Genomic DNA, 55,270 nt, shown 5'->3' with positions numbered 1-55,270 from the left:
TCGTCGATGTTCCGGATCGTCATGACCGCCATACTGGCCTCCATAAGTCAATGACTGCATGTTAGTCGATGACGCCAAGAATTGCAAGGTCGCGATGGCGAGGCTACTATTTACAGTCAGTGAGTGTGACGCTGGCGGGAGCATTGCTGACAACATCATCAGGACCGCCGGGCAGAGCGGTGATCCGGGCGCTGGACAACGCGCCTGCGTTGGCAGCTTGGGCGCGCGACGAAGGGTTTCGCGATCTACGCCCGTCTTTTTGGCATGTGACGGTTATATTCTCTCCGCATAGCCTATTAGCGCTCGACCCGGACGCTCTCCAGATCGAATCGGGTTCATCCCGGCGGGTTGAACGCATGGGAGGACTGATTACGCTATGTATTCCGTCGCCCGCTTTGGTTGCTCGCCACCTTGCTCATCGGCAATCAGGTGGGGTGTGGGATTTTCGCGCATACATACCGCATGTGAGCTTCACGCCTGATGATGGACGGAATCTACGAGATGTGCGCCCTTTCGATGGAATGCTGATGTTCGGGCCTGAAATCTTAGGCTGACATTTGGAGGGGGGATGTTTCCCCCTGAGCGGGAGCCTGTGTCTCCCGCTACCCCCTCTGCGGGGACACCCCGCAACGCCCCGCCGTCGCATTCGCGCCAACTGATAGATCCGCCTCGGCGGATTTCAGCTTTTCCAATGCTGCGGAGATCGGGCCAGGGCTACGCCGGCCCGATCGTATCGTTGGTCGTTGCACTCCCGAGATGGGGTGGGCGTCGCTTCCCTCTAGGCCCGCCGCGCCGGGCCGCAACGCGCGCGAGGCGCGCTTACCTCCTCTGCGTTCCGGTCCTGCGGATGCTGCCCGGCTCCGCCGGCGGGCCTGCCGGTCGCTCTTTCGCCGCCCACCCCATTCCGGGGTGTGTGTGGTTTTGAAGGAGAAGTGTGATGAACGCTGTTACCGAAACCGCAGCCGCCGAGCCTGTGTCGGGCGTCGAGATTTTCGTGCCACTCGCCAAGCTCAAGAAGTCCCCGCGCAATGCCCGCAAGGTGCCGCATGGGGAGGCCGCTATCGAAGCGCTGGCCGCGTCGATCCAGCACAAGGGGCTGATCCAGAACCTTGTTATCGAGCCAGAGGCCAAGGAGGACGGGACGCCGACCGGCTATTACCTCGTCACCGCTGGCGAAGGCCGCAGGCTGGCGATGCTGCTGCGCGCCAAGCGTAAGCAGATCAAGAAGTCCGAGCATGTCCGCTGCTGGCTGGACACGGCGAACGACCCCGCCGAGATCAGTCTGGACGAGAACGTGACTCGCACTCCGATGCACCCCGCCGACCAATTCGAGCGGTTCGCGGAACTTTCCAACGACAAGGGTTGGGGTGCGCAGGAGATCGGCGCGCGGTTCGGCGTGTCGGCTGGCGTGGTGAAGCAGCGGCTTCGCTTGGGTGCGGTCAGCCCGAAGCTGTTGCAGGTCTATCGGGAGGACGGTCTTACGCTGGACCAATTGATGGCCTTCGCTATCACCGAGGACCATGCCCGTCAGGAGCAGGTGTTCGAGGGGCTGCATCATAACCGCGAGCCGTGGATCATCCGGCGCGACATGACCGCTGCTAACGTCCCGGCGACGGACCGGCGCGCGGTGTTCGTCGGAGCCGACGCCTATGTCGAAGCGGGCGGCAACATCATCCGCGACCTGTTCAGCGAGGACCGGGGCGGGTTCTTCGAGGATGCGGGCTTGCTCGATATGCTCGCCGCCGAGAAGCTGCGGGAGGTTGCCGAGCAGGTGCAGGCCAAGGGCTGGAAATGGACCGAGGCGCATATCGACTACCCCCACGCCCACGGGATGCGGCGCTTCTATCCGCAGCAGATCGCCCTGTCCGACGAGGACGAGGCGCGGCTGGATGCGCTGTCCACCGAGCATGACGAGCTTGCCGAAGGCTATTCGTCCTATGACGAGATGCCCGAGGACGTGGCGACGAAGCTGGAGGCGGTGTCCGACGAGATCGACGCCATTTCGGCCAAGCGTTCGGCCTACGACGCCAGCGTGATCGCGCATGGCGGCGCGTTCGTCGTGCTCCACCATGACGGCACGGTCAGGATCGAGCGGGGTTTCGTCCGAGCCGAAGACGAGGCGCTAGCTGACCCGCAGCCCGAAGGCGAAGCCATCGATTCGGAGGCCGTGGAGGACGAGCAGCCCGAGGATGGCGACGAGGACGTGCAGGAGATCGAGGAAGAGGACGAGGAACCGGGCAAGCCGATTTCCGACAGCCTCACCCGCGACCTGTCCGCTTATCGGACGCTGGCCTTGCGCGTGGCACTTGGCGAGCGGCCGGATTTGGCGCTGATCGCCTTGACCCACACGCTCACGGCGCAGTTGTTCTACAGCTATGCCGAGGCCGGTTGCCTTGAGGTTCGTCCGACCGTGACGCCGCTTGGCAGCCATGCGGACGGGATCGAAGATACCCCGCTGGCTGCGAAGGCGAACGAGGCGCGCGAGGCTTGGGCCGAGCGGATGCCGCGTGACGTGGCGGACCTGTGGGGCTTCATCGTTGGGCTGGACGATGAGCGGCGGACAGCGTTGCTGGCGCATTGCGCGGCCCGCACCGTCAACGCCCTGCGGCTGCCGTGGGACCGTAAGCCCCGGTCGCTGCAAACGGCGGATAGGCTGGCGAGCGCGCTGGCGCTGGACGTCGCGAAGGACTGGACGCCGACCGCTGACAGTTACCTTGGCCGCGTCACCAAGGCGCATATCGTGGAGGCCGTTACCGAAGGCGTGTCGGAGGACGCCGCCCGCCGTATCGCCGACATGAAGAAGCCGGACATGGCGCAGACCGCCGAGCAGCTTCTAGCCGGTAGCGGCTGGCTTCCCGCCGTGCTGCGGACGGTGCAGCCGGAGGCGGAGCAGGCCGAGGTTGAGGCGGCGGAGCCGTTCGGCGAGGCCGAGGAAGTGCCGGAGGATACCTACGCTGTCGCTGCCGAGTGACCGGGATCGGGGCGGCGCGAGCCGCCCCGGTTTCCCCACGCTGACATAAATCGGCTGCGCGCCTTTAGGCGCGCGGCCGATCGTCGTGGATTGAAACGGACGCTCGCGGGGCCAAGCCCCCGCTCGCGGTTTCAGAATGGCGCATCTGGCGGCCGGGCTGCGCTTCGGTGTGATGACGATGTTCGCGGTCGGGCCTGACCGAAAGCGTGCGCCAAGAATCGCTGGGCCGGCATTCGCTACGTCGTCGCTCGAACAGACCCTTTCGGCGGTCGAGGCGCGTCTGCGGGCGCACATCCAGACCGGCGAGATGCGCGATGTCGATCCGTGCGGACCAGCGGTAGCGTTGGTGTCGCCGGTGCTGTTGTCGTTTCTTCACCAGCACGAGCTGGGCGGGGGGCGCGTGCGGCCGCTCGACCTCGACGCCTTCGTCAACGAGCACGCTGCGGCGTTCGTCAGGGCCTGGGGCGCTCTCTCCGGTTAACTGCGACGGCGGCAGGCATTGCCTGCGTGGCCAGTTGGTCGGTTTTGTGGTCCCGCACGGTCATCGGCATGGCTCAGAGGCAGTCGCCATCGGCTATCCCACGCATCCAGCCATGACCGCGCGGCCTCCCGATTGGCTTGATCTAACCGGGGACCGGCTTCGCCTCGCCCGACCTGGCGCAACAGCGCCGGTCAACTTTTTTCCGCCGCCTTCGGCTTTGCATCGCGAAGCAAAAAAAGCCGCCCGTCGCCGTCCTCCGCTGCGCTCGGGCCGCAAGCGGTGCGCGTCCGATCGTCCCCGGACTTCGATCGCCATCGAGGCCGCGGCGGTCGTGGCCCGAAAGTGCAAAGGAACTTCGACATGGCGACCATCGGCACCTTCACCAAGGCCGATAACGGCAACTTTAACGGCACCATCACCACCCTGACCCTGAAGGCGAAGGCGGTCCTCCGCCCGGTCGATAAGGAGAGCGAGAAAGCCCCCGACCACAGGCTCACGGTCGGCTCCGTCGAATGCGGCGCCGGATGGCAGAAGACCAGCCGCGAGAAGCGCGACTACATCTCGGTCAAGATCGACGATCCGACCTTCCCGGCTCCGATCTACGCCACCCTGAGCGAGACCGACACCGCCGGCGAATACGCCCTTATCTGGTCGCGCTGACCGCCGACAACGCCCCGCTCTTCGGAGCGGGGCGTTTCCTGTTCGCAGAAGACCCGGTTCAACTGTCCAGTCGCTCGAACAGCGGAAGCGGGGCGACGGCACGCTCCATTACCACGCCCGCATCATAGGGTGCGATCGTCAGCCACTCGACTGCCCAATCCAGCGTCAGCTCGACCGATCCCACGCGCGAGATCCCCGCACCGTCCACGGCAACCCGGAAATCGAAGCGATCGTCCTCGGCTTCTAGCCGCCCTTCGATCAGCGACCCATCGCTCGCCGCGAGCAGGAACCGCTCCTCGACCTCATGATAGGGAACGCGCAGCGTGGTGGTTATGTCGCCCGCCACCGCGATACGCTGGCCAGGCTGTCCCGTGATCGTAATGCTCATATCAACTCCTCACGGTCTGTTTGGATCAAAACAGGAACAGATCGCAAGAGCGTTGCGGTGAACTGACGGGCCGATAGGCCCGGCACCCCATCTGTTCGGTGCTTGGGGCTCTGCCCCCCGCGCACTTCAAGCGGCTTCCGCCCAGCTTCCCTCGCTGCGCTCAGTGCAGCCGGTTCCCCGCGAAGCCGCTTTCCGTTTGCACCCCCGGTCTCGCCGACGGGCAGGGTTTCAGCGCGGCGCTCCGCTGCGCGGAAACCCAAGCCCAAGGAGGCCAAAATGCACTATCAGCTTGCCACCCGGTTCGGCCGCAACGCCCACCAAATCAGCGGCCGGGAGCCGCTCGATAACGAGGCGCTGTATCGCCACGTCCCGTCGATCTTCGCGCGCGAGGCGCACGACAGCCGTTCGGATCGCTACGTCTATGTCCCGACAATCGACATCGTGGAGGGGCTACGCCGGGAAGGATGGTCGCCGTTCTTCGCGGTCCAGTCGGCGCCTCGCGACGGCAGCCGCCACGGCCACGCCAAGCATATGCTGCGCCTTCGCCGTGACGACGGCATCGGCAAACCGGAGGCGGCCGAAGTCATCATCGTCAACAGCCATGACGGGACGAGCGCCTATCAGATGTTCGCCGGGATGCTGCGCTTCGTTTGCACCAACAGCATGATTGCGGGCGAGCGGTTTGAGGAGGTCCGCGTGCCGCACAAAGGCAATATTGAGCATGACATTATCGAGGGCGTGTTCACCGTTGCCGAGGACTTCCCTCGGCTGATCGACGCCAGCGAGTCGATGAAGGCGATCCAGCTTTCGCCGGACGAGCAGCGCTTGCTTGGCGAGGTCAGCCTTGTCGCCCGCTATGGCGACGATGAAAGCCCGGTTCGCCCCGAGCAGATCATCGAGCCGCGCCGCCGCGAGGATGTGGACCGCAGCCTGTGGACCACGTTCAACGTCATTCAGGAGAATGTCGTGCGCGGCGGGTTGCAGGGCCGTAAGCGTAACGCCGAGGGCCGCATCCGCCGCAGCCAGACCCGTGCCATAAACGGCATTGACCAGAACGTGACGCTCAACCGCGCGCTTTGGACGCTGGCGGAAGGGATGCAGCGCCTCAAAGCAGCCTGACCATTTCACCGCAGGGCCGAAGGTTCGGCCCTGCGGCTTCGCCGATTTTGCGCCGATCCGCCGCGCCGGATCGGCGGGCGGCCGCGCGTCCCAAGGTCCGCGCGGCCGCAAGCGCGCTCGCCGGGCTGACGCCCGGCTCGCGCGAGGTGGTGGTCAAATACTACACATTATTCTATGACGACACCGGGCCGCTACGCGGCGGCCTGGGGTGTGGAAACCCCACGTTTAGCGGTTCGGCGCCGGCCGTGACGGTGCCGCCATCCTTGACCACATGGTCGGGGAGCCTGTGACGTATACAACAGGCTTCCGGGCTAAAGGTCATAGGAACCGACTAAACGCGGTTTTCCAACTCCCCGACTACGGGTCTAGGAGCTGTTTGCGGGGGCGCACCGCAAACCAGCAGCTCGCATGAGATTGGTCGGCCGGTGCGGATTCTGCTTGCAACTATGTCCAATCGGCGGATCGAAATTGGTCCGCGAGGATCGTATTGGTTAACGCCTGCGACTATTCGGGTGCAGCATGGACGCAGATAGATTCGATGATTGCGCGCCTGATTGTTCGCAGCTCACCAGCTACGACGAATGCCATCTCGCGGCCTACCTGCGATTGCTCGATGCCGAGGAGGATGGCGCCGATTGGCGTGACGCTGCCGCCGCCATCTTCAACATTGACGTAGCGGCGGAACCTGATCGCGCCCAGACGATGCACGCGACCCATCTTGCCCGCGCGCGTTGGATGACAGAGATCGGATACGCGCACCTGCTTGCCTGCCAACATCGGCTAAACCGTTAAGATTTAACTCCAATTTGGAAGCATTCTCACTGCCCTCGCCGCACGGTTGTGCGCGGTCTTTGCGCTATTCTTACTACGACAACCGGAAGATGTTGCGCTCCTGAAATCCGTGCCAAGCGCGGTTGGGAGGATGCAATGCCGACGCCGCCAGGGCGTCGCCAGCGGCGCGCCGGCGGATTGCCCGACGCCCTCGGGCGCGCCGCTTTAGCCGCCGAGTTTCTACGCCGAAACCGCACTTATCGCGCCGAACATACGCAGATGCAGCAGAGCATCGCGGACGGCGCCGTCGCGCAGAAAGCCGCCGAGACGGCCTTTGCGCGGCGATGGGGGTTGTCCTTTCGCCACGGCGCCGGATGACCTCTCAAATCCGGTCGTCTGGCGCCCGGAGCTGACCGCCGTCACAGTCATTCTTGACGCCGCGCCCGACGGATTCGGGACTGCTGCTCCTGTCGATCTGCGCGCGCTCGGCGCGTTGCTCGCCGATCAGGCTGGAATCGAAGGACGCCATGTCGTCGTCGCCGACGCAGCCGGCGAGCATCGGCTTTGGCTGCGCGACCCGCAGCCCGGCCTTCCGCTCGCTGCCGTCATTCCGCTCGATAAGGATTTCATCACGCGCATCGCCAGCCTGTTGCGCTTCCACCGCCGGCTGCTCGGTCGAGCGGCAGGGCCGCTGCCGCGAGGCTGGCCGCTGACCGCCTATCGGCTGGCGCGGCTCGACCTGATGCTCCGCGCGCTCGACTTGCGCGACGAGGGCGCGACTTACCGCGAGATTGCGACCGCCCTGGGCCGCGACGACGCCGCCCGGCTGTCGGCGAGCGACTGGAAAATGTCAGCGTCACGCTCATTCGTCGTGCGGCTGGTCCGCGACGGCATCGCCATGATGAACGGCGACTACCGAAAACTGCTCCGCATTCGCTGATCCGGCGTCCTGGGCGATCCCTGTGGAGGGTGGTCGCATCCGTGCAGCCGCACATCTTCATACCCCACCCGGCCGCCTTCCTTCTGACAATTACGCCTCCTGCCGCCACCGCCCGCAGGAGCCGTCACTTGTCCGATACGCCTACCAACCTGCCGCCCCGCTTCCTGCGCACGCCGGAAGCCGCGCGCTTTCTCGGCCTCTCGGGCCGAACCCTGGAGAAGCATCGCTATTTCGGGACCGGCCCGGCCTACCGCCGGATCGGTGGCCGGGTGGTCTATTCGGTCGATGACCTGCGCGCTTGGGCCGACATCGGCATCAAGCATTCGACCTCCGATCCGGGGCAGGACGACCTCATGCCGCGCGCGGATTCGGCCATTGCCCGGAGCCGGCGATGACCGTCGCGCCGTCACCCATGCGCCATCGCCAGCCGTCCGACGACGGGATGACCCGCGTCGAGCTGACGTGGATCGAGAAGCGGATCGAGCACTGGATCAGGTTCGGCCGGGTCGCGGTGGACGAGATCGTCGATCGCCGCCGCCGTATCGTCCGCTTCCGCCCCAACGCCATCTTCGCGTTCGTCCGCTGGGCGGCGAACGACTACGGCACGGTCAGCTCGCGCATCGACATCGTGCGCGCGATCAGCGTCGGCGAGCCGTTCACGACGCTGCCGTTCGTCCGGCCTGGCGGCGACATCCTGCTCAAGATCGAAGGCTGGCCGAAGGTCAGTCAGGTGCTTGCCGCGATCGACGCGACGGAGGCCGTGGGCGTCGATCCGTGTGACGCTGCGCCTGATCATTGGCGGCACGTCGCCAATCGCATCGCCGCCGGACATCAGCCGCGCCCCTACACGATGGAGCGTCATCGCGCCTGGCTCAAGCGCCGGGAGATTGAGCGATGAGCCGCCGCAAATGGGCCATTGCGACGGTCACCGCCGCAACGCTGTTCGGCGCGTCGTTTGCCGCGATTGCGGTGCTCGATCCGCTGCCGCGCGTCGTATGGAACGCCAGCGCGAGCGCGCCGATCGGGCTTTATCGGGTAGAGCCGTCGGGCGATCCGCCGCTCGGCGCACTCGTCGCTGTGACGCCGCCACCAGCACTCGCGCGCTGGCTGGCGGAGCGCGGCTATCTCGGCGAGCGCGTGCCGCTGTTGAAGCATGTTGCGGCGCGACCGGGGCAGATCGTGTGCCGCATCAACGCGGTAGTGAGCATCGACGGGCGGCCCGTCGTCGTCGCCCGGCAGCGTGACGGCCGGGGCCGCCCGCTGCCGGTCTGGCAAGGCTGCCGCACGCTGCGCGCCGGCGAGCTGATGATGCTCAACCCCGACCACGCCGACAGCATGGACGGTCGCTATTTCGGGCCGCTGCCGGCCTCGACCGTGCTCGGCCGCGCTGTCCCGATCCTCACCCGCGACTCCCCGACCGCGCCGCTCGTCTGGCGCTGACCCGCTTCACCGCCTGCCAACCCAAAGGAGATCATCATGCAGATCGGCAGCTTCTTCCGCACCCCCAAAGGCTACGAAGGCATCATCGAGACGGCGACGCTCGACATCCGTATCTCGATCGTTCCGGCCGATCCGAGCGACGCTGACAAGGCGCCCGACTGGCGTGTTCATCGCGGCGACGGCGACGAAGGGCCGGAGATCGGCGCTGGCTGGAATGAAAGCGGCGAGCGCGCCGGGGATTACGTCTCGCTGCGCATCGACGATCCCGCGTTCGCACAGCCGATCCGCGCCGCACTGTTCCAGAGCACTCCCGACAAGTCGGCCTGGTCGCTGCGCTGGAACCGCCAGCCGAAGTCGCGCGAGCAGGACTGATCCCGTGGGGCCGATCATCATCCCATTGTTCGCGGGAAAGCCGTCTCATCCCTTCGTCCCGCTCGGGCGCAGGCCGGCCGGGGCGCGCAGCGAAGGTCAAGGACGGCCGAAGGCCGGCGCTTCGCGCGCACCCTTGACCGCAGCGAGCACGCTGGCAGGCTGGCGGCGGAGCGGAGTCGGATCGGCGGTCGTGGTTGCCGTCGTCCTGCTGTCCGGCGGCGCTGTGTCTGCCCCGGCGATGGCGCAGGAACTGCCGGCCGCGCGATCGGCGGCCGTCCATCCTTATGCCGTTCATGTCGCCGACGCCGCGCGCCGGTTCGGCATCCCCGAAGCGTGGATTTGGGCAGTGATGCGCGTCGAGAGCGGCGGCAATTCCCGCGCCGTGTCGCGCGCCGGGGCGATGGGCTTGATGCAGATCATGCCCGCCACCTGGTCGGGACTGCGCGCTCGCTACGGTCTCGGCCCCGATCCGTTCGGCGTGCGCGACAACATCATGGCGGGCGCGGCCTATCTGCGCGAGATGCACGACCGCTACGGCAACGCCAGTGCAATGCTGGCGGCCTATAATGCGGGACCGGGGCGCTACGACGACTATGTGTCGCGCGGCCGTCCGCTGCCCGCTGAGACGGTCGGCTATCTCGCCCAGCTTGCGCCAATCACTGGCGGACCGGGCGCTGTGGAGGTGGCGGTAAGCGTGCCGCCTGATCCGTTCGCCTGGCGTCGCGCCGCGTTGTTTGTCCGCACCGCCAGCGTCGCTCCGGGCGCTGTCGCCGGGCAGACTGACGGCGAAGAAGCCGCGTCCGAGCTACCGACCGACCAGCCGACATCGGACGACGTTCGCGCGGCCGATCCGTCCGCCAATGAGGCGCGCGACACGCTGTTCGTGTCCCGCGCCCGCGCGGGCCGACCCCAATGATCGGCCTGTCGTCACCCTCGTCGGTCGGAAGCATTAAGGGCACAGGGGAGGAGGGAAACGGCAGGGACAGACGAGGGCAAGATATAAGCAGCGCCCCGTTCAGCCGAAAAGCCGTGACTTTTCCGTGGCTTCACGCGGGGGCGTCGGTCGGCGCGCGTGCCGCGCGGAAGAGAAATGCCAGCGAAATCAACGCCTCCAATGGCACCATAGGCCATTCTCGGCCGAAGGCAGCCCGGCCGTGAGCGAGGACAGCGAGTTTGGCGTCCGGCCGGGCAAGGCGAAGCGCAGCAAGGCGCAGGGCCGCAATGCCCGCAGCCTGGTCGCCGAGGTGTTGCGGGTGGCCGCGATCCATAGCGGCGGCCGGCGCGGCGGCGCCAGCGGCGCGCGCCGGGGCGCGCAATCGACCTTCGGGCGGGGTCGCACCGCGTTCGCCCGCAGCCGCCTGTTCGGCTCGGGCCGCCGCGTCATGGTCAAGATGCTGCCCGTGACCACCCGCAGCCGGGGCGGCCGGCGCTCGGCGCCGCTGTCCGCGCACGTCGCGTATTTGAAGCGCGAAGGCGTCACCCGCGACGGTTCGCCGACGCGCATGTTCGACGCGGCCGGCGACAACGCGGACGATCGCGGTTTCACCGAGCGCTGCAAGGATGACCGGCACCATTTCAGGGTGATCGTGTCGCCCGAAGACGCCGCCGAGCTGACCGACCTGCGCGAATACACGCGCGACCTCATGCGCCAGATGGAGGCGGACCTGGGGACGCGGCTCGATTGGGTCGCGGTCGATCACTGGAACACCGACAATCCGCACGTCCATCTACTCGTGCGCGGCGTTACCGAACAAGGCGCCGATCTCGTCATCTCCCGCGACTACATCAGCCACAATCTTCGCTCGCGGGCGCAAGACCTGGCCTTCGCCGAGCTTGGCCCGAAGCCCGAGCATGAGGTGCAGCGCGCGCTCGACCGCGAGGTGACGGCGGAACGCTGGACCCGGCTCGATACCGAGATCCAGCGCTCCGCCGACGAGCTGGGCGTGCTCGACCTGCGCCCCGAGCGGCCAGGCCCCGACGATCCACGGCTCCGCCGCTTGATGATCGGCCGCTTGCAGCATCTGGAGACGATGGGGCTCGCAGCCGAAGGGGATGCCGGTCAGTGGGCGGTGGCGGAAGGGGCGGCGGCGAAGCTGCGCGAGCTGGGCACGCGCGGCGACATCATCCGCACGATCGGCGCGGCGCTAAGAGACCGCGGGCAGGATCGGCCACTCGACAGCTACGCCGTGGTCAGCGGCGCGCCCGAGAAGCCGATCGCCGGCCGGCTGATCGACAAGGGCTTGCACGACGAGCTGACCGGCACCGCCTATGCTGTGATCGACGGCACCGATGGCCGCACCCACCATGTCCGGCTGCCCGGCATCGAGGCGCTGGAGCACAGCCCCAAGCTCGGCGGCATCGTCGAGCTGCGCGCGATCGAACGGGCCGGCGAGGAGAAGCCGACCCTTATTCTCGCCACGCGATCGGACCTCGACCTTGCCGCACAGGTGAAAGCGCCTGGCGCGACCTGGCTCGACCATCGGTTGATCGAGCGTGGCGCCGGCGTCGCGGACGGCGGGTTCGGCGCCGAGGTGCGGCGCGCGATGGATGAGCGCACCGACCATCTCGTCAAGGAAGGGCTGGCCCGCCGCTTCGGCGAGCGGACGGTGTTCGAGCGCGGAATGCTCGACATGTTGCGCAAGCGCGAGCTGGACGCGGTTGGCGCGAAGATCGCGAGCGAGACCCGCCTTGCCTACCGCCCCGCCGCGTCCGGCGAGAAGATCGCCGGCATCGTGCGCCAGCGTCTTGCGCTCGCATCCGGCCGCTTCGCCATGATTGACGACGGCCTCGGCTTCCGGCTCGTGCCCTGGGCCAGCACCCTCGAACAGCAACTCGGCCGTCAGGTGTCCGGCGTCGTCCGCGCCGGCGGCGGCATCGACTGGACGCTCGGCCGCAAGCGCGGCCTCGGCATCTGAATAAGGAGACCTCCATGTCCGCGACCAAGATACTTTGGGGCCAGATCATCATCGTGTTCCTGATCGTGCTCGCCGGCGTGTGGGGCGCGACGCAGTGGACCGCCGCCGCGCTCGCTTATCAGCCCGAGCTGGGGCCGCCGTGGTTCGAGGCGTTGGGGTTGCGGGTCTATCCGCCGCCGGCCTTTTTCTGGTGGTGGTTCAGCTTCGACGCCTACGCGCCCGACATCTTCAAGACGGGCGCGTTCATCGCCGCGTCGGGCGGGTTCGCGTCGATCGCCGTCGCCATCGGCATGTCGGTATGGCGCGCGCGTGAATTGAAGAACGCCGAGACCTATGGGTCTGCGCGCTGGGCGACCGAGCGCGAGGTTCATGCGGCCGGGTTGCTGGGGCCGAATGGCGTCGTGCTCGGCAGGCTCGCCCGCGACTATCTCCGCCACGACGGCCCCGAGCATGTGTTGTGCTTCGCCCCGACCCGTTCGGGCAAGGGCGTCGGCCTGGTCGTGCCGTCGCTGCTGACCTGGCCGGCGTCGGCGATCGTCCACGACATCAAGGGCGAGAACTGGACGCTGACCGCCGGCTTCCGCGCGCGGCACGGCCGCGTGCTGCTGTTCGATCCGACCAACGCGGCGTCGGCGGCCTACAACCCGTTGCTGGAGGTGCGGCGGGGCCAGTGGGAGGTGCGCGACGTGCAGAATGTCGCCGACGTGCTGGTCGATCCCGAAGGATCGCTGGAGCGTCGGAACCACTGGGAGAAAACCTCCCACTCGCTGCTGGTCGGCGCGATCCTCCACGTCCTCTATGCTGAGGCGGACAAGACCCTGGCCGGCGTCGCCGGATTCCTTTCGGACCCGGCGCGCACGATCGAGCAGACACTCGCCGCGATGATGGCGACGCCGCACCTCGGCGAAGCGGGCGTGCATCCCGTCGTCGCCTCGGCCGCGCGCGAGCTGCTGAACAAATCGGACAACGAGCGATCGGGCGTGCTCAGCACGGCCATGTCGTTCCTCGGCCTCTACCGCGATCCCGTCGTGGCGCAGGTCACGCGAGCCTGCCAGTGGCGCATATCGGATCTGGTCGAGGGCGAGCGGCCGGCGACGCTGTATCTGGTCGTGCCGCCCAGCGACATATCCCGCACCAAGCCGCTGATCCGCCTCATCCTCAACCAGATCGGGCGCCGGCTGACCGAGGAGCTGACCCCGAAGGGCAACCGCCATCGTGTGTTGCTGATGCTCGACGAGTTCCCGGCACTCGGCCGCCTCGACTTCTTCGAGTCCGCCCTGGCGTTCATGGCGGGCTACGGGCTCAAGGCTTTTCTGATCGCGCAGTCGCTCAACCAGATCGAGAAGGCTTACGGCCCCAACAACGCGATCCTCGACAACTGCCATGTCCGCGTGAGCTTCGCCACCAACGACGAGCGCACCGCCAAGCGCGTGTCGGATGCGCTCGGCACCGCCACCGAGATGCGGGCGATGAAGAACTATGCCGGGCATCGCCTGTCACCTTGGCTCGGGCATTTGATGGTGTCGCGGTCGGAGACCGCCCGTCAGCTCCTCACCCCCGGCGAGGTGATGCAGCTCCCGCCCGACGACGAGATCGTCATGGTGGCGGGCGTCCATCCGATCCGCGCCAAGAAGGCGCGCTATTATCAGGATCGCCGGCTCTCCGAGCGGATTGCGTCGGCGCCCGCGCCGGAAACGGCCAGGGTGAGGCCCGATGACTGGACCGGGCGGCAGGCATCCGCCGATCCGAAGCAGGTCGCGCGCATCGTCCGCGATGCCGAGGACGCCGCCAATGGCGGGCTGCGCCGGGAGCCCGAGCTGCCGGAGCATGTCGCTATCGCGCCAGAGACGACGGCTCCGCCGAGCCAAGAGTTTTCGATCCTCGATGACGAACAGGATGACGCGGCCCGGCAAGCGGCCGTGCGCCGCCGGATGCAAGGGCTCGCGCGGCAGGCGTCGCTCGATCCGGGCGATGGCATCGACTTGTAGGAGGCCGTCATGCGAACCCGGCTCAACGTCTATTTCCCGCCCGCGCTCGCCAAGCAGGTGGACGAGCTGGCGATCCGCCGCCGCATCTCGCGCTCGGCGATCGTGGAGGCGGCAGTGGCGTCCTATCTTTCGCCGGACGGCGCCGACCGGATGGAAGCGGCGTTCGCGCGCAGGCTCGATCGCCTGTCGCGGCAGGTGCAGCGGCTGGAGCGCAACACCGGCCTTTCCACCGAGGTGCTGAGCCTGTTCGTCCGGTTCTGGCTTGCGGTGACTCCGCCGCTGCCCGACGAAGATCAGGCGGCGGCGCAGGTTAAAGGCCGCAAGCGCTACGAGGGCTTTATCGAGACGCTCGGCCGGCGCTTCGCCAGCGGCAAGACCTTGATGGACGAGATACCGGAAGATGTCTGGCCGCGTTCAACATCACCCGAGTCGGACTGAATTGCCGCGCGTGACTCAGATGTAGCGGAAGGCCGCTTCCGCCCTCGGCAACGTATCTGCCGCCCCCTCTACTACGCCGACAACTAGCTGTTGCGAGCCGAGTATTCCTGCGTCTCTTGATGTGCCCCGACAGCCGGGCGGCGGTTCGCCCGGTCCTTTGCAGGGGCCAGTCGTTGACCATCCACCCGATCCGATCCGAGGCAACATCACGCGGCGCGCGGATGCTGCGCACCGCGCTCGGTCCGTCGATCGCAGGATGGCTCGACGACCCGGCCGTCATCGAAGTCATGCTCAACCCGGACGGTCGGCTTTGGCTCGATAGGCTTGGCGAGGGCGTCAGCGATACCGGTGAGACGCTGAGCGCTGCCGATGGCGAGCGCATCGTTCGCCTGGTCGCGCACCATGTCGGCGTCGAAGTTCACGCCCGCGCCCCGCGCGTTTCGGCCGAGCTGCCAGAAGGCGGTGAGCGTTTCGAGGGGTTGCTGCCGCCCGTCGTCGCCGCGCCCGCCTTCGCCATCCGCAAGCCCGCGGTTGCCGTGTTCACGCTCGACGACTACGCGCGCGCCGGCATCATGTCGGCGGCGGAGGCCGAGGCGCTGCGTCACGGCGTCCAGACCCGCGCCAACATCCTCGTCGCGGGCGGCACGGGCGCGGGCAAGACCACGCTGGTCAACGCGCTGCTGGCGGAAGTCGCCAAGACCACCGACCGCATCGTCCTGATCGAAGACACCCGCGAGCTGCAATGCGCCGCGCCCAACCTCGTCGCCATGCGGACGAAGGACGGCGTGGTGTCGCTGTCCGAGCTGGTGCGCTCGTCGCTGCGCCTGCGCCCCGACCGCATCCCCATTGGCGAGGTGCGCGGCGCCGAGGCGCTCGACCTCATCAAAGCCTGGGGCACCGGCCACCCCGGCGGGGTCGGCACGATCCACGCCGGCGCCGCGCTCGGCGCGCTGCGTCGCATGGAACAGCTCATCCAAGAGGCCGTCGTGACGGTCCCGCGCGCGCTGATCGCCGAGACGATCGACCTGATCGCCGTGCTGGTCCGCGACGCGCACGGGCGCCGGCTGACCGAGTTGGCCCGCGTCGAAGGGCTCGACCCAGCGACCGGCGACTACCGCCTCGCACCGCTCACTACCCCCCAGCCCGGAGACCTGCCATGACCAAGGATACCAAACCTATCACCGCGACCAAGCGTCGCTTGCTCGGCGGCACCATGCTCGACCGCATGGGCCACGCGGCGATCACCGCGGCCGGCCTGCTCTACGCGCTGCCCGCTCATGCGGGCGGTTCGTCGATGCCGTGGGAAGCCCCGCTGCAAAGCATCCTCGAAAGCATCGAGGGGCCGGTGGCGAAGATCGTCGCAGTCATCATCATCATCGTGACCGGCCTGACGCTGGCGTTCGGCGACACGTCGGGCGGGTCGCGGCGATTGATCCAGATCGTGTTCGGCCTGTCGATCGCCTTCGCGGCCAGTTCCTTCTTCCTGAGCTTCTTCAGCTTCGGCGGCGGGGCGCTGATCGCATGAACGGCGCGGCCGATCATGGCGAGCCGATCGCGGGCTATTTCGCCCCGGTCCACCGGGCGCTGACCGAGCAGATATTGCTCGGCGGCGCCCCGCGCTCGCTCGCCATCGTCAACGGGACGCTGGCGGGCGCGATCGGCCTCGGCCTGCGCCTGTGGATCGCCGGCCTGGTCATCTGGGCCGTCGGCCACGGGCTGTCCGTATGGGCCGCCCGCCGCGACCCGCAATTCGTGGACGTGGCCCGGCGCCACCTCCGCTACCCGACATGGATGCGGCCATGATGAGCTTGCGCGAATATCGCAGCAAAGCTGCGAACCTTCCTGACTTCCTGCCCTGGGCCGCGCTGGTCGGCGAAGGCGTGGTGCTGAACAAGGACGCCTCGTTCCAGCGCACCGCGCGGTTCCGCGGTCCCGATCTCGACAGCGCCACCCCGGCCGAGCTGGTCGCCACGACCGCACGGCTGAACAATTCGCTCCGCCGGCTCGGCTCCGGCTGGGCGATCTTTGTCGAGGCGCAGCGTACCCCGGCGCTCGACTATCCGCAGTCCGACTTTCCCGATCCCGTGTCGTCGCTGGTCGAGTTCGAGCGCCGCGAACAGTTCCGCGAGGAAGGCGCGCACTTCGAGAGCCGCTATTTCCTGACGCTCTTGTGGATGCCGCCCGCCGAGGAAGCCGCGCGGGCCGAAGGCTGGTTATATGAGGGCCGGTCCACCAGCGGCGTCGATCCGTGGGAGCTGCTCAAGGGCTTCACCGATCGCAGCGACCGGGTGCTCAACCTGGTCGAAGGCTTCGTGCCCGAGGTCCGCTGGCTCGATGACGCCGAGACGCTTACCTATCTGCACAGCACGGTTTCGTCGCGCCGCCAGCGCGTCCGCGTCCCCGAAACGCCGATGCACCTCGACGCGCTGCTCGCCGACGAGCCGCTGACCGGCGGGCTGGAGCCGCGCCTGGGCGAGCATCATCTGCGCACGCTCACCATCGTCGGCTTCCCGAGCGTGACCTTCCCCGGCTTGCTCGACGAACTGAATCGGCTCGCCTTCGAGTATCGCTGGGCGACCCGCGCGATCATGCTCGACAAGACCGACGCGACCAAGCTGCTGAGCCGCATCCGTCGCCAGTGGTTTGCCAAGCGCAAGAGCGTCATGGCGATCTTGAAGGAGGTGATGACCAACGAGGCGTCGGTCCTGATGGACAGCGACGCATCGAACAAGGCCGCCGACGCCGACACCGCCCTGCAGGAGCTGGGCGCCGACTATGCCGGCATGGCCTATGTCACCGCGACGGTGACGGTATGGGACCGCGATCCCGCCATCGCCGCCGAGAAGCTGCGGCTGGTCGAGAAGGTCATCCAGGGCCGCGACTTCACCGTCATCCCCGAGGGCATGAACGCGATCGAGGCATGGCTGGGGAGCCTTCCCGGCCACACCTACGCCAACGTCCGCCAACCTCCCATTTCCACGATCAATCTCGCCCACCTGATCCCCCTGTCAGCAGTATGGGCGGGGCCGGAACGGGACGAGCATTTCGGTGCGCCCCCCTTGCTCTATGGCAAGACCGAAGGCTCGACCCCGTTCCGGTTTTCCCTTCACGTCGGCGACGTCGGGCACACGCTGATCGTCGGGCCGACCGGCGCCGGCAAGTCGGTGCTGCTCGCCCTCATGGCGATGCAATTTCGCCGCTACGAACGGGCCCAAGTCTTCGCCTTCGACTTTGGCGGCAGCATCCGCGCCGCGGCGATCGGCATGGGCGGCGACTGGCAGGATCTCGGCGGGATGCTCTCCGACGAGGCCGGCGACGGCGTGCAGCTCCAGCCGCTCGCTCGGATCGACGATCCGGCCGAACGCGCCTGGGCGGCGGAATGGCTGGCGGCGATCCTCGCGTCCGAAGGCGTCGCGGTCGATCCGCAGGCCAAGGAGCATCTGTGGTCGGCGCTCGGCTCGCTTGCCAGCGCACCCGTGCCGGAACGCACGCTGACCGGACTTGCCGTGCTGCTCCAGAGCCAGCTGCTCAAGCAGGCGCTCGCCTCCTATTGCCTTGGCGGACCGTGGGGCCGGCTGCTCGATGCCGAGGCCGAACGGCTCGGCGAAGCGTCGGTGCAGGCGTTTGAGACCGAGGGTTTGGTCGGCGCCGGATCGGCCGCCGCGGTGCTGTCCTACCTGTTCCACCGGATCGAAGGCCGGCTGGACGGCTCGCCGACGCTCATCATCATCGACGAGGGCTGGCTGGTTCTCGACAGCCCGGACTTCGCCGCGCAGCTCCGCGAATGGCTCAAGACCCTGCGGAAGAAGAACGCCAGCGTGGTGTTCGCCACGCAGAGCCTCGCCGACATCGAAACCTCGAACATCGCGCCGGCCATCATCGAGAGCTGCCCGACGCGCATCTTCCTGCCGAACGAGCGCGCGGCCGAGCCGCAGATCGCCGCCATCTACGAGCGGTTCGGGCTCAACGCCCGCCAGATCGAAATCCTCAGCCGGGCCACCCCCAAGCGCGACTATTACTGCCAGTCGCGGCGCGGCAACCGGCTGTTCGAGCTGGGGCTGGGCGAGGTCGCGCTGGCCTTCGCCGCCGCATCTTCCAAGACCGATCAGCTCCGCATCGCCGAGCTGGTCGAGACCCACGGCCGCGAGCGCTTCGCCGCCGAGTGGCTGCGCCATCGCGGCCTGGCCTGGGCGGTCGATCTTCTTCCCGAACCCCAACCCGATCCGCTGGCCGGTCGCCGGGAAGATGCCGGCCAGCTCCCCCTTGCCTTGAAGGACATGACCCCATGAAGCCCAATATCCTGCGCCGCGCCATGCTGGCCGGCGCCATCGCCACGTCGAGCATGATCGGCATCACCGCCGCCACGCCGGCGCACGCTCAGTTCGGCGGGATCGTCTATGACCCGACCAACTATGCGCAGAACGTGCTGACGGCTGCGCGGTCGCTCCAGCAAGTCAACAACCAGATTCAGCAAATCCAGCAGCAGGCGACCAGCCTCATCAACGAGGCTCGCAACCTGGCGTCGCTGCCATTCAGCTCGCTCCAGCAGTTGCAGCAGCAGGTGCAGCGCACCCAGCAGCTCCTCGGCGAGGCGCAGCGCATCGCCTATGACGTGCAGAACGTCCAGCAGGTCTTCAACGGCCGCTACAAGGGCGCGGCGCTCACCGGCACCCACGCGCAGATGGTCGCCAACGCCAATGCGCGTTGGGAGGATAGCGTCGGCGCGTTCGAGGACGCGCTTCGCGTTCAGGCCGGCGTCGTCGGCAATATCGACGGCGCGCGCACGACGATGGACGGCCTGGTCACGTCGAGCCAGTCGGCGACGGGCGCGCTTCAGGCCGCGCAGGCGGGCAACCAGCTTCTAGCACTGCAATCGCAGCAGCTCGCGGACCTGACGGCGCTGCTCGCCGCGCAGGGCCGGGCGCAGGCGCTGGACTCGGCGCGCAACGCGGCCGTCGAAGCCGAAAGCCGCGAACGGCTCCGCCGCTTCCTGACGCGGTCCACCGGCTATCAGCCGGGCAACGCCCGCATGTTCCACGACTGATCGTCGTGGACAGCAAGCTCCTCGCGCGCATCGGCGCCGTCATCTTCATCGCCATCGCCATCACGATGACGGCGATCGAGATGAGCCGCGCGCCCGAACCCCCGCGCGCGGCGCCGGCGGCCGTCGCCGACACCTCGGCGACGGACCCGCTGCTGATCGAGCTGCGCCGCTGCCAGTCGATCGGCGCGGCCGGGGCGAGCGACCCCGATTGCCTGCGCGCCTGGGCCGAGAACCGTCGTCGGTTCCTCGCGCCCGGCGCGCGTCCCGCCGCCCGCATCGCTGATGGCGCCACCCCGCAGGAGAATTGATATGGGCGGCACCGGCGTCGTCGATCGCTTTCTGGATGTCTTCACCCGCTACATCGACAGCGGGTTCGGCCTGCTCGGCGGCGAGGTGGCGTTCATCGCCACCACCCTGATCGTCATCGACGTGACCCTGGCCGCGCTGTTCTGGACGTGGGGCGAAGGCGACGACATCATCGCCCGCCTCGTCAAGAAAACCCTGTTCGTCGGCGTCTTCGCCTACATCATCGGCAACTGGAACAGCCTGGCGCGGATCGTCTTCGAGAGCTTCGCCGGGCTCGGGCTGAAAGCGTCCGGCACAGGCTTCACCGCCGCCGAGCTGCTCCAGCCCGGCCGGGTCGCGCAGGTGGGCCTCGACGCGGGCCAGCCGATCCTCGAATCCATCTCCGACCTGATGGGCTGGGTGTCGTTCTTCGAGAACTTCATCCAGATCGCCGTGCTGCTGATCGCTTGGGTGCTGGTCATCCTCGCCTTCTTCATCCTGGCGATCCAGCTCTTCGTGACGCTGATCGAGTTCAAGCTGGCGACGCTGGCGGGCTTTGTCCTCATCCCGTTCGGCCTGTTCGGCAAGACCGCCTTCATGGCCGAGCGCGTGCTGGGTCTGGTGATCTCGTCGGGCATCAAGGTGCTGGTGCTCGCCGTCATCGTCGGCATCGGCTCGACATTGTTCGACGAGTTCCGCGCCGGTTTCGGCGGCGCGCAGCCGAGCATCGAGGACGCGATGGCCGTCGCGCTCGCCTCGCTGTGTCTTCTCGGCCTCGGCATCTTCGGCCCGTCGATCGCCAACGGCATCGTCTCCGGTGGCCCAGCACTTGGCGCAGGGGCGGCGGCCGGAACCGTGCTCGCAGCCGGCGGCGTGCTTGCCGGTGGCGCCGCTGCCGCCCGCCTCGGCGCTGGCGCTGCGGCGGGTGCGATCGGCGGCGCGGCGCGAGGCGCCGCTTTCACCTCGGGCGCGGCCAACAGCGCCTATGCGCTCGGCTCAGCCGGCAAAACCGGTGCGGCTGCGGTCGCCGGCGGTGCTGCCGGCGTCGGCCAGGCGGCGGCCGGCGCGGCCATGTCGCCGCTTCGCAAGGCGGCCGCCTCGCTCAAGGACAGCTATCGCTCGGGCGGCCGCGCCGCCGTCACCGCCACGGGCGGGACCATTTCAGGCGGCAGCTCCGCGCCGTCGCCGAATGCGCCGGCCGGGGCACCCGCCTGGGCGTCCGCGATGAAGAACCGCCAGACAATGACCCACGGCGCGACCATCGCCGCCCACACGCTGCGCTCCGGCGACGGCGGCGGCAGCGGCGCATCCGTCGATACCAGCCAGAAGGACTGATCCATGTTTAAGCGACCGACCATCCGCTACGGCCAGACGCCCGAGCCGGCCACACCTTATCAGCGCGCCGCGCAGGCATGGGACGACCGCATCGGTTCGGCGCGCGTGCAGGCGAAGAACTGGCGGCTTGCCTTCTTCGGGACGCTGGCGCTTTCGGGCGGCTTGGCCGGCGGCCTCGTCTGGCAATCGACGCGAGGGCATATCGTCCCTTGGGTGGTGCAGGTTGATCGGCTGGGCGAAGCCCATGCAGTCGCGCCGGCCGAGGCCGGCTACCGCCCGACTGATCCGCAGATCGCGTTCCATCTCGCCCGCTTCGTCGAACAGGTCCGCGCGATTCCGGCCGACCCGGTGATCGTCCGTCAGAACTGGCTGCGGGCCTACGACTTCACGACCGATCGCGGCGCGCTCGCGCTCAACGACTATGCGCGGGCCAACGACCCGTTCGCCAATGTCGGGCGCGTGCAGGTCGCGGTGGAAGTATCGAGCGTCATCCGCGCCTCGCCCGACAGCTTCCGCGTGGCTTGGATCGAGCGCCGCTATCAGGACGGCAGCCTTGCCGCCACCGAACGCTGGTCCGCGATCCTCACCGTCGTCGTCCAGCCGCCGCGCACCCCAGACGCCCTGCGCAAGAATCCGCTCGGCGTCTTCGTCAATGCCCTCAACTGGTCGAAGGAGCTGTCGCAATGACCGGCATACCCATCCGCCGCGCGGCCACGGCCGCGCTGTTCGTCTCCGCATCCGCGCTTGCCGGCTGCGCTACCACGTCGGCCAGGCCGCCCGTGATCGCGTTGGACGATCCGCCCCCGGCGATCGTGGCGACGCCAGCAGCGGAACCGCCGCGCGCCGTCGAGATCGTAACGATTCCCGAGCCGTTGCCGCTGCCCGGCCAGTTGAAGCCGGTGACGGAGGGCGCGCGAACGCCAGACCCCGCCGATCCGCGCCGCCGTGTCGGCGACGCCAACGACGCCGCGCGCATCCAGCCGGTGCGCGACGGCTTCCTCAACGCCATCCAGCAATATCCGTGGACCGAAGGCGCGCTCTATCAAGTCTATACCGCGCCCGGCCAGATTACCGACATCGCCTTGCAGGAAGGCGAGCAGCTCGTGGGGCCGGGGCCCGTCGCTGCCGGCGACACGGTGCGGTGGATCATCGGCGACACGGTGAGCGGCAGCGGCGCGACCGCGCGTGTGCATATCTTGGTGAAGCCGACCCGGCCCGACCTCGCCACCAACCTCGTCATCAACACCGACCGGCGCACCTACCATGTCGAGCTGCGCGCCACGCCCGCGACCTACATGGCATCCGTGTGCTGGACCTATCCGCAGGACCAGCTCATCGCCTTGCAAGGCCGCAACGCGGCTGCGGCCGCCGCTGCCCCGGCCGCAGCCGACGTGGACGTGACGGCGCTCAATTTCCGCTACCGGATCGAAGGCGACCGCGTGCCGTGGACGCCAGCCCGCGCGTTCGACGACGGACGGCAGGTATTCATCGAGTTTCCCGCCGGGATCTCGCAAGGCGAGATGCCGCCGCTGTTCGTGACCGGCACGCGCGGTGACGCCGAACTGGTCAATTACCGTGTGCAAGGCCGCTACATGGTAGTCGATCGTCTGTTCGCCGCCGCCGAACTGCGCCTGGGCAACCGGCGCACCGAGCAGCGCGTCCGCATCGTGCGCGACGACGGGCGGAGGGGGCGGCCGTGACCGACAGCCACGATGCGCCAGCCGAAGCGCGGCCGGAGCCGCAGGCCACTCGCCCCGATCCCGCCGCGTTCCAGCTTCGCGGCGATCCGCCCCGCGTCATGCGGCTCTCCCGCAAGGCGCTCGCCGTCGTCGGGATTGCCGCCGGTCTCGGCATCGGCGGTTCGCTGATTTATGCGCTGCGACCGCCGGGTGATCGCGTGCGCCAAGAACTCTACAACACCGACAGCCGCGCCACGGCCGAGACCATCACATCCGGCCCGCGCGATTACGCACAGGCGCCACGGCTTGGCCCGCCGCTTCCGGGCGACCTCGGCCGTCCGATCGTGTCGGCGCAGCAGCGTGGCGAGGACGTTCCCGTGCCGCTGGTCGGCGCGCAGCCCGGCCAGCCCGATCCACGCGCGCAGGCGGCGGAAGCCGCCCGGCAGCGCGCGGCGCAGGAACGCGATGCGGCCCGCACCAGCTCGGTCTTCCTCGGCAGTGGCGGCGCGCGTGCGGGTGCGGAGCCCGTGTCGACGCCGGGCTTGCCGGCGCCGTCTGCGCAGGAACCAGCGCAGCAGGCGGCGCAAGGCGACCAGGCCGGCAAGCGCGCCTTCATGGCGCAGGCGGCCAGCCAGCGCACCGTCAGCGTCGAGCGGCTGACCGCGCCGGCATCGCCCAACATCGTGCAGGCCGGCAGCATCATCCCGGCTGCGCTCATCACCGGCGTCCGTTCGGACCTGCCCGGCCAGATCACCGCGCAGGTGACGGCGAACGTCTATGACAGTCCGACCGGGCGCATCCTGCTCATTCCGCAGGGCGCGCGGCTGATCGGCGAGTATGATAGCGAGATCGCCGCCGGACAGACCCGCGTGCTTCTGGCTTGGGATCGGCTCATCATGCCGGACGGCCGCTCGATCGTTCTCGAGCGCCAGCCCGGCACGGACGGTGCGGGGTTCGCGGGGTTACAGGATCGCGTGAACCAGCATTGGGGCAACCTGCTCAGGGCTGCCGCCGTCTCGACACTGCTCGGCGTCGGAACCGAGTTGGGCGCGGACAGCGAGGACGACCTGACCCGCGCCCTGCGGCGCGGCTCGCAGGACACCATAAACCAGACCGGCCAGCAGATCGTGCGTCGGCAGCTCAACGTGCAGCCGACGCTCACCATCCGGCCAGGCCATCCGCTGCGCGTGGTGCTGACCCGCGACCTTGTGCTCGAACCGATCGGAGCAATGCGATGACGAAATTGAAGTTGGGACCGCTCGCCGACGACAGGCCCGTCAAAATGACGGTCGAGCTACCTGCTACCGTCCACCGCGATCTTGCCGCTTACGCCGCCGCGCTCGCGGCTGAAACGGGCGGAGAAGCCATACCGCCCGAAAAGCTCGTCTCGCCCATGTTGGCAAAGTTCATGGCGAGCGACCGAGGGTTTTCGCGGCGTCGGAGCACCGCGAAGGATTGAGCCGACGCGCTCGCGTCAGTTCCCTAAGAACTTTCTCCGGCGCTCTGCAGCATCGACCTTTATAATCGCTTCGTCGGCGGTGGCGCATTCGCCGCCCCGCACCGAGCCATCACGGCACCCCGCCACCACCTGACGCGCTTCGTCGATGTGAGCGACAAAATACTGCGTGTCACGCGCCTCGGCAGGCGCCGCAGGGGCTGGCGAAGCGGCAGCAACCGTATCGGCTGGCTGGATGGGCGAAATCACCGGCCGCAACACGAATCCGCCCGTGAAGCCAATGACCAGAGTGACGAGCACGATCATGATAGTCTTGCCTTGCGACATGGCGATCAACTCCAAGAACTAACTACCTAGATTACTGGAACCTCTGCGAGAAATCAAAAGACAGCGCATAGCGCGCCTTAATGAATCCAAGAAAGCGGCGCAGCGCGGGATTGCCGTTGTCGTCGCGCCAGCAACCCGAATATCCGGTTAGCGCCGGTCCTTGTTCGCCGTGTATCGGCCGATAGACGACATCGGGATAGATCGCTCCGGTCGATCCCTCGCAAACGATGCTCACGCCTGAGCTGCCGCCTAGAATGCTGAGGACGGTTTCGCGACTCGCCCGGGACATTCGTATGTCCAGCTTGCCGCCCGCTATCGCCAGCCTGCCGAGCAGCATGTCTCGGATTTCCGGTCCGGGGTCGGCGGCTGGCAGAAGAAAGTGTTCGCTCCGAAGGTCGGTCCAGTGAACCACGTCCCATTCCGAATACTTGTGCAGCGCCGGCAGAGCGACAAGCATCCGTTCGCTCCATAGCGGCTCGCAGCGGAACCCGTTGTGTTCGGGTGATCCCATTAAGATCGCAATGTCGATCTCGCCCCTATCGAGTCCGGCGAGGAGAACGCTGCGATCCGCCTCGACGCAATCTACCTCGACGTCAGGATGCGCGTCATGCCAACTCATAAGAGTAGCGCGCAGATTGCCTGCAGAAACTGAATTGTTGTGTCCAAGCACCAGCCCCCCTGCGTGGCCTTGACCCGCTGCGCGCATCATCGCCACCATACGATCCGCAGTTGCCACCATCGGCTTTGCGCCGCGAATGAAGGCGACGCCCGCCAACGTCATCGTCACCCCCGCTCGCGACCGCTCAAAGATTGGCATACCTATAGAGCGTTCGAGTTTCAGGATTGCTCTACTAAGCGTGGATTGCTCGACATCCAGCGCCCGCGCAGCCCGATAGAAACTGCCGTGATCTGCGGCCGCAATAGCGTAACGGAGTTGTCGAATGTTGAAGGGCACGATCTATCATCTACTCCCGCATCGTCTTCACTGCGGCTCAACGAGAACCAAACCTAGCGTGCGTTGCCTATGACTTGGTTGCACCAACTGATCGGAGACCAGCGAGCGCTCATTGATCGCCGCTCCCGGCTTCGCTCCGCGCAACGGCAATCGCTTGCCGAAGGGTTGCCAGATCAACGGCACCCGGCAGCAGATATGGCCCCACCATCAAGCCGGGCGTGCCGGAAAGTCCCGCCATCGCCGCGAAGCGGCTTGTGCGGCCGAGCGCCTGATCAATCTCGGAGCTATGTCGATCCAGATCGATCTGAAGCCGGTTCCAATTCACACCAGCGCGATCCGCCGCGGCCCGGATGCTCTGGGATGACAGCCGGCCTTGCGATTGCATCAGGGCAGCATTGAACTCCGCGTGCTTGCCCTGATACTGCGCGGCGATCGCCGCGCGAGCCGCCTCGGTGCTGGCGGCGCCGAAGATCGGCCAGTCGCGATAGACGAGCCGAACCTTGTTGTCCTCTCGCATCAGCGCATCGAGCACGGGGTGCATCTTGCGGCAATAAGGGCACTGATAGTCGGTGAAGAAGACGATAGTGACGTCGTAACCCTCGGGTGCGATCGTCGGGGCAACGGGATCATTCTGAACCTCCTGGCGGATGCGCAGCGCCTCAGCGGAAGGGGTTGTATCGCCGGCTTCCGCGATCGACTGCGCCCGCGCATCAGCACCGTCGCCGCCGCGCATCGCGAGCAAGCCGGCCAGAATGAGCGCCACAACCAGCACGGCTGCGATCGACATCTTCTTTTTCATGACGTCATCCTCTCAAGGTCTCGAAGCGCTGCCAGCAGGGCTGCACGGGATATCTCGCCGGTGTGAGTGCGCCGGATGCGCCCCTCAGCGTCGATGAACAGAGTTGTGGGCATCGCCCGCGTGCCAATCGCCTCACCCAGAGCGCCGAGCGGATCGAGCCGGATCGAGGTATCCGCCAAGCCCTCCCGCACGAGATAGTCGCGCACCCGGCTCACATCCTCGCCCTGGTTGACGAGGAGAATGGGAATGTCCGAGCCGGCGGCCACGTCGATCATCATCGGCATTTCGCGTCGGCAGGGCGGGCACCAGGTCGCCCATAGATTGACGACAAAGGGCTGTCCGCGCAGGCCCTCAATCGGGATGGGGCGCTGCGCCATGTCAGCCAGGATCGGGCCGCTCGGCAATGGTCGCGGCTGCGGAGCCATCAGCGCGGTTACGGCAACCTGCGCGGAAACCAGCACGGCCAGAGACGCAACCAGACCAACGGTTGCGCGCTGACGGCCGAGCATCATAACAATCACTACGACGGTTGCGAGGACGCCGGGCCACAGCGAGAAACCGCCCTGCCATAGTGCGAGCGCGGTCCAGGGCTCGATCGCGAAGGCAGGGGCGTTCTCGGCGACATAACCGATGCGCGCTGCTACAATGCCGATCGCAGCCGCGATCCAGGCAACACGCCCGGCCCGGCTTTCGGTTCGTGCGGCGATGAATGCGCCGACGCTGAGGAATGCCCAAAGCAGCGCGACCGCGATCATGCGGTCGGTCGCGATCATGAGCGGACCCAGTTGCAGCACGCCTTCCATGCTGGATGTCGTGTGCAGCCAACCTTAAGGCAGGCTTAGGGTCACGCTTAAGGCTGGGATAAGGTCGGGCGGTGAGGACGGCAGTATGCGAATATTGGTCATCGAAGACGACGAAATCCTGCGCGATGGCCTTGCCGCCGGGCTCGGCCTCGAAGGGTTCGAGGTGGACAGCGTGTCGAGCTGCGCCGACGCGCGCGCGGCCGCAGCGACACAGGATCATGCGGCGATCGTCCTCGATATCGGTTTGCCCGACGGCTCGGGCCTCGAACTTCTGACGGAGTGGCGGCGCGGCGGCGCGAAGACGCCGATCCTCCTCTTGACCGCTCGCAACCTCATCAGAGACCGCATCGACGGGCTCGATGGCGGGGCGGACGATTATCTCGGTAAGCCTTTCGATCTTGGCGAGCTATCGGCGCGCTTGCGGGCTTTGCTGCGGCGATCGAGCGGGCGTGCTGAAAGCGAGATCAGCGTGGGCAGCCTGACGATCGACGAAGCCTGCCGCACTGTCGCCATCGACGGAGAAGAGGTGGCGCTGTCGCGGCGGGAATATGCGATCCTGCATGCGCTCGCGAGCCGACCTGGGCATGTGCTCTCGCGCGGCCAACTGGAGGATCGCATTTACGGTTGGCAGGAAGAGGTGGAGAGCAACGCGGTAGAGGTTCATATCCACAAGTTGCGCGCCAAACTCGGTCGCGAACGTATCGAGACCGTTCGCGGCGAAGGCTATCGGATCGCCCGCCAATGATGTCGCTGCGCCTCCGCTTGTTCACGCTGGTCGCGGCGATCACCATGATCGTCTGGGCAGGCGCGGCTACATGGACCGCTCTGTCGACGCGGGCGGAGGTGCAACGCGTCCTCGATGGACGTTTGATCGAGGCCGCGCGCATGGTCGCGGCGCTGGATATACCGATGGTGGATGAGCCGCGTCGGGTCGCTCCCACATCCTATACGCGCCAGCTCTCGTGTCAGATCTGGTCAATGGATGGCGCGCTGATCGGCCAGTCCGCCGGTGCGCCGGACCGCGCGCTCGCGCAAGGGCACCCCGGATTTTCCGAGCGGCAGATCGAGGGCCAGCAATGGCGCGTTTACACCCATGTTGATGCAAAGCGCGGCCTACGAGTGATGGTGGGCGACAATGTGAGCGTGCGCCAGAGGCTCGTGACGGACATGATGATCGGTCTGCTGTTGCCGGCGCTAGTGGGTTTGGCCGGGCTTGGCGTCCTCCTTTGGCTCGGCGTGCAGCGCGGGCTCCGTCCTCTCGATTCCCTTGCCCGGTCTATCGCGGCACGCTCGCCCAGTAGCCTTGCGCCGCTGGATGAAACCGTCGGCCCCAGCGAATTGCGGCCCGTCGTGCAGGAAATGAACGGCCTGCTACGCCGGCTTGAGGCCGCCCGCCGCGCCGAGCGCGATTTCGTCGCCAACGCCGCGCATGAGATGCAGACGCCCCTGGCCGGACTCAAGACGCAAGCGGAAGTCGCCCGGCGCGCCTCGGACCGGACCATGCGTGAACATGCGCTGGAGCAGATTACGCGGTCGGTGGATCGCACCAGTCGCATGGTGCGCCAGCTTCTCAGCCTAGCAGGCGAAGAGGGACGAGCGCGCGATCCAGAGGTTTCATTGACCAGCCTCGACTCCGTGCTGGCCGAGGTGATCGATGACTATCGCGCGGCCGCGATGGCGTGCGGCACGCGGATCGTCGCGGCGCCGTCATGTGCGGGAGCCGAGGTGCCGATGTCGCCCGAAGCCCTGCGCCAGTCGCTCGGAAACCTTGTCGAGAATGCCCTCTGTCACGGAGGTCCAGGGGGCGAGGTCGTCATTGCGTGCGAGACGAACGACACGGCAATGGAGATTCTGGTGATGGATCGCGGGCCGGGCATCGCGCCGCAGGACCAGGAACGACTTCGCCGCCGCTTTGAGCGCGGCGCCGGTGTGCAGAATGGCGGGAGCGGCCTGGGACTTTCGATCGTCGAGGCTGCGGCGGAGAATTGCGGCGCGCGTCTCGATCTGCGCGAACGGCCCTCGGGTGGCTTAATCGCGGCGATCCGGTTTGATTTTCGGGACGATCGGTCGATCTAGCGGCCGATAATGCGCGCGAAGGCGGCGGCGCCGTTCATGGGCTTGGCGCGATCACTTACGACGCCCGATCCGGGTGCGACCAAAGCCGGATCGCCGGAGCCGAACACCGCCTCGATGCTGCGCACGCACAGCTCGGTCGCATCGTCGGCGAGACTATAATAGACCTGCTTGGCCTGCCGCCGCGTCGAAACCATGCCCGACTTGCGCAATTCCCCCAGTTGCTGGCTGAGCGCGGGTTGGCCGATGCCGGTCGCCTCGTCGATCGCCGACACCGATTGCTCGCCGCGCGACAGCAGCAACGATAGCACCATGAGACGCTGCGGCTGGGCGAACGCCTTCAGCTTCTCCGTGGCCATATCGGCCTGCGAACGGCTCTCCCATAACTCGGTCATGGCGCGGGCCGGCAAAACCAGTCATCGCCCTCGGCGTCGCTCGAAGGGGGCAGCAGCATCGGTTCGCCCGGGCGCCATCCCTCCGGTGCCAGCCGGTCGCCCGACGCGGCAGCCTGAAGCGCAGCGACCATCCGGACCATCTCGTCGACCGATCGCCCGACGGACATGGGATAATGCGTTATCGCCTGAATGACGCCCTCGGGGTCGATGAAATAAGCCGCGCGCACCGCCGAACTGTCCTGAGCGGTCTCGTCCAGCATTCCATAGGCGCGCGCGATCGCCATCGACGGGTCCTCGACGATCGGAAAGCCGATCTCGACATCGAACTGCTCCCGGATCGCCTTGGCCCAGGCGGCGTGGGCATAGAGGCTATCGACCGACAGTCCCAGCAGCGCGCAGTCCATTGCCTCGAATCGATCCTGCGCCTTCGCCAGCCCCACAAACTCTGTGGTGCAGACAGGCGTGAAGTCGGCCGGATGGGAAAAGAAGACGATCCAGCGTCCGCGATAGGAGGAAAACCGCACCATCCCTCTGGTGGTCCTCGCTTCGAAGTCCGGGGCGGTGTCGCCCATGCGCAATGAGCGGCTCGGGCCGCTCGGTGAAACCTCGCTCGTCATCAAACCTGTCTCTCACTGCCTGCGCATTGACGCAACTTACTTACACGATTACATACATGTTAAATCATGAAACCGAAAGGCTGTAATCATGGACGAGACAGTTCAAAAAGCAGCGGCTCAAATTGCCGAAGCGTCCCACGGCGTGCCGCAGGTCAAGGCGTTTTTCGACGAACCCACCTTCACCGCCAGCTATGTGGTGCATGATCCCGAGACTCGGGCAGCGGCCATCATCGACAGCGTGCTTGACTATAACGCGGCGGCGGGAAGGACCTCGTTCGCTTCAGCCGATGCGATCGTCGCTTATGTTCGCGAGCACGAACTTGCGGTCGAATGGCTGCTCGAGACGCACGCGCATGCCGACCATCTTTCAGCTGCGCCCTACATTCAGGGAAAGGTTGGAGGAAAGCTCGCCATCGGCCGGGCGATCCTCCAGGTGCAGGAGATCTTCGGCAAGATCTTCAACGAAGGGACCGAGTTCGCGCGCGACGGCTCGCAGTTTGATCGGCTGTTCGAAGACGGCGACCAGTTCACCATCGGCACTCTGCAAGCGACCGTGCTGCATGTGCCGGGCCATACACCGGCCGATCTTGCCTATGTGATCGGCGATGCGGCGTTTGTCGGCGATACGCTGTTCATGCCGGACTACGGCACGGCGCGCGCGGACTTTCCGGGCGGCGACGCGCGCACGCTGTTCCGCTCGATCCGACGGCTGCTGACCCTTCCTCCCGAAACGCGCCTGTTCCTGTGTCATGACTACAAGGCGCCAGGCCGCGATCGCTTCGCCTGGGAAACGACCGTTGCCGCCCAGCGTGCCGGTAACGTCCACGTCCATGACGGGGCCGAGGAAGACGCATTCGTTGCCATGCGAGAAGCGCGTGACGCCACGCTCGACATGCCCAAGCTCATCCTGCCGTCGATCCAGGTGAACATGCGCGGTGGCAGACTGCCCGAGCCTGAGGACAATGGCACGCGCTACCTCAAGATTCCGCTGGATGCCGTCTGATGGGCACGCTGTTTCCCGACGCCACGCCGCTGATGGGATTCCTCGGCGGAGTGATGATCGGCATCGCAGGCGCGATCATGCTGCTCGGTCTCGGTCGGATCGCGGGGGTCAGCGGCATGGCCGCGACCGTCCTCGGCATTGGCGAGCAAGGGTCTGATCGCAAGCTGGCGCTGACGTTCATCATCGGCCTTCCGCTCGGCGCGGCGCTGATGTCGCTGACAGGGCCGATGCGGATCGCGTTTCCGGATTCGATTAGCTTGTTGGTCATTGGCGGGCTGTTGGTGGGGTTTGGCACCCGGCTCGGCAGCGGTTGCACCAGCGGGCACGGCGTCTGCGGCGTGTCGCGCCTGTCGCCGCGCTCGCTCGTGGCAACAGGCCTGTTCATGGCGGCGGGCTTCGCCACCGTAGCGATCATGCGCCTGGCGGGAATGCTCTGACATGCGCGCGCTCATCTCGCTTGTCGGTGGTCTGCTGTTCGGCGCCGGTCTCGCCCTATCCGGCATGGCGGACCCCTCCCGCGTCACCGGCTTTCTTGACCTGTTCGGCGTCTGGGACCCGACGCTCGCCTTCGTAATGGCCGGCGCGATCCTGCCGATGGCCATTGCCTGGCAAGTCCAGCGCCGCGTCCCGCGCGCGCTGTCGGGCGATGCCTTCTGCGTGCCGCAAACCCGCAAGTTCGATGCCCGGCTCGTGGTCGGCGCGCTGCTCTTTGGCGTCGGCTGGGGCCTCACCGGCATTTGTCCCGGCCCGGCGATCGCCAATCTCGGGCTCGCGCCGCTCGCGGTTCTTCCGTTCCTGCTCGCGATGGCGGGCGGGATGGTCCTTCACAAACTGTGGGCGCGCCAACGCTGAGCACGGCCGGTTCCTGAAAGGCATCTTATGGAAAAGATCACTCCCACTGCACCGGGCTTTTCGACCACAGGACAGCTTCGCCCGGAGGATTTGTCTACCGTGGCGGCGGCCAAATACCGCGCAATCATCTGCAATCGTCCGGACGATGAAGAGGCTGGCCAACCCCGCGCGGACGAGATCGGGAAAGCGGCGGCGGCGGCGGGCCTTGCCTTTGCGCACCTGCCGGTGTCGAGCCGCGACATCGCGCCTGACGACGCTCGCGCGATGCGCGCCGCGCTCGATCGGCTTCCGGGCCCCATCCTTGCCTATTGCCGCACCGGCGCCCGGTCCCAGGCCATGCACACGGCCGCTACGTCGCTGGACGGCCAAGCAATGCGCTATGATGTCGTGATCGTCGGCGGCGGAAGCGCTGGCATTGCTTGCGCTGCCAGCATCCTCAAACGGCGACCGGGCATCACTCTCGCTATCATCGAGCCGTCCGAAACGCACTATTATCAACCGGGCTGGACGCTCGTTGGAGCTGGCGTGTTTCAACCCGAAACGACGCGCCGTCCGATGGCGAGTGTGATCCCCAAGGGCGCCGAGTGGCTACGACAGGAAGTGCGCACCTTCCACCCCGATGAGCATGCTGTCGAACTGGCCGACGGTTCGCGCATCGCCTATTGCGGACTGATCGTCGCGGCCGGCATCAAGCTCGACTGGAACGCGATTCCCGGCCTCGCCGAGACGCTCGGCGACAACGGCGTCACTACCAATTATCGCTACGACCTCGCGCCCTACACCCGCGACTTGGTGCGCGGACTTGCGCGCGGCAAAGCGATCTTCACCCAGCCGCCCATGCCGATCAAATGCGCCGGCGCACCGCAAAAGGCGATGTATCTCTCATGCCATGCTTGGGAGACCGCCGGTCGACTCAAGGATATCGCGGTCGAGTTTCACACCGCAGGGGGCGTCCTGTTCGGGGTCGCCGACTATGTGCCCGCGCTGATTCGCTATATCGAGCGCTACGGCATCGGTCTGACGCTCGGCTCCACCCTAATCGAGGTTGATGGCCCGGCGCGCCGCGCGCGGTTCCGGCAGATGCAGGATGACATGCCGGTGATCGTCGAGCGTCCGTTCGACATGCTTCATGCCGTCCCGCCGCAGGTGGCTCCTGATTTTATCGCGCAAAGCCCGTTGGCTGATGCGAGCGGCTTCGTCGCAGTCGATCCCGCGACGCTCGCTCATCCACGCTGGCCCGAGATTTTCGCGCTGGGCGACGTCGCCGGCACCAGCAATGCCAAGACCGCGGCGGCCGCGCGCAAGCAGGCCCCCGTCGTTGCGGTCAATCTCCTCGCCACACTCGACGGCAAGGCGGCGCGGGCCGTCTATGACGGCTACGGTTCCTGTCCGCTCACCGTCGAGCGCGGCAAGATCGTGCTCGCCGAGTTCGGCTACGGCGGCAAGCTGCTGCCGAGCTTTCCCAACTGGTTGCTCGACGGTCGCGAGCCGACCCGCCTGGCCTGGTTCCTCAAGGACCGTATACTGCCGCCGATCTATTGGCGCGGCATGCTCAAGGGACGCGAATGGCTTGCCCGCCCGGTCCTGATGGACATGGCGCAATGACCCTTGAGCCGGTTCAATATGTTCTGGGGCTCATCTCGGGCGGACTGGTGGGCTTGAGCCTCGGCCTGGTCGGCGGGGGCGGCTCAATCCTCGCGGTACCATTGATGGTCTATCTGGTCGGTGTGCACAGCCCGCATGTCGCGATCGGCACGAGCGCCCTAGCGGTGGCCGCCAATGCCGCCACGGGCCTCGCCAACCATGCCTGGGCGCATAACGTCAAATGGCGCTGCGGCGGCATGTTCGCGGCCGGCGGCATCGTCGGCGCACTCGTCGGCTCGACGCTCGGCAAGATGGTCGATGGCGAAAAGCTGTTGTTCGCGTTCGCGCTCGTCATGCTGCTGGTCGGTGCGCTGATGCTGAAAGGACGCGGCAATCCCGGCGACCCGGGCGCCGAATGCAATCGGGAAAAAGCCCCCAAAGTGATCGGCTACGGCATGGGCTCGGGGCTCTTCTCCGGCTTTTTCGGCATCGGCGGCGGCTTCCTCATCGTGCCGGGTCTGGTCGCGTCCACCGGCATGCCGATCCTGCTGGCGGTCGGCACATCACTGGTCGCGGTGACCGCATTCGGCCTCACGACCGCCGCGAACTATGCCTTTTCCGGCCTGATCGACTGGCCGCTCGCCGCGCTGTTCATCGCAGGCGGCGTGGTCGGGAGCTTTGCCGGCACCCAGCTCGCGCGGCGCCTCGGCGCTACGACAGGCCGCCTCACCACCGTCTTCGCAACCCTGATCTTCGCCGTTGCCGCCTACATGCTGTGGCGCAGCGGCGCAGCCCTCTTCACCTGAAAGGAACCACCATGACCCTGCATATTGGCGATACCGCCCCCGACTTCACCGTCGACACCCAGGTTGGCCCGATCCGCTTCCATGAATGGGCCGGCGATAGCTGGGTGTTCTTCTTTAGCCATCCGGCCGACTTCACGCCGGTCTGCACGACCGAGATGGGGCGGACCGCCCAACTCGCCCAGGCTTTTGAGAGCCGCAATACCAAGCCGCTCGGCCTCTCCACCGATACGGCCGACGAACATCGCAAATGGATCGCCGACGTCAACGACACGCAGAAAACCGATCTTCGCTTCCCGATTGTCGCCGATGCCGACCTAGCGATCGCGCGCATGTTCGACATGATCCACCCCGAGCAGAGCGAGACGGCGGCAGTCCGGTCGGTGTTCATCATCGACCCGGCCAAGAAAATCCGGCTCACCATGACCTACCCGATGAGCGTCGGCCGCAACTTCGACGAAATCCTGCGCGTGATCGACGCGCTCCAGCTTGGCGACGCGCGCCGTATCGCAACGCCAGCGGATTGGATGCCGGGAAAGAAAGTCATCATCCCGCCCTCGATCAGCGACGAGGAGGCTCGCGGCCTGTTCCCGCAAGGCTGGACCGCGCACCGCGCCTATTTGCGCACCACCCTCGTGGACTGACGATCGCTAGCAAGCGCGCAGCCCGCGCGGGCCGCTGGGACGCTTTGCCTAATGGGAAGCGTCCCCATCGCGTATCATGGGAAGGCGAAGGAGACAGTTTCGATGTTCGAGTCGTTGGACGCCCTGATGCTGGCCAGGTTGCAGTTCGCCTTCACTGTCAGCTTTCACTTCATCTTCCCGGCTTTTTCGATCGGGCTGGCGAGTTACTTGATGGTGCTCGAAGGCTTATGGCTGAAAACCGGCAGCGGCGTCTACGCGAACCTCTTTCGCTATTGGTTGAAGATCTTCGCCGTCGCCTTCGCGATGGGCGTGGTCTCGGGCATCGTCATGTCCTACCAGTTCGGCACCAACTGGTCAGTATTCTCGGACAAGGCCGGGCCGGTGATCGGCCCCTTGATGGCCTATGAGGTGCTCACCGCCTTCTTCCTTGAAGCCGGCTTCCTCGGCGTCATGCTGTTCGGCATAAACAAGGTGGGGCGCAAGCTCCACTTCGCGGCAACCTGCATGGTCGCGCTGGGCACCTTCATCTCGGCTTTCTGGATTTTGTCGGTAAATAGCTGGATGCAGACGCCGACCGGCTATGAGATCGGCGCGAACGGCCAGTTCCTGCCCGGCCCGAGCTGGTGGGCGATCATCTTCAATCCGAGCTTCCCCTACCGTCTCGTTCACACCGTCATCGCCGCCTACCTCACAACGGCCTTTGTCGTCGGCGCGGTCGGGGCTTGGCACCTGCTTCGGGACCGCGCCAATCCGGGCGCGCGCAAGATGTTCTCGATGGCGATGTGGATGGCGGCGCTGGTCGCGCCCGTGCAGATTTTCGCAGGCGACATGCACGGCCTCAACACGCTTGAACATCAGCCTGCCAAGGTGATGGCGATGGAGGGCCATTATCAGAGCCATCCCGATGGTGCGCCGCTCATTCTGTTCGGCATACCGAACAGCGCTGAGAAGCGCGTCGACTATGCGCTCGAAATCCCCATGGCGTCATCGCTGATCCTCAAGCATGATCCGAACGCGCCGCTGGCCGGCCTCGATACCGTGCCGGAAGACCGGCAGCCCCCGGTCGGCACCGTCTTCTGGGCCTTCCGGATCATGGTCGGCATTGGCTTTGCGATGCTGGGCCTCGGCCTATGGAGCCTTGCCGCACGGGTCCGGCGGAAGCTCTATGACTGGCCCTGGCTGCACCGCGCCGCGATCCTGATGGGACCCGCCGGCTTTGTCGCGGTGATCGCAGGATGGGTAACGACCGAGGTCGGCCGCCAACCCTGGACAGTCTATGGCCTGCTGCGCACAGCCCACTCCGCTGCGCCGCTTGACGCGCCGGCGGTCGCGGCCTCGCTGCTCGCCTTCATCATCGTGTATTTCTCGGTGTTTGGCGCAGGCACATTTTACATTCTGAAGCTCATGGGCAAGCCGCCCGAGCCGCATGAAGACCCTGTGCCGGTTCACGGACCGGTGCGCACCGCCGGCATCACGCCCGCACCTGCGATCGAAGGAGGCGAGGTATGATCGATCTCACCATCGTCTGGGCGGGGATTATCGCCTTCGCCGTCGCGGCCTATGTCGTCATGGACGGGTTCGATCTCGGCATCGGCATCCTGTTTCCGCGTTTCAGGGTTGGCGCCGAGCGCGACATGGCCATGAACAGCATCGCGCCGGTCTGGGATGGTAACGAGACCTGGCTGGTGATGGGCGGCGGCGGATTGCTCGCAGCCTTTCCGCTCGCCTACGCGATTGTCCTGCCTGCCCTCTATGCGCCGCTCATCGCCATGCTGCTCGGGCTCGTCTTCCGCGGCGTGGCCTTCGAGTTCCGCTGGCGCGATCCGGCGCATCGTCGTTTCTGGGATTTCGCCTTCAGCGCCGGCTCGATCGTCGCCACGCTGGCGCAAGGCATCGTGCTCGGCGCGCTTCTGCAGGGCATCACCGTCGAGGGCCGCGCCTATGCTGGTGGCTGGTGGGAATGGCTCAGTCCTTTTTCGATCGCGACAGGCGTCAGTCTCGTCATCGGCTACGCGCTGCTCGGCGCTTGCTGGCTGATCTGGAAAACGCACGGCGCCCTGCACGATCAGGCCCGCGCAATGGCAAGGTTTTTGCTGCCCGCGCTTCTTGTCGCCATCGCCGTGATAAGCGCCTGGACGCCGTTTCTCGAAGGACGATATTACCAGCGCTGGTTCGAATGGCCCGGCGTGCTGGCGAGCGCGCAGATGCCGCTTCTCGTGGCGCTCACCGGGTTCCTCGCATGGCGCGCGATCGGCAAAGGGCGCGACTGGTCGCCTTTCGTCCTGACATTGCTGCTATTTGGCCTGTCGATGATCGGTCTCGCCATTTCGATCTGGCCCGACGTGATTCCGGGTCGGATTTCGATCTGGGAGGCGGCGGCGCCCGAGCGCAGCCAGGTGTTCATGCTGATCGGCGCCGGCATCATGGTGCCGATCATCCTCGCCTATACGATCTGGGCCTATTGGGTCTTCCGGGGGAAGGTCGATGAAACTGGATACCACTGACAGACGCGGCCCCCTGTGGCGAAAATTGCTCTGGTTCGTCGCCATCTGGCTCGGCAGCGTGACCGTGCTGACGGCGGTCGCGTTCGCGATCAGGCTCGTGCTCAAACAGTAAGCGTAAGGAGAGCGATATGAAGGAGAACATGACAAGGGCATCTGACAAGGGCGCTTTAACCGCCTCGGATTGGGCTGGCGCCTCGGGCGACCGCTGGCTGGCCAATCTCGACAGTCTGGAGCGAATGATTGAGCCGATCGGCGCCGCGCTGCTCTCCCATGCCGGCTACAGGCAAGTCGAAAGCGTCGTCGATATCGGCTGCGGCGGCGGATGGACAACGCGGCGGATCGCCGGGATGGTCGGCCCGGAGGGCGGGGTCGTAGGGGTCGATATCTCGCCAGTTCTCATCGGGGCGGCGCGCGAGCGTGCGCGGGACGAGGAAATTGCGAATATCGCTTTCGAGGTCGCCGATGCAGGGAGCGTGATGCCGGCCGGGGCGCCGTTCGACCGGCTGTTCTCGCGCTTCGGTTCGATGTTCTTCGCCGATCCCTATGCGGCTTTCGCCAATCTGCGTCGCATGCTGGTGAATGGTGGCCGGCTCGATATCGCCGTCTGGGCGCCGCCGGGCGAGAACCCGTGGTTCACCGCCATGATCGACGTGCTCGCGCGGCATATCGAGCTTCCGCCGCCCGTGCCGCGCGCGCCCGGTCCCTTCGCGCTTGGCGAAACCGACTATGTGCGTGACCTGCTGGGCAATGCTAATTTCGATGATGTTGATATCGTCGCCTGGGAAGGAATCCAATATATCGGCGGACCGGGGAACGGCACAGATGAGGCCGCGTCCTTCACGCTGGAGTCCCTGCATATCGGCGATCTCATCAAGGATCTCGATCCTTCACAGCAGGCGGCCGTCCGGGACGATCTCGTCCGCATGTTCGCTGGGCGGGAAACCCCCGAGGGCGTCGGCTTGCCGTCGAAAGCCTTGTTCGTCACAGCCCATGCCGGGAGGACGGCATGATGACCCGGCGCGAGACCGGGATCGCCTTGGTCGCCGCCGCGCTGGCGACCGCCAGCACGACGAGCGCCAGCGCGCAATCGGCGCCGGACCCACGTCATCCGGTGGTCGCGCGGTTCGGGACCATCACGCCGATGGCGGGAGCAGGCGGCCAACCCGACCCTGCGCTTACCTACAGGGTCGTGTTCGACGTGACGGAAGGGGCAGAAAAGCCGGACCAACCCAATCCCGGTCTCGATAAGGTCGCGCGGTTCGTGAACCTGCTTGGTTCCGCCGGCATCCGCACGAAGCGCGGAGACGTGGTAGCGGTGGTGCATGGGCCGCCGACCGTGTCTGTTTTGGGCGACGCGGCCTATGGAGTGCGCTTCGGGCATGACAATCCGAATACACCGCTGATCGCGGCCCTGACGGAGGCAGGCGTGGACATTCGTGTTTGCGGACAGGCACTGGCGCGGCAGGGGATCGAGCGACAGTCGGTGTCAGCCAATGTGACCATCGATCTTTCCGCGATGACCACATTGGCCACATTGCAGCTCAAGGGATGGGCGTTGATCCCATGAGGAATGGGCTCCACGGGCGGCGCTGCTAAGCCAGCCTTAAGCTGCGCGGCCGATGCCGCCGTGATGCACGGCTCCATGAACACCGTCGGCCCGGCGCCGGCCACGCCCCCGTTGTCGCTTGGATCGCTGAATGCCCTCCCTCTCTGGGTCATGCTGGCGATCCTGCTTGTCGCCTTCCCGTCGTTGGCCACCGCCCAAGGCAGCCGACATATCGACGCATCCATTCATGCCTCGACCGAGACGCCCAGGCCGGGGGCGACGAGCCGCATCGCCATCCGCATGACGCCCGAGTCCGGCTGGCACGGATATTGGGTCAATCCAGGCGACTCCGGCCTGCCGGTCGAAGCGGCGTGGCGGGCGCCCCAGGGCGTGCGGATCAGGGAACTGCAACACCCGCCGCCGACCCTGCTCGAACTGGCCGGTCTCGCCAGCTATGTCCACAAGGGCGCCTTCACCTTGCTCGCCGATCTCGACGTGCCGCCATCGATCCCACGAGGGACGCGGCTTCCGATCGAAGTCGATCTCAACTGGCTTGCTTGCTCGGACACGCTGTGCGTTCCCGAGCGCGCCACGCTTCGGCTCGACCTTACAGCAGGGGACGGCGCGGCAGGCAGCAGCCGCGCGCTGATGTCCGCCGCCGAGGCCGCACTGCCGCGTCCGGGCGAGGCGCGCAGCGCGATCACGCGGCAGGGGGCGAATTGGATCTTCGACGTGATTGGCGCGCAAGGGCTCGATCCATCCAGCGCGCGCCTTTTTCCGGTCGATGCGGGATGGTTCGACGCCGCCGCGTCGCAGCGCGTAACGAGAGGACAAGGCGGGGCGATCCAGATCACCATTCCGGCGTCGGGGTTCGCGCCGGCGGGGGCGTTTTCCGGCGTCGTGACCGATGGCCGCAGAAGCTTTGTCTTGAGCGGCTCACCAACGACTGCACCGACCCCGGCGCGTAGTCCACTCGCCGAGGCTGAAGAAGCGCCTGCGCGTCTTTCCAGTCCGACCGCGACCGTCGCGACGGTCGAACGGTTGATTGAGCCCGCCCCATCAACAGCAGCGGAGGAAGCCGGTAACGGCTCGGCGCTACGGATCGCGCTGACCGGTGCGATCCTTGGCGGCCTGTTGCTCAACCTGATGCCGTGCGTTTTCCCGATCCTCTCGCTAAAGGCGCTCAGCCTGGCCAAGTCGGGCATCGATCGACGGACGGCCAAGATAGAGGGTGTCGCCTACTTCGCGGGCAGCGTCGCCACGACCACGCTTCTGGGCGCAATTCTGATTGGCGCGCGGGCGCTGGGCCACGACATCGGCTGGTCGTTCCAGTTACAGGATCCCCGCATCATCTTGGTCCTGATGCTGCTGTCGCTCGCCATCGCCCTCAATCTCGCGGGGCTTTTTGAAATCCACGGCATTTCGCTTGCCGGCGGGCGGTTGGCACAGCCGGGCTGGAGCGGTGCGTTCGGCACCGGCGCGCTCGCGGCGATCATCGCCACCCCGTGCAGCGGGCCGTTCCTGGGCGTTGCGCTCGGTGCCGCGCTCGTGCTGCCGGCGTCCGCTACGCTGGCGGTGTTCGCCGGGCTCGGCATCGGTATGGCGCTGCCCTTCCTGGCGATTGCCTTCGTTCCCGCCTTGCAGCGCATTCTGCCCCGGCCTGGAAAGTGGATGGAGACGTTCCGCCGCGTGCTGGCCATTCCCATGCTGCTCACCGCGATCGGCCTTGCGTGGGTGCTTGGCCGCCAGAGCGGCGTGGACGGCTTGGGCTTCGGCCTCCTGCTCGCCGGCCTCGCGGGCGTCGGGCTATGGTGGACGGGCCATCGTCAGGCTGGCGGCCGCAAGGCTGGGCCGGCGCTGATCCCCGTGCTGGCTTCGATTCTTGTCGTTTTCGCCATCCAGTTGCCCGGTCCTCTGGCCGTCGGCAGTCAGGCCGCCCCTACGACTTCAGCGGGCCGGCTGGAACCTTTCAGCGAAGCACGGCTGGCCGAACTGCGAACGGCGGGAACGCCCGTTTTCATCGACATGACCGCCGATTGGTGCCTGATCTGCCAGGTCAACAAGCGCGTCGCCATCGACCGTGATGACACCCAAGCCGCCTTCGCGCAGGCCGGCATCGTCACCCTGGTCGGCGACTGGACGCGCGGCGATCCCGCCATCACCCGCTTCCTGGCCTCGCGGGGCCGAAACTCCGTTCCCTATTATCTGTTCGTCACGCGCGGCGGCGAGGAGCGCGAACTGCCGCAGATACTGTCAGCCGGGCTGCTGGTCGAGCAGGCGTCGACCTCGTGATCCTGATCCGAGCGGCGATCTTCGCCCTTGGCGCGATCTCATCGCTCGGCTTCGCGCCCTGGTCGCTTTGGCCGATTACCCTGTTGAGCCTGATTCTGCTGCTCCGCCACGCGGGCGGCGCGCGATCGTGGCGGCAGGCGGCGGGCGCCGGATGGTGGTTCGGCCTTGGCCTGGGCTGCGCCAGCCTGACCTGGCTGGCGCATGCCTTCACCTATCAGGCCGCGATGCCCCAATCGCTGGGATGGGCCGCGGTGGCGTTGCTGGCGGCCTACACTGCCGGCTATTGGGCATTGTCGCTCGGCGCGGCTTTTGCTGTCTCGCGAACGAGCGGATCGGCCGGCTTCGCTCTTGCCAGTGCCGCCACCTTCATTCTGGCCGAATGGTTACGCGGTGTCCTGTTGACCGGCTTCCCGTGGAATCCGCTGGGCGTCATCTGGCTGCCGCTCGGTGAGATGGCTCGAAGCGCGGCGGTGATCGGCGCGCTCGGGCTATCGGGCGTGACCATAGCGATCGCGGGGCTGCTCGCGGCCGTCACGCGGCGCGCTGGTGCGGCCGCGATGTCTCTGGCGCCCGCGATGCTCGTCCTCACGCTCGCACTGGCTGGTCCCCGAGCCGCACCCGATACGGAAGTCCCGATCCGTCTCGTGCAGGTGAATATCGATCAGGCCGACAAATGGCGGCCGGGTCAGGCGAGGATGCAACTCGAACGCTATCGCAGCCTCAGCGGTCCGCCTGGAACTACCGCAGCCCCGCAGCTTGTCTTCTGGCCTGAAGCAGCGATCATAGAGCCGCTCGATGCCGATCCCGCGCTTCGATCGCGAGCGGCATCGATTCTAGGTCCGCGAGACCTGCTGTTCACCGGCGCGACCGGCGAAGCTGGAGACGGCCGCTATACCAACAGTGTCTTCGTCCTCGACGCCGCCGGACGCCTTCTCGGCCGCTACGACAAGGCGCAGCTCGTGCCCTTCGGCGAATATCTGCCGTTTGCAGGGTTGCTGGAGCGGCTCGGTGCCGCCCGACTGGTGCCGGGCGAGGCGGACTTCGTTCCAGGACCTGGCCCGCAAACACTTGATATCGACGGCCTCAGGCTGGGCATATCCATCTGCTACGAGATCGTATTCCCATCAGGCGTGATCGATCGATCGCACCGGCCAGCGTTCCTTTTCAATCCGTCCAACGACGCCTGGTTCGGCAAGGGTGGACCCGAACAGCATCTCGCCCAGGCGCGCCTGCGTGCGATCGAGCAGGGATTGCCGATCATTCGCGCCACGCCGACGGGCCGCACGGCGGTCATTCGGGCCGACGGCGCAATCGCGGCCAGCCTGCCAGCGCACGAAGCCGCGCGGCTCGATGCCGTCCTGCCGGCCCCCAACGCCGCCACCGTCTTCAGCCGTTGGGGTCCGGTTCTGCCGCTGTGCGCGGCCATCACCATGCTCGCCGCGCTGCTTCTCAAGCGTCAGAAGCACGGCCGACCACGTCGCCGTCACATTTGACGGCGCCGGAATCACGTTCGCGCAGGCGAGCGTCCTATTTGGCCGATATTTTCGCGGTGCAGCATCTCATAAGGCAGCCTTAAGCTGAGCCGTCTTTTTCGCGATCTCGCGGGAGGACCAACGATGCTCACCAAGATGCCTCTGTTCCGGAACCGGTCCCGATGATGGCGCTCGTGCGCGTCGCGCTGACGCGACCGCTGACCTTCATCGTCATGGCCGTGCTCATCTTCGGTCTGGGAATTTTGTCCGTTCTGCGAATGCCGGTCGACATTTTCCCGCGCATCGGTGTGCCGGTCATTGCGACGGCCTGGACCTATAACGGGCTGTCGCCCGAGGACATGGCCGGGCGAATCATCAATCCGTTCGAGCGTGTGCTGACCACGACCGTCAACGACATTGACCGGATCGAGAGCCAATCGATGAACGGCGTAGCGGTCGTGCGCATCTACTTCCAGCCCAATGCCGATATCCGCACCGCGACGGCGCAGGTGACCTCGATTTCGCAGACCGTCCTACGGCAGTTGCCGCCCGGCATCACGCCGCCGCTTATCGTCAATTATGACGCCTCGACGGTGCCGATCGTGCAAGTGGCGCTCTCCGGCGAGGGCTTGAGTGAGCAACAGCTTTATGATCTCGGCACCAACCAGATCCGGCCCCAGCTTATCACGGTGCCGGGCGTCGCCATGCCGTTCCCGTTCGGCGGCAAACAGCGCCAGATCCAGATCGACATCAACCCCGAGGCGCTGAGATCGAAGGGTCTTTCGGCCAGCGATGTGGCGGCTGCGATCGCCGCGCAGACCCAGATCACGCCAGCCGGCTTCGCCAAGGTTGGCGGCCTCCAGTATAATGTTCGTCTAAACAGCGCGCCGGGCTCGGTCGAGCAACTCAACAGTCTCCCGGTCAAGACCGTGAACGGCGCAACGATCATCATGCGCGATGTGGCGCAGGTGCGCGACGGCGCGCCGCCGCAGACCAATATCGTGCAGGTCGAAGGCCAGCGCTCGGTGCTCATGACAGTGCTGAAGAGCGGCGCGGCCTCGACGCTCACCATCGTCGACACGATCCGCAACCGCATTCCGCTGATCGTAGAGGGTCTCCCCGACAACCTGCGTGTTCAGCTCATCAGCGACCAGTCGGTGTTGGTGAAAGCTGCGGTATCAGGCGTCGCGTTCGAGGGTGTGCTGGCCGCGGTCCTGACCTCCCTGATGATCCTCCTGTTTCTCGGCTCGTGGCGATCGACGGTCATCATCGTCATCACCATTCCGCTGGCGATCCTCGGCGCGATCTTTGCGTTGGGCGCTACAGGGCACACACTCAATATCATGACGCTGGGCGGTCTTGCGCTGGCAATCGGTATCCTCGTCGACGACGCGACGGTGACGATCGAGAACGTCAATTGGCACCTTGAGCACGGCAAGCCGGTGCTGCGCTCGATTATGGACGGCGCGGCGCAGATCGTGGCCCCGGCCTTCGTCGCCGTCACCTGCATCTGCATCGTGTTCGTGCCGATGTTCTTCCTGCCGGGCGTTGCCGGCTATCTGTTCGTGCCGATGGCACTCGCCGTCATCTTCGCGATGATCGCTTCGTTCATCCTGTCGCGCACCCTGATCCCGACGATGGCGATGTATCTGCTGCGTCCGCATCATCATGGCGAGGAGGACGCCAAGGCTACCTCACGTAATCCGTTGGTTCGTTTCCAGCATCGCTTTTCGCGCTGGTTCGATGGTCTGCGCGACCGCTTCGCAACGCTGCTCGCGCGCGTGCTCACCGCGCGCCGGATCTTCATGCCGGCCTTCCTGGGCGTCATGCTTGCCTCGCTGCTGTTGATCCCGACGCTTGGACGAGACTTCTTCCCGAGCGTCGATGCCGGACAGATTACCATGCACGTTCGCGCGCCGGCGGGGACGCGGATCGAAGATACTGCAGCGCTGCTCTCGCGCGTGCAGGCGCGGGTGCGCGAGATCATTCCCGGCAAAGAGATCAAGACGATGGTCAGCAATGTCGGGCTGTCTTCGGCGCCGCTCAACACGATCTACAACAACAGCGGGACGGTCGGGTCGAACGATGGCGACCTCATGATTGCCCTTGGCGAGGAGCGCACGGCGACGGCGGATCACGTCGCTGCGTTGCGCCGGGAATTGCCCAAAAGCTTCCCCGGAATCGACTTTGCTTTCCTGCCCGCCGACATCACCAGCCAAATCCTCAATTTCGGATCGCCCGCGCCGATCGACATCCAGGTGCGCGGCCGCAACGTTGCCGCGAACGAAGCCTATGCCCAGAAACTTCTGAAGCGCCTTCGCGGCGTCCCCGGCCTCGCCGATGCGCGTATCCAGCAATCCTCGCGAGCGCCGCAGCTTGACGTCGACATCGATCGCGCGCGCATCGCTCAATATGGCCTGACCCAGCGCGACGTCACGACCAATGTCGCGACCGCGCTCGCCGGGACACAGCAAACCGCGCCGGTCTATTGGCTGAACCCTGAGAACGGCATCTCCTATCCCGTCGTAGCGCAGGTGCCAGAACTCGACGTCGATACGATCGCGGCGATCGAGTCACTGCCGGTCCTGCCCTCGGGCGGTGGCGCTTCGCAGACCCTGGGCGGGCTTGGCGGCGTGACCCGCAGCACGACGATCAATGTCGCGAGCCGCGCTAACATCCAGCCAGTCGTCAACATCTATGCAACGCCGCAGGCGCGCGATCTCGGCGCAGTGGTGGGCGATGTTCAGCGAATCATCTCCGACCTCGATCAAGATCGGCCAAAGGGCGTCACTGTAACCATCGCCGGCCAGTATCAGACCATGAACCAGGCGTTCAGCGGGCTAGCGCTAGGGCTGATCGGGGCCGTCCTGCTCATCTATCTGGTGATCGTCGTCAACTTCCAGAGCTGGGTCGATCCGCTCGTCATCATTGGCGCGTTGCCCGCCGCCTTCGCCGGCATCGTCTGGATGCTATTCCTAACCGGGACGACCATTTCGGTGCCGGCGCTGACCGGTGCGATCATGTGCATGGGCGTCGCCACGGCCAACGCCATCCTCGTCGTCAGCTTCGCGCGCGAGCGTCTCGCAGTGCTGGGTGACGCCACCCAGGCAGCGATCGAGGCGGCGTCGGTGCGGTTCAGGCCGGTGCTGATGACGGCGTTCGCCATCATCATCGGCATGGCGCCTATGGCGATCGGCATCGGCGAAGGCGCCGAGCAGAACGCGCCGCTCGGCCGCGCCGTCATCGGCGGGCTGATCTTCGCGACGGTGGCGACGCTGCTGTTCGTGCCTGCCCTCTTCAGCTTCGCGCACCGCAAGGGCGCGCCCTCCGCACCTGGCAAGGAGCTTGAACTCCAGCATGTCTGATCGACCTTTCCATAAACGGCGCTCCAGCCTCTACGGCGCCGGCGCTGCCATGCTCGTGGCCGCGCTCGTCGGCGGCGGCCTCGTGTCGCGGGGCGCCGCGGAACGCGAGCAGGCCGAAATCGCAGCGGAAAACGCCTTGCCCACGGTCGCCGTCGCGCCGCCCAGGCCGGGTCAGCCGGGTGAAATCGTCCTGCCCGGCAATCTCGATCCCTATAACAGGGCTGCGATCAACGCCCGCGTTTCGGGTTATGTGCGCGAATGGAGGGCGGACATCGGCGACCGCGTTCGGCGCGGCCAGACACTTGCGATACTCGACGCCCCAGAACTCGACCAGCAGCTTGCGCAGGCGCGTGCGGCCTATCGGACCGCGACCGCCGATCGCAGGCTGGCGGAGACCACCGCCACACGCTGGGATGGTCTGTTCAAGAAGGATGCGGTGTCGCGCCAGGAGACTGACGAGAAGCAGGGCCAGTTCGCGTCGGCCGATGCCCGCGCGCAGGCAGCCCAGGCCGATGTCGGGCGGCTGAGCGCGCTCAGCGGCTTCACCCGCTTGACCGCGCCGTTCGACGGCGTTGTCACGAGCCGGTCGGCGCAGCTTGGCGCGCTGGTCAGCGGGACAACGCCCGGCGCCGAGCCGATGTTTACGATCGCCGATGTCAGCCGGCTGCGGCTCTATGTGCGCGTTCCGCAGGCGGTGTCCGGCCAGCTCGCACAGGGAACCCGCGCAACGTTCACCGTGCCAGAGCGGCCCGGCGAGACCTATCAGGCGTCACTGTCGCGCCTTGCTGATGCGGTCGATCGCCAGTCCGGGACGATGCTCGTCGAGTTTCTGGTCGACAATCGCAATGGCCGCTTGCGCCCCGGTGCCTATGCCGAAGTGCATATCGCGCTGCCTGGCGGTGAAGGCACGTTGCAGATTCCCGCAAGCGCAATGATCCTCGGGTCTCAAGGGGCGCAGGTGGCTGTCGTCGATGGCAGCGGCGTGGTCGCGCTGCGTCCCGTCATGCTCGGGCGCGATCTCGGACCGACGATCGAAATTCTGAACGGCCTCAAGCGCACCGATCGGGTTGTGCAAACCCCGCCCGACGCACTGGCCGCAGGAGACCGGGTGCGGGTCGTGCCCGCAAAGCAGACGTCGGCGCCCAATGCGAAGCCCTAGCCTCGTCGCGCTGGCCGCGCTCGGCCTGGCGGGATGTTCGACGCTCCCGCCGATGCAGACCCCTTCCGTGGCGACGCCGGCGCAGTTCCGGCATGCCGCAGGCTGGTCCCACGCTGCGCCGGGCGATCATCTTGATCGCGGAGAGTGGTGGAAGGGGTTCGGCGATCCGGTGCTAGATGGCCTCATGGGACGGCTCGACGAGCGCACCCCGACCTTGGCCGCGGCGCTCGCGCGCTATGACCGCGCTCTGGCCGCGGCTCGCGCGACCCGCGCCGACCTATTCCCCAGCGTCGATCTGTCTGGCAGTGCGTCGCGCGAACGGCTGTCCTCCGGACGCCCGATCGGCCCCGGCACGCCGATCATCGCCAATCAATATATCTTCGGTATTGGCCTCAACTATGAACTCGACCTGTGGGGGCGGGTCCGCAACAGCGTGCGGGCGGCGCGGGCGGACGCGCAGGCTCAGGAAGCCGCCTTGCATTCGGCGCGGCTCAGCCTGCAAGCCTCGGTCGCCGACACCTATATCCAACTACGCGCCATCGATGCGGAACAGGGATTGCTTGCGCGCACCGTCGCCGCCTTCACCCGCGCCGATGACCTGATCCGAACGCGCTATGAGGGCGGGATCGCCTCGGGGGTTGATCGCAGTCGATCGCTCGCGCAACTGGCCAATGCCCGCGCGCGTTCGGAAGCATTGAAGGCGCAGAGGTCTGCGCTCGAACACCGAATTGCCGCGCTCGTGGGCGAGCCGGCCTCTACTTTCACGATCGCCCCCGCCGAGAACAAGCTGACTCTGCCTGAATTCCCCGCTGGTCTTCCCTCCGAACTGCTCCAGCGCCGCCCCGATATCGCCGAGGCGCAGCGCCGGCTCGTGGCGGCGAACGCGCGGATCGGGGTCGCGCGCGCCGCATTCTATCCCAGCATCAACCTGGGCCTTGGCGCGGGTTATCAGGCAACCGAGGCGCCCGTCATCAGCGCCGACACTCTGTTCTGGGGGCTCGGCCCGGTCAGCACGCTGCTCAACCTGTTCGATGGAGGTCAGCGGCGCGCGCGTCTCGCTATCAGCCGTGCGGACTATGCCGAACTCGCGGCCGCTTATCGCCAGACCGTTCTCGACGGGTTTCAAGAGGTTGAGGACGGATTGTCACGGTCCAACGCGCTGGCCAATCAGGATCGCGAGCAGCGTATCGCTACTGGCGCCGCCGCGCGCGCGGAACAGCTTGCGTTCGATCGCTATCGGGATGGTGCGGCGGACTATCTGGAAGTCGTCACTGCCCAGACCGCGGCACTCTCGGCGCAGCAGGCGAGCATCGCCGTGTCGTTCGATCGCGCCCGAACGGCGATAGCGCTGGTCCGTGCTCTTGGCGGCGGAACCCCGACCGCGACATGACAGGGAAGCGCCGCCTTTCACGCCGAGAGCTGCTACAACTTAGCGGGATGATCGGTATCGGTTATGGTGCCAGTGTTTATCTACGTGCAACCGCACCACTTGGGATCGATGTCTCGACGAACACGACGGCTCAGGCTCTCCTTCATGATCCCGGTGGCCCAATGGAAGGCCCTGAAGATGCAGATCTGCGCGTCGTCGTGTTTACCGACTATCAATGCCCAGCCTGTCGCCGGGCAGCGCCGGAACTCGATAGTGCGATGCGGGAGGATGGCCGGATCGAGGTCGCATACAAGGATTGGCCAATATTCGGCGACACCTCCAAACAGGCAGCGCGGGTGGCGCTGGCGAGCGAACCTCAAGGGCTTTATTTCGAAATCCATCATGCATTGATGCGTGAACATGGCACGCTCACAGAGGCATTGCTGCGTGCGATCGTCGAGCGGATGGGCGCCAATTGGGCGCGCCTCACCGGTGACCTTCAAGCAGGGCGAGACAGAATCCAAACCGCTTTGGCGCTAAACGCGACCCATGCTTTTGCTCTCGGCATTGCCGGCACGCCCGCATTCCTCGTTGGGCCTCTGCTGGTGAAAGGGGCACTAAGTCGGTCGGAATTTGCGAAAGCCTTTTCGGATGCCCGAGCCGAACTTCATGGCTGATCTCGTGTTCAACACCCCTATCTCGATATCCGCATCATATCGCAGCTAAGCTGCGCGCTCGCGCTATGGCGACTAGACATAATAGGTCCGGAAGCGCAACTCGCTGGCGCCGAGGGGGTCGTGTTCGCCCCCCCTGCGGCACCCGCGCTGGCGCCTCGAAGCGGCTCTAACGTAGTGCCACAGCGTAGGTATAGTGCTCATCATCATCGGGCGTGGCCCGCCATTTCGCCTTGGGCCGCCGTTTGCCGCCGCTTCCTACTCTAAACCCGCAGCCGCTACGCCATTGAGCCCCGCAGACCGCCTGATTGACGGCTTGTGGGACATTCTCCTGTCCGCTTCAGGGCAACTGAGGGTGGAAGCAGACACCGTAGGGCCGACCATAATCATCACCCGCCGCACCGAGCCCGAGTTCATGGCTGCCGGGTATTTCAAAAGATGCTAGGGTCGAGATGAACAGAAAAGGGATGGTACGGGGGCGGATGACGTATTGGAATGACAAGGTTGCCGACGCGGCACAGCTGCGGCTGTTCGTCCCCGGCGATGGCTGGCGTGCGTTCAAGGACAAGATGAACGCGGAAGGCGACCGTGTTGAAGAGCCGGGCACGCAGCGCGCAATTGAAAGCAGTCTCTTGAACGTCCTCAATGCCACGAACGTCGTCGTGCTAACCGGAACGGGATCATCGTTCGCCGCATCCAACGCGGCCGACAAGCTCACGCCGGCCGGCATGTGGGATGTGTGGAAAGCCGTGGAAGCGAAGGTCGGCGCTGAAGCCTTCAAGGCTGTGTGCGATACGTTCGCCAGCGCCAAGATTGAGGATAACATCGAGCGGCTGCTGACGCTCTGCAAACTCTATCTCGAACTGCACGAGACGGCTGTCGAGGATGAAACCTATTTGAGAATCGACGGGTTCGTGAAGGCCGCCGAGAAGGCGATCCTAGCCCGTGTCGACTTCGTCGACCGAACAACCAATCTCGATGCCCATGCTGGCCTCATCCAGAAGATCGGCCGTCGCGGTGTCCGCAAGGCGCGCTCGAAGCTCTTCACGACCAACTACGACCTCTGCTTCGAGGAAGCGGCGCGCCGACATCGTTTCACCATCATCGACGGATTCTCGCACGGTCTCGATCAGGTCTATGACCGCAGCCACTTCGAGTTCGATATCGTCCGCCGCTCGGGCCAGCGGGAGGCACCCGACTATATCGAGAATGTCTTCCACCTCTACAAACTGCACGGCTCGCTCGACTGGCGCAGACAGGCATCGGACATTTTCCGCTCGCGCGGCCCCGAGGGCAACCCGGTCCTCATCTATCCCCGCTCGAGCAAATATCAGGAAAGCTTCGAAGCGCCCTATCTCGACATGATTGGCGCATTTCAGGCTGCATTGCGCGAGCCCGACACGGCGGTGCTGATATCGGGGTTCGGGTTCAACGACGATCATATCAGCCGGCCGATCCTGTCAGCGGTAGAAGCCAATATGTCGCTTCGGCTCGTGATCTGCGACCCCGCCTTCATCCCCTCGGCCAATCTGGACGGAGGAGATCAGTCGCTGACAGCGGTAGCGGAGCCCAAGAACCAGTTCCTCGCAGCGTTCAAGCGCATGGTGGCCGGGGGCGACGCACGGATCCATCTGATCAACGGTCGCTTCCAGGACTTGGTCTCGGCTTTGCCCGATCTGATCGGCGAGACCGATCGCGAACGGCATATGCAGCGTGTCCGCACGCTCAGGGACGGCATGGACGTCAAGGCGTGACGCGCGTCAATCCGATTAATCCCGATCGCTACATCGGCACGATCACGCAGGTGACGGCCTCGTATGTGCATGTGAATTTGCCCAACGCCGCAGCGGTCCCGGAACGGCGCGGGCTTTCGCTGGGCGCGGTCGGCGATTTCGTGTTCGTCGACTGCGAGCGGTTTCAGATCCTGGGCAGGATCGTCGAGACGAAAATACCCGATGCCGAGCGGCTTACGGTTGAGCCGTCGCTCGGGAAGACGGCAGTCACCAACCCGATCGGTCGTGTGCAACTCCTCGCTGCGGTCGAGCAACGCTCGAACAAGCTGCGGCGCGGCTTGCCGGATTTTCCGAGAATCGGCGACGGTGTGTATCTGGCCGAGCCGAGCCAGCTAGCCACGCTCATCCGCAATGCAGTCGTGAATGAAGACGAGCTGACGTTGAGCATTGGCCGGATCGATGCCGCCGACGGCGTCGATGTTTGCCTGCCGCCGGAGAAAATCTTCGGTCGGCACTGCGGTGTGTTCGGTGCCACGGGCGGCGGTAAAAGCTGGACGGTCGCCACGCTGGTGCAACAGCTTAAGAAAGCCGGTGGCCGCGCGATCGTCCTCGATCCCACCGGTGAATTCGCCGAGATGGGCAATGTTGACAATGTTTTCGTCTTCGATGCGCCCGTCGGTGCCGCCAAGCTGGTGCACTTCCCCTACCGTCAAGTTACCGAGGACGACTTGTTCTCGCTGTTCCGACCATCCGGGCAAAGCCAGGGACCGCGGCTTCGCGAGGCCATCAAGAGTCTGAAGCTCGTCGCCGCCGTTGGCACGGCCGTCCCGAACGGTCTGCACATCAACAATGGCCTAGTTGAGAAGGCAGGACGGCCCCGTTCGGCCTATTTCAACGCGCTGCAGGCGCATGCCGTCCGACTGCACAATCCGGCTTGCGATTTCGATATCACCAACCTTGCCGAACAGGTGAAAAATGAGTGCGTGTGGGGAACCGGGAGGAACAACCCATCGAATTTTGGCGATGGCGACCAGACGTCACTCGGCTATTGCGAGTCTCTGATTGCGCGGGTCAACACCCTCCTCGCATCGCGAGAACTCGAGTGCATTTTCCGGACGCGGGGCGCTTCGCTCGTCACCGAACTCCGCGCATTCCTGGCGGATGACAGCCGGGATATCGCCGTTATCTCGTTCAAGGACGTGCGGTTCGAGCACAATACGCGCGAGATTCTGCTCAACGTAATTGGCCGCTTCCTGCTGGCGGAAGCGCGGGGCGGTGCCTTTAGGACGTCGCCGCTTGTCGTGTTCCTCGACGAGGCGCACCAGTTTCTCGGACGCTCGGTCGGCGACGACTATAGCTCGGTGAAATTGGATTCCTTTGGTTTGATCGCCAAGGAAGGTCGCAAATATGGCCTGACCTGCGTTCTCGCCACACAGCGCCCACGCGATATCCCGCAGGATGTCATGAGTCAGCTCGGAACATTGTTTGTCCATCGCCTGACCAACGATCAGGATCGTGAGACGGTCGAGCGGGCCTGCGGTGACCTCGATCGCGGCGCGGCGCAGTTTGTTCCGATGCTGGCACCCGGCGAAGCTGTCGTGATTGGCCCGGACATTCCTGCCCCCGTTCCGTTGTTCATCCACCCGCCGGAGTATCCGCCTGACTCAAAGGGCCCAGAATTTCAGAGCTTCTGGAAAGCGCGACGGGCGCGGGCTGCTCTGGCCTCAGCACAGTCCGCTGCCAACGCGAGCGACGCGCTAATTGTGGCGGAGCTTGGGAATGTGCCGGCCGCCGTCGCTGCTGTCACCGCCCCGGCTGTTCCTGCGCCGAACCCGCAGTTTGATGGCGATTTTGACGATGAGATTCCGTTCTAGGCGGCACTACGCTGACGGGGGCGCGCCGGATTTTGATTGTTCATTCGCGCATGATCAGACGACTTGAAACACGAGTGGCGAGATAAGTTTCGAGACATATTATAAACGCGCATGATCTGGCGGGTAGACCGTGACGGGGTAGATTAACGGATGTCGATCAAAGATGACCTATTGAGGAAGGGCTACCTTCCTGAAAATCTTCCTCCGACATTCACGACTGATGCGCTGGGCATTTACCTAGCACAAAAACGCACTTGGTATTCCCAGTCTCGCGATGCCGTTCGCGCGGCTACCTACAATGCGTCCAAGCGCGGAATGACGCGGCGAGTTTTTTCACTCGTACATCCCGAAACCGGCCACGATTTAGCAGAGTGGCCTGCTGCCGGTTTGGCGGACACCGAGATAGGCTCAATCAGGCTAGACCAGCTTCCCGTTCGAAATCTATGGGGCTGAGATAGCCAAGGGTCGAGTGCCGCCGGGTCGGGTTGTAGAAGCATTCGATATAGTCGAACACGTCGGCCTTCGCCTGGGCTCTGGATCGGTAGACCTTCTTCCCGATCCGCTCGGTCTTGAGGGATGAGAAGAAGCTTTCCATGGCGGCATTATCCCAGCAATTTCCGGACCTGCTCATCGAACAGGTGACGCCATTATCTGCCATGAGCCGCTGGAACTGCTCGCTCGTATATTGGCTGCCCTGATCCGAATGGTGCAGCAGGGCGTCGGGCTTGCCACGCCGCCAGATCGCCATGATGAGGGCATCCGTGACAAGCTGTGCTGTCATGGTGGCGCTCATCGACCAGCCTACTACTCTGCGGGAGAACAGGTCGATGACGGCGGCCACGTAGAGCCATCCTTCTGCGGTCCAGATATAGGTGAAGTCTGCCACCCATTTCTGGTTGGGCTTATCGGCCGTGAACTGGCGATCCAGCACATTGCCAGCAATGACGGATCGCTCGCCCTGATCTTTGGGAAGCCCGCGACGACGCGGACGCGCCCGAAGGCCCTGATCGCGCATCAGCCTCTCGATCTTGTGCAGACCGCATTGATAGCCTTCGGCGAGAAGGTCGTGCCAGACCCGACGCGCACCATAGGTGCGATAGCTGCCGATATGGCTGGCCCTGATCCTGGCGCCGATCTCCTCATCATCGCGCGACCGCTGCGACGGCGCTCGCGTCAGCCAGGCATGAAAGCCGCTTCGCGAAACACCGAGCGCCTCGCATATCCATGCCACCGGCCAGATCCCTCGGTGCTTCGCGATAAAGGTGAATCTCATATCGAGTCCCTCGCGAAGTAGGCGGCGGCTTTTTTTAGTATGTCTCTTTCCGCCTTCAGCTTGGCCACTTCGCGGCGCAGCCGCTCTATCTCCAACTGCTCCGGCTTCATCTGGCCATTGCCGGGAAAGGCCTGAACCGGATCGGCGGATAACTCCCGAACCCATTTACGCAGCACATTCTCGTGCACATCAAGATCGCGGGCGGCCTGCGCAACCGCGACACCCCGTTCCCGAACCAATCTTACCGCCTCAAGCTTGAACTCGCGGCTGAACTTCCTTCTCTGCATTCCTGCTCTCCGATAGGTGAAAACACCTTATCTCGGTGTCCACCAAACCGGCAGCAGGCCAGAGTTCATTTCAAATCGGGAAATTGAACTCACTAGGTTCTTCCAACTAAGTCAGTTTAGCCTATCTGTACCGCGCGTGACGCCCGATGGTGAGCGCGCCGTCGAAATCGCGACGCATTCAGAGTTGGAGTCAGCCCGCCTTGGGAGGCTCGCGCCTTACCGTTTCGTCGCAAAGACGGACATCTCACGATTTTATCATTCGATCTATACCCACTCTATTCCATGGGCCTTTCACGGTAAGGCGGCTTCCAAAGCCGATCGGCGCGCGAACTCCGCCAACCTCTTCATGAACCGGCTCGATCTCATCCTTCGGGCTGGGCAAGATGGACAGACAATCGGGATCCCAGTTGGGCCCGACGCCTCCCGCTACATTGCCGAAGTGATCTGCACCGCTATTGTGTGGATGTCAGAGCTAATTGGCATGGTTCTGTCAGCGGTAAATGTCATCACGGCCAAGCTATTGCGACTGCCCTTCCGAAAGGCCCTCGCCGAACACCCATTCGGCGAACAGCGGACGCAAGTCCC

The 55,270-nt window shown here is 65.8% G+C and carries 59 protein-coding genes (1 of these 59 cut by a window edge); 50 read left to right on the top strand and 9 right to left on the bottom strand.

Going from position 1 to position 55,270, the window contains the following annotated elements:
* Positions 1-32: the beginning of a FitA-like ribbon-helix-helix domain-containing protein gene (locus EWH12_RS11735; RefSeq protein ID WP_207212396.1), read on the bottom strand. The gene continues 217 nt to the left of window position 1, outside the view; the window shows 32 of its 249 coding nt (coding positions 1-32); it begins with the start codon at positions 30-32; its stop codon lies off the left edge, out of view.
* Between the two features lie 36 nt (positions 33-68).
* Here EWH12_RS11735 and EWH12_RS22985 point away from each other — a divergent pair, with 36 nt between their 5' ends.
* The 4 genes from EWH12_RS22985 to EWH12_RS11715 all read left to right on the top strand — a co-directional run bounded on the left by EWH12_RS22985 (position 69) and on the right by EWH12_RS11715 (position 4,112).
* The gene (locus EWH12_RS22985; protein WP_422917731.1) at positions 69-554 is read left to right on the top strand and encodes a hypothetical protein; all 486 of its coding nucleotides are present in this window, start codon (positions 69-71) and stop codon (positions 552-554) included.
* Between the two features lie 383 nt (positions 555-937).
* On the top strand, positions 938-2,971 hold the full coding sequence (locus EWH12_RS11725) for a ParB/RepB/Spo0J family partition protein (RefSeq protein ID WP_129926700.1): 2,034 nt from the start codon (positions 938-940) through the stop codon (positions 2,969-2,971).
* Positions 2,972-3,107: 136 nt separating this feature from the next.
* Positions 3,108-3,452, top strand: coding sequence for a hypothetical protein (locus tag EWH12_RS11720; RefSeq protein ID WP_129926699.1), 345 nt, complete (start codon positions 3,108-3,110; stop codon positions 3,450-3,452).
* Between the two features lie 360 nt (positions 3,453-3,812).
* Positions 3,813-4,112 (top strand): DUF736 domain-containing protein, encoded by a 300-nt coding sequence (locus EWH12_RS11715; protein ID WP_129926698.1) that lies wholly within the window; start codon positions 3,813-3,815, stop codon positions 4,110-4,112.
* A 58-nt stretch (positions 4,113-4,170) separates the two neighbouring features.
* Here EWH12_RS11715 and EWH12_RS11710 read toward each other — a convergent pair whose 3' ends face one another.
* Positions 4,171-4,500: a hypothetical protein gene (locus tag EWH12_RS11710; protein WP_129926697.1), complete on the bottom strand. Its 330-nt coding sequence runs from the start codon at positions 4,498-4,500 to the stop codon at positions 4,171-4,173.
* A gap of 276 nt (positions 4,501-4,776) precedes the next feature.
* Between EWH12_RS11710 and EWH12_RS11705 the strand changes: the two genes are divergently transcribed.
* The 24 genes from EWH12_RS11705 (at position 4,777) to EWH12_RS11590 (ending at position 24,285) form a co-directional block, all read left to right on the top strand.
* The gene (locus tag EWH12_RS11705; protein ID WP_129926696.1) at positions 4,777-5,619 is read left to right on the top strand and encodes a DUF932 domain-containing protein; all 843 of its coding nucleotides are present in this window, start codon (positions 4,777-4,779) and stop codon (positions 5,617-5,619) included.
* A gap of 47 nt (positions 5,620-5,666) precedes the next feature.
* Entirely contained in the window at positions 5,667-5,909 is a 243-nt protein-coding gene (locus EWH12_RS11700) for a hypothetical protein (protein WP_129926695.1), read from the top strand.
* 229 nt (positions 5,910-6,138) lie between these two features.
* On the top strand, positions 6,139-6,411 hold the full coding sequence (locus EWH12_RS11695; protein ID WP_129926694.1) for a DNA -binding domain-containing protein: 273 nt from the start codon (positions 6,139-6,141) through the stop codon (positions 6,409-6,411).
* Between the two features lie 135 nt (positions 6,412-6,546).
* Entirely contained in the window at positions 6,547-6,768 is a 222-nt protein-coding gene (locus tag EWH12_RS22660) for a transcriptional regulator domain-containing protein (protein WP_129926693.1), read from the top strand.
* The gene (locus EWH12_RS11685) at positions 6,725-7,330 is read left to right on the top strand and encodes a DUF2285 domain-containing protein (RefSeq protein WP_242496031.1); all 606 of its coding nucleotides are present in this window, start codon (positions 6,725-6,727) and stop codon (positions 7,328-7,330) included. The genes EWH12_RS22660 and EWH12_RS11685 overlap by 44 nt, the downstream gene beginning before the upstream one ends.
* 128 nt (positions 7,331-7,458) lie before the next feature.
* Positions 7,459-7,725: a helix-turn-helix transcriptional regulator gene (locus EWH12_RS11680; protein WP_015459426.1), complete on the top strand. Its 267-nt coding sequence runs from the start codon at positions 7,459-7,461 to the stop codon at positions 7,723-7,725.
* Positions 7,722-8,228, top strand: coding sequence for a DUF2840 domain-containing protein (locus EWH12_RS11675; RefSeq protein ID WP_129926692.1), 507 nt, complete (start codon positions 7,722-7,724; stop codon positions 8,226-8,228). Before EWH12_RS11680 ends, EWH12_RS11675 begins: the two co-directional genes overlap by 4 nt.
* Complete coding sequence (locus tag EWH12_RS11670) at positions 8,225-8,770, top strand: S26 family signal peptidase (RefSeq protein WP_129926691.1); 546 nt, start codon at positions 8,225-8,227, stop codon at positions 8,768-8,770. Before EWH12_RS11675 ends, EWH12_RS11670 begins: the two co-directional genes overlap by 4 nt.
* Positions 8,771-8,806: 36 nt before the next feature.
* Complete coding sequence (locus tag EWH12_RS11665; RefSeq protein ID WP_129926690.1) at positions 8,807-9,142, top strand: DUF736 domain-containing protein; 336 nt, start codon at positions 8,807-8,809, stop codon at positions 9,140-9,142.
* Between the two features lie 133 nt (positions 9,143-9,275).
* Positions 9,276-10,058, top strand: a complete 783-nt coding sequence (locus EWH12_RS11660) for a lytic transglycosylase domain-containing protein (protein ID WP_422917730.1) — start codon at positions 9,276-9,278, stop codon at positions 10,056-10,058.
* Positions 10,059-10,296: 238 nt separating this feature from the next.
* Entirely contained in the window at positions 10,297-12,057 is a 1,761-nt protein-coding gene (locus EWH12_RS11655; protein WP_129926688.1) for a relaxase/mobilization nuclease domain-containing protein, read from the top strand.
* Between the two features lie 14 nt (positions 12,058-12,071).
* Complete coding sequence (locus EWH12_RS11650; protein ID WP_129926687.1) at positions 12,072-14,045, top strand: conjugal transfer protein TraG; 1,974 nt, start codon at positions 12,072-12,074, stop codon at positions 14,043-14,045.
* A gap of 9 nt (positions 14,046-14,054) precedes the next feature.
* Positions 14,055-14,483 (top strand): ribbon-helix-helix domain-containing protein, encoded by a 429-nt coding sequence (locus EWH12_RS11645; RefSeq protein WP_129926686.1) that lies wholly within the window; start codon positions 14,055-14,057, stop codon positions 14,481-14,483.
* Positions 14,484-14,656: 173 nt separating this feature from the next.
* Positions 14,657-15,643 (top strand): P-type conjugative transfer ATPase TrbB, encoded by a 987-nt coding sequence (gene trbB, locus EWH12_RS11640; RefSeq protein WP_129926685.1) that lies wholly within the window; start codon positions 14,657-14,659, stop codon positions 15,641-15,643.
* A gap of 53 nt (positions 15,644-15,696) precedes the next feature.
* The gene (locus EWH12_RS11635) at positions 15,697-16,008 is read left to right on the top strand and encodes a TrbC/VirB2 family type IV secretion system protein (protein ID WP_422917733.1); all 312 of its coding nucleotides are present in this window, start codon (positions 15,697-15,699) and stop codon (positions 16,006-16,008) included.
* Positions 16,005-16,286, top strand: coding sequence for a VirB3 family type IV secretion system protein (locus EWH12_RS11630; protein WP_048578621.1), 282 nt, complete (start codon positions 16,005-16,007; stop codon positions 16,284-16,286). The genes EWH12_RS11635 and EWH12_RS11630 overlap by 4 nt, the downstream gene beginning before the upstream one ends.
* Entirely contained in the window at positions 16,283-18,772 is a 2,490-nt protein-coding gene (gene trbE, locus EWH12_RS11625; RefSeq protein WP_129926683.1) for a conjugal transfer protein TrbE, read from the top strand. Before EWH12_RS11630 ends, trbE begins: the two co-directional genes overlap by 4 nt.
* Positions 18,769-19,527: a P-type conjugative transfer protein TrbJ gene (gene trbJ / locus EWH12_RS11620; protein WP_129926682.1), complete on the top strand. Its 759-nt coding sequence runs from the start codon at positions 18,769-18,771 to the stop codon at positions 19,525-19,527. Before trbE ends, trbJ begins: the two co-directional genes overlap by 4 nt.
* 5 nt (positions 19,528-19,532) lie before the next feature.
* A complete protein-coding gene (gene trbK-alt, locus EWH12_RS11615) occupies positions 19,533-19,835 on the top strand; it encodes a putative entry exclusion protein TrbK-alt (RefSeq protein WP_129926681.1) in 303 nt (100 codons plus the stop codon).
* A 1-nt stretch (position 19,836) separates the two neighbouring features.
* Positions 19,837-21,147 (top strand): P-type conjugative transfer protein TrbL, encoded by a 1,311-nt coding sequence (trbL, locus tag EWH12_RS11610; protein WP_129926680.1) that lies wholly within the window; start codon positions 19,837-19,839, stop codon positions 21,145-21,147.
* 3 nt (positions 21,148-21,150) lie between these two features.
* The gene (gene trbF, locus EWH12_RS11605) at positions 21,151-21,834 is read left to right on the top strand and encodes a conjugal transfer protein TrbF (protein ID WP_129926679.1); all 684 of its coding nucleotides are present in this window, start codon (positions 21,151-21,153) and stop codon (positions 21,832-21,834) included.
* Positions 21,831-22,847 (top strand): P-type conjugative transfer protein TrbG, encoded by a 1,017-nt coding sequence (gene trbG, locus EWH12_RS11600; protein WP_129926678.1) that lies wholly within the window; start codon positions 21,831-21,833, stop codon positions 22,845-22,847. The genes trbF and trbG overlap by 4 nt, the downstream gene beginning before the upstream one ends.
* Complete coding sequence (locus EWH12_RS11595; protein ID WP_129926677.1) at positions 22,844-24,064, top strand: TraB/TrbI/VirB10 family type IV secretion system protein; 1,221 nt, start codon at positions 22,844-22,846, stop codon at positions 24,062-24,064. The genes trbG and EWH12_RS11595 overlap by 4 nt, the downstream gene beginning before the upstream one ends.
* Positions 24,061-24,285 (top strand): DUF2274 domain-containing protein, encoded by a 225-nt coding sequence (locus tag EWH12_RS11590; RefSeq protein ID WP_129926676.1) that lies wholly within the window; start codon positions 24,061-24,063, stop codon positions 24,283-24,285. Before EWH12_RS11595 ends, EWH12_RS11590 begins: the two co-directional genes overlap by 4 nt.
* A gap of 15 nt (positions 24,286-24,300) precedes the next feature.
* Here the strand turns inward: EWH12_RS11590 and EWH12_RS11585 are convergent, their stop codons facing one another.
* The 4 genes from EWH12_RS11585 to EWH12_RS11570 form a co-directional block, all read right to left on the bottom strand.
* Positions 24,301-24,588 (bottom strand): hypothetical protein, encoded by a 288-nt coding sequence (locus EWH12_RS11585; protein ID WP_340640833.1) that lies wholly within the window; start codon positions 24,586-24,588, stop codon positions 24,301-24,303.
* 52 nt (positions 24,589-24,640) lie between these two features.
* The gene (locus EWH12_RS11580; protein ID WP_165363619.1) at positions 24,641-25,564 is read right to left on the bottom strand and encodes a LysR family transcriptional regulator; all 924 of its coding nucleotides are present in this window, start codon (positions 25,562-25,564) and stop codon (positions 24,641-24,643) included.
* 109 nt (positions 25,565-25,673) lie between these two features.
* Entirely contained in the window at positions 25,674-26,363 is a 690-nt protein-coding gene (locus EWH12_RS11575) for a DsbA family protein (protein ID WP_129926674.1), read from the bottom strand.
* Positions 26,360-27,166: a TlpA family protein disulfide reductase gene (locus tag EWH12_RS11570; RefSeq protein ID WP_129926673.1), complete on the bottom strand. Its 807-nt coding sequence runs from the start codon at positions 27,164-27,166 to the stop codon at positions 26,360-26,362. The genes EWH12_RS11575 and EWH12_RS11570 overlap by 4 nt, the downstream gene beginning before the upstream one ends.
* Before the next feature lie 85 nt (positions 27,167-27,251).
* On the opposite strand from EWH12_RS11570, the gene EWH12_RS11565 reads away from it, so the two are divergent.
* Together EWH12_RS11565 and EWH12_RS11560 are read left to right on the top strand one after the other, a co-directional pair.
* Positions 27,252-27,911, top strand: coding sequence for a winged helix-turn-helix domain-containing protein (locus EWH12_RS11565; protein ID WP_129926672.1), 660 nt, complete (start codon positions 27,252-27,254; stop codon positions 27,909-27,911).
* Entirely contained in the window at positions 27,908-29,242 is a 1,335-nt protein-coding gene (locus tag EWH12_RS11560) for an ATP-binding protein (RefSeq protein WP_129926671.1), read from the top strand. Before EWH12_RS11565 ends, EWH12_RS11560 begins: the two co-directional genes overlap by 4 nt.
* Here the strand turns inward: EWH12_RS11560 and EWH12_RS11555 are convergent.
* Together EWH12_RS11555 and EWH12_RS11550 are read right to left on the bottom strand one after the other, a co-directional pair.
* Entirely contained in the window at positions 29,239-29,634 is a 396-nt protein-coding gene (locus tag EWH12_RS11555) for an ArsR/SmtB family transcription factor (protein ID WP_129926670.1), read from the bottom strand. The two genes, EWH12_RS11560 and EWH12_RS11555, sit on opposite strands and share 4 nt — an antisense overlap.
* Positions 29,631-30,206: a peroxiredoxin gene (locus EWH12_RS11550; protein WP_129926669.1), complete on the bottom strand. Its 576-nt coding sequence runs from the start codon at positions 30,204-30,206 to the stop codon at positions 29,631-29,633. Before EWH12_RS11550 ends, EWH12_RS11555 begins: the two co-directional genes overlap by 4 nt.
* Before the next feature lie 133 nt (positions 30,207-30,339).
* Here EWH12_RS11550 and EWH12_RS11545 point away from each other — a divergent pair, with 133 nt between their 5' ends.
* The 19 genes from EWH12_RS11545 to EWH12_RS11455 all read left to right on the top strand — a co-directional run bounded on the left by EWH12_RS11545 (position 30,340) and on the right by EWH12_RS11455 (position 53,125).
* On the top strand, positions 30,340-31,254 hold the full coding sequence (locus EWH12_RS11545) for an MBL fold metallo-hydrolase (RefSeq protein ID WP_129926668.1): 915 nt from the start codon (positions 30,340-30,342) through the stop codon (positions 31,252-31,254).
* Entirely contained in the window at positions 31,254-31,691 is a 438-nt protein-coding gene (locus EWH12_RS11540; RefSeq protein ID WP_129926667.1) for a YeeE/YedE family protein, read from the top strand. Before EWH12_RS11545 ends, EWH12_RS11540 begins: the two co-directional genes overlap by 1 nt.
* 1 nt (position 31,692) lies before the next feature.
* Complete coding sequence (locus tag EWH12_RS11535) at positions 31,693-32,106, top strand: DUF6691 family protein (protein WP_129926666.1); 414 nt, start codon at positions 31,693-31,695, stop codon at positions 32,104-32,106.
* Between the two features lie 27 nt (positions 32,107-32,133).
* Complete coding sequence (locus EWH12_RS11530; RefSeq protein WP_129926665.1) at positions 32,134-33,711, top strand: bifunctional protein tyrosine phosphatase family protein/NAD(P)/FAD-dependent oxidoreductase; 1,578 nt, start codon at positions 32,134-32,136, stop codon at positions 33,709-33,711.
* Positions 33,708-34,496: a sulfite exporter TauE/SafE family protein gene (locus EWH12_RS11525; protein WP_129926664.1), complete on the top strand. Its 789-nt coding sequence runs from the start codon at positions 33,708-33,710 to the stop codon at positions 34,494-34,496. The genes EWH12_RS11530 and EWH12_RS11525 overlap by 4 nt, the downstream gene beginning before the upstream one ends.
* An 11-nt stretch (positions 34,497-34,507) precedes the next feature.
* Positions 34,508-35,137, top strand: a complete 630-nt coding sequence (locus tag EWH12_RS11520) for a peroxiredoxin (protein WP_129926663.1) — start codon at positions 34,508-34,510, stop codon at positions 35,135-35,137.
* A gap of 102 nt (positions 35,138-35,239) precedes the next feature.
* Positions 35,240-36,646: a cytochrome ubiquinol oxidase subunit I gene (locus EWH12_RS11515; RefSeq protein WP_129926662.1), complete on the top strand. Its 1,407-nt coding sequence runs from the start codon at positions 35,240-35,242 to the stop codon at positions 36,644-36,646.
* Positions 36,643-37,641 (top strand): cytochrome d ubiquinol oxidase subunit II, encoded by a 999-nt coding sequence (cydB, locus tag EWH12_RS11510; protein ID WP_129926661.1) that lies wholly within the window; start codon positions 36,643-36,645, stop codon positions 37,639-37,641. The genes EWH12_RS11515 and cydB overlap by 4 nt, the downstream gene beginning before the upstream one ends.
* A complete protein-coding gene (locus EWH12_RS11505) occupies positions 37,622-37,753 on the top strand; it encodes a DUF2474 family protein (RefSeq protein WP_129926660.1) in 132 nt (43 codons plus the stop codon). The genes cydB and EWH12_RS11505 overlap by 20 nt, the downstream gene beginning before the upstream one ends.
* A gap of 16 nt (positions 37,754-37,769) precedes the next feature.
* Positions 37,770-38,651 (top strand): class I SAM-dependent methyltransferase, encoded by an 882-nt coding sequence (locus EWH12_RS11500; protein WP_242496030.1) that lies wholly within the window; start codon positions 37,770-37,772, stop codon positions 38,649-38,651.
* On the top strand, positions 38,648-39,208 hold the full coding sequence (locus EWH12_RS11495) for a DsrE family protein (RefSeq protein ID WP_242496029.1): 561 nt from the start codon (positions 38,648-38,650) through the stop codon (positions 39,206-39,208). The genes EWH12_RS11500 and EWH12_RS11495 overlap by 4 nt, the downstream gene beginning before the upstream one ends.
* 75 nt (positions 39,209-39,283) lie before the next feature.
* Positions 39,284-41,479, top strand: coding sequence for a protein-disulfide reductase DsbD family protein (locus tag EWH12_RS11490; RefSeq protein WP_207212394.1), 2,196 nt, complete (start codon positions 39,284-39,286; stop codon positions 41,477-41,479).
* Positions 41,476-42,972 carry an apolipoprotein N-acyltransferase gene (gene lnt, locus EWH12_RS11485; RefSeq protein WP_129926658.1) on the top strand — a complete coding sequence of 499 codons (1,497 nt, stop codon included), beginning with the start codon at positions 41,476-41,478 and terminating at the stop codon, positions 42,970-42,972. Before EWH12_RS11490 ends, lnt begins: the two co-directional genes overlap by 4 nt.
* Positions 42,973-43,133: 161 nt before the next feature.
* Positions 43,134-46,316 carry an efflux RND transporter permease subunit gene (locus tag EWH12_RS11480; RefSeq protein WP_129926657.1) on the top strand — a complete coding sequence of 1,061 codons (3,183 nt, stop codon included), beginning with the start codon at positions 43,134-43,136 and terminating at the stop codon, positions 46,314-46,316.
* Positions 46,309-47,475 carry an efflux RND transporter periplasmic adaptor subunit gene (locus tag EWH12_RS11475; protein ID WP_129926656.1) on the top strand — a complete coding sequence of 389 codons (1,167 nt, stop codon included), beginning with the start codon at positions 46,309-46,311 and terminating at the stop codon, positions 47,473-47,475. The genes EWH12_RS11480 and EWH12_RS11475 overlap by 8 nt, the downstream gene beginning before the upstream one ends.
* Positions 47,462-48,865 carry an efflux transporter outer membrane subunit gene (locus EWH12_RS11470; RefSeq protein WP_129926655.1) on the top strand — a complete coding sequence of 468 codons (1,404 nt, stop codon included), beginning with the start codon at positions 47,462-47,464 and terminating at the stop codon, positions 48,863-48,865. Before EWH12_RS11475 ends, EWH12_RS11470 begins: the two co-directional genes overlap by 14 nt.
* Positions 48,866-48,912: 47 nt before the next feature.
* A complete protein-coding gene (locus tag EWH12_RS11465) occupies positions 48,913-49,521 on the top strand; it encodes a DsbA family protein (protein ID WP_165363618.1) in 609 nt (202 codons plus the stop codon).
* A gap of 449 nt (positions 49,522-49,970) precedes the next feature.
* Positions 49,971-51,272, top strand: a complete 1,302-nt coding sequence (locus EWH12_RS11460) for an SIR2 family protein (protein WP_207212393.1) — start codon at positions 49,971-49,973, stop codon at positions 51,270-51,272.
* Complete coding sequence (locus tag EWH12_RS11455) at positions 51,269-53,125, top strand: ATP-binding protein (RefSeq protein WP_129926653.1); 1,857 nt, start codon at positions 51,269-51,271, stop codon at positions 53,123-53,125. The genes EWH12_RS11460 and EWH12_RS11455 overlap by 4 nt, the downstream gene beginning before the upstream one ends.
* Before the next feature lie 412 nt (positions 53,126-53,537).
* Here EWH12_RS11455 and EWH12_RS11450 read toward each other — a convergent pair.
* A protein-coding gene (locus EWH12_RS11450) for an IS3 family transposase (RefSeq protein WP_129926652.1) occupies positions 53,538-54,685 on the bottom strand; the annotation gives its coding sequence in 2 pieces (ribosomal slippage) (positions 53,538-54,427 and positions 54,427-54,685; 1,149 coding nt in all).
* A 16-nt stretch (positions 54,686-54,701) separates the two neighbouring features.
* Between EWH12_RS11450 and EWH12_RS22220 the strand changes: the two genes are divergently transcribed.
* Positions 54,702-55,270 (top strand): RNA-directed DNA polymerase (locus EWH12_RS22220; RefSeq protein WP_165363617.1); only part of this gene is annotated, 569 nt, incomplete at its 3' end.

Source organism: Sphingobium cupriresistens (assembly GCF_004152865.1).
In the GTDB taxonomy this organism is placed as follows: domain Bacteria; phylum Pseudomonadota; class Alphaproteobacteria; order Sphingomonadales; family Sphingomonadaceae; genus Sphingobium; species Sphingobium cupriresistens.
This window is presented reverse-complemented; position numbering and strand designations above follow the sequence as displayed.

Excerpts from the sequence above, each read along its gene's own strand:
- EWH12_RS22985 (WP_422917731.1), top strand. The coding sequence starts at position 69 with ATGACGCCAAGAATTGCAAGGTCGCGATGGCGAGGCTACTATTTACAG.
- EWH12_RS11725 (WP_129926700.1), top strand. The coding sequence starts at position 938 with ATGAACGCTGTTACCGAAACCGCAGCCGCCGAGCCTGTGTCGGGCGTC.
- EWH12_RS11720 (WP_129926699.1), top strand. The coding sequence starts at position 3,108 with ATGGCGCATCTGGCGGCCGGGCTGCGCTTCGGTGTGATGACGATGTTC.
- EWH12_RS11715 (WP_129926698.1), top strand. The coding sequence starts at position 3,813 with ATGGCGACCATCGGCACCTTCACCAAGGCCGATAACGGCAACTTTAAC.
- EWH12_RS11710 (WP_129926697.1), bottom strand. The coding sequence starts at position 4,500 with ATGAGCATTACGATCACGGGACAGCCTGGCCAGCGTATCGCGGTGGCG.
- EWH12_RS11705 (WP_129926696.1), top strand. The coding sequence starts at position 4,777 with ATGCACTATCAGCTTGCCACCCGGTTCGGCCGCAACGCCCACCAAATC.
- EWH12_RS11695 (WP_129926694.1), top strand. The coding sequence starts at position 6,139 with ATGGACGCAGATAGATTCGATGATTGCGCGCCTGATTGTTCGCAGCTC.
- EWH12_RS22660 (WP_129926693.1), top strand. The coding sequence starts at position 6,547 with ATGCCGACGCCGCCAGGGCGTCGCCAGCGGCGCGCCGGCGGATTGCCC.
- EWH12_RS11675 (WP_129926692.1), top strand. The coding sequence starts at position 7,722 with ATGACCGTCGCGCCGTCACCCATGCGCCATCGCCAGCCGTCCGACGAC.
- EWH12_RS11670 (WP_129926691.1), top strand. The coding sequence starts at position 8,225 with ATGAGCCGCCGCAAATGGGCCATTGCGACGGTCACCGCCGCAACGCTG.
- EWH12_RS11665 (WP_129926690.1), top strand. The coding sequence starts at position 8,807 with ATGCAGATCGGCAGCTTCTTCCGCACCCCCAAAGGCTACGAAGGCATC.
- EWH12_RS11650 (WP_129926687.1), top strand. The coding sequence starts at position 12,072 with ATGTCCGCGACCAAGATACTTTGGGGCCAGATCATCATCGTGTTCCTG.
- EWH12_RS11645 (WP_129926686.1), top strand. The coding sequence starts at position 14,055 with ATGCGAACCCGGCTCAACGTCTATTTCCCGCCCGCGCTCGCCAAGCAG.
- EWH12_RS11635 (WP_422917733.1), top strand. The coding sequence starts at position 15,697 with ATGCTCGACCGCATGGGCCACGCGGCGATCACCGCGGCCGGCCTGCTC.
- EWH12_RS11630 (WP_048578621.1), top strand. The coding sequence starts at position 16,005 with ATGAACGGCGCGGCCGATCATGGCGAGCCGATCGCGGGCTATTTCGCC.
- trbE (WP_129926683.1), top strand. The coding sequence starts at position 16,283 with ATGATGAGCTTGCGCGAATATCGCAGCAAAGCTGCGAACCTTCCTGAC.
- trbJ (WP_129926682.1), top strand. The coding sequence starts at position 18,769 with ATGAAGCCCAATATCCTGCGCCGCGCCATGCTGGCCGGCGCCATCGCC.
- trbL (WP_129926680.1), top strand. The coding sequence starts at position 19,837 with ATGGGCGGCACCGGCGTCGTCGATCGCTTTCTGGATGTCTTCACCCGC.
- trbF (WP_129926679.1), top strand. The coding sequence starts at position 21,151 with ATGTTTAAGCGACCGACCATCCGCTACGGCCAGACGCCCGAGCCGGCC.
- trbG (WP_129926678.1), top strand. The coding sequence starts at position 21,831 with ATGACCGGCATACCCATCCGCCGCGCGGCCACGGCCGCGCTGTTCGTC.
- EWH12_RS11590 (WP_129926676.1), top strand. The coding sequence starts at position 24,061 with ATGACGAAATTGAAGTTGGGACCGCTCGCCGACGACAGGCCCGTCAAA.
- EWH12_RS11585 (WP_340640833.1), bottom strand. The coding sequence starts at position 24,588 with ATGATCGTGCTCGTCACTCTGGTCATTGGCTTCACGGGCGGATTCGTG.
- EWH12_RS11575 (WP_129926674.1), bottom strand. The coding sequence starts at position 26,363 with ATGAAAAAGAAGATGTCGATCGCAGCCGTGCTGGTTGTGGCGCTCATT.
- EWH12_RS11570 (WP_129926673.1), bottom strand. The coding sequence starts at position 27,166 with ATGGAAGGCGTGCTGCAACTGGGTCCGCTCATGATCGCGACCGACCGC.
- EWH12_RS11565 (WP_129926672.1), top strand. The coding sequence starts at position 27,252 with ATGCGAATATTGGTCATCGAAGACGACGAAATCCTGCGCGATGGCCTT.
- EWH12_RS11560 (WP_129926671.1), top strand. The coding sequence starts at position 27,908 with ATGATGTCGCTGCGCCTCCGCTTGTTCACGCTGGTCGCGGCGATCACC.
- EWH12_RS11555 (WP_129926670.1), bottom strand. The coding sequence starts at position 29,634 with ATGACCGAGTTATGGGAGAGCCGTTCGCAGGCCGATATGGCCACGGAG.
- EWH12_RS11550 (WP_129926669.1), bottom strand. The coding sequence starts at position 30,206 with ATGGGCGACACCGCCCCGGACTTCGAAGCGAGGACCACCAGAGGGATG.
- EWH12_RS11545 (WP_129926668.1), top strand. The coding sequence starts at position 30,340 with ATGGACGAGACAGTTCAAAAAGCAGCGGCTCAAATTGCCGAAGCGTCC.
- EWH12_RS11540 (WP_129926667.1), top strand. The coding sequence starts at position 31,254 with ATGGGCACGCTGTTTCCCGACGCCACGCCGCTGATGGGATTCCTCGGC.
- EWH12_RS11535 (WP_129926666.1), top strand. The coding sequence starts at position 31,693 with ATGCGCGCGCTCATCTCGCTTGTCGGTGGTCTGCTGTTCGGCGCCGGT.
- EWH12_RS11530 (WP_129926665.1), top strand. The coding sequence starts at position 32,134 with ATGGAAAAGATCACTCCCACTGCACCGGGCTTTTCGACCACAGGACAG.
- EWH12_RS11525 (WP_129926664.1), top strand. The coding sequence starts at position 33,708 with ATGACCCTTGAGCCGGTTCAATATGTTCTGGGGCTCATCTCGGGCGGA.
- EWH12_RS11520 (WP_129926663.1), top strand. The coding sequence starts at position 34,508 with ATGACCCTGCATATTGGCGATACCGCCCCCGACTTCACCGTCGACACC.
- EWH12_RS11515 (WP_129926662.1), top strand. The coding sequence starts at position 35,240 with ATGTTCGAGTCGTTGGACGCCCTGATGCTGGCCAGGTTGCAGTTCGCC.
- cydB (WP_129926661.1), top strand. The coding sequence starts at position 36,643 with ATGATCGATCTCACCATCGTCTGGGCGGGGATTATCGCCTTCGCCGTC.
- EWH12_RS11505 (WP_129926660.1), top strand. The coding sequence starts at position 37,622 with ATGAAACTGGATACCACTGACAGACGCGGCCCCCTGTGGCGAAAATTG.
- EWH12_RS11500 (WP_242496030.1), top strand. The coding sequence starts at position 37,770 with ATGAAGGAGAACATGACAAGGGCATCTGACAAGGGCGCTTTAACCGCC.
- EWH12_RS11495 (WP_242496029.1), top strand. The coding sequence starts at position 38,648 with ATGATGACCCGGCGCGAGACCGGGATCGCCTTGGTCGCCGCCGCGCTG.
- EWH12_RS11490 (WP_207212394.1), top strand. The coding sequence starts at position 39,284 with ATGAACACCGTCGGCCCGGCGCCGGCCACGCCCCCGTTGTCGCTTGGA.
- EWH12_RS11480 (WP_129926657.1), top strand. The coding sequence starts at position 43,134 with ATGATGGCGCTCGTGCGCGTCGCGCTGACGCGACCGCTGACCTTCATC.
- EWH12_RS11475 (WP_129926656.1), top strand. The coding sequence starts at position 46,309 with ATGTCTGATCGACCTTTCCATAAACGGCGCTCCAGCCTCTACGGCGCC.
- EWH12_RS11470 (WP_129926655.1), top strand. The coding sequence starts at position 47,462 with ATGCGAAGCCCTAGCCTCGTCGCGCTGGCCGCGCTCGGCCTGGCGGGA.
- EWH12_RS11465 (WP_165363618.1), top strand. The coding sequence starts at position 48,913 with ATGATCGGTATCGGTTATGGTGCCAGTGTTTATCTACGTGCAACCGCA.
- EWH12_RS11460 (WP_207212393.1), top strand. The coding sequence starts at position 49,971 with ATGAACAGAAAAGGGATGGTACGGGGGCGGATGACGTATTGGAATGAC.